57 protein-coding genes, 1 tRNA gene and 2 pseudogenes (2 of these 60 cut by a window edge) are annotated in these 57069 nt (G+C 50.1%); 37 read left to right on the top strand and 23 right to left on the bottom strand.

Annotation, left to right across the window (positions count from 1 at the left end):
* The 7 genes from K7X24_RS08990 to gmk all read right to left on the bottom strand — a co-directional run.
* Positions 1-1384 carry the 5' portion of an AsmA family protein gene (locus tag K7X24_RS08990; protein ID WP_224554401.1) on the bottom strand. 308 nt of this gene lie to the left of the window's left edge, so the window shows 1384 of its 1692 coding nt (coding positions 1-1384); it begins with the start codon at positions 1382-1384; its stop codon lies off the left edge, out of view.
* Positions 1385-1541: 157 nt separating this feature from the next.
* Positions 1542-2930: a nucleobase:cation symporter-2 family protein gene (locus K7X24_RS08985; RefSeq protein WP_224554398.1), complete on the bottom strand. Its 1389-nt coding sequence runs from the start codon at positions 2928-2930 to the stop codon at positions 1542-1544.
* A gap of 166 nt (positions 2931-3096) precedes the next feature.
* Positions 3097-5178 carry an ATP-dependent DNA helicase RecG gene (recG, locus tag K7X24_RS08980; protein ID WP_224554396.1) on the bottom strand — a complete coding sequence of 694 codons (2082 nt, stop codon included), beginning with the start codon at positions 5176-5178 and terminating at the stop codon, positions 3097-3099.
* Complete coding sequence (gene trmH, locus K7X24_RS08975) at positions 5178-5870, bottom strand: tRNA (guanosine(18)-2'-O)-methyltransferase TrmH (RefSeq protein WP_224554394.1); 693 nt, start codon at positions 5868-5870, stop codon at positions 5178-5180. Before trmH ends, recG begins: the two co-directional genes overlap by 1 nt.
* 5 nt (positions 5871-5875) lie before the next feature.
* Positions 5876-7975, bottom strand: a complete 2100-nt coding sequence (gene spoT / locus K7X24_RS08970; protein WP_095701104.1) for a bifunctional GTP diphosphokinase/guanosine-3',5'-bis pyrophosphate 3'-pyrophosphohydrolase — start codon at positions 7973-7975, stop codon at positions 5876-5878.
* A gap of 18 nt (positions 7976-7993) precedes the next feature.
* Positions 7994-8269 (bottom strand): DNA-directed RNA polymerase subunit omega, encoded by a 276-nt coding sequence (rpoZ, locus tag K7X24_RS08965; protein WP_005968230.1) that lies wholly within the window; start codon positions 8267-8269, stop codon positions 7994-7996.
* 53 nt (positions 8270-8322) lie between these two features.
* Positions 8323-8946: a guanylate kinase gene (gene gmk, locus K7X24_RS08960; RefSeq protein ID WP_095701105.1), complete on the bottom strand. Its 624-nt coding sequence runs from the start codon at positions 8944-8946 to the stop codon at positions 8323-8325.
* Positions 8947-9256: 310 nt separating this feature from the next.
* Here gmk and ligB point away from each other — a divergent pair, with 310 nt between their 5' ends.
* The 4 genes from ligB to K7X24_RS08940 all read left to right on the top strand — a co-directional run bounded on the left by ligB (position 9257) and on the right by K7X24_RS08940 (position 14055).
* A complete protein-coding gene (gene ligB, locus K7X24_RS08955; RefSeq protein WP_224554392.1) occupies positions 9257-10948 on the top strand; it encodes an NAD-dependent DNA ligase LigB in 1692 nt (563 codons plus the stop codon).
* A 255-nt stretch (positions 10949-11203) separates the two neighbouring features.
* Entirely contained in the window at positions 11204-12883 is a 1680-nt protein-coding gene (gene eptB / locus K7X24_RS08950; RefSeq protein WP_224554391.1) for a kdo(2)-lipid A phosphoethanolamine 7''-transferase, read from the top strand.
* A 131-nt stretch (positions 12884-13014) separates the two neighbouring features.
* A tRNA-Pro gene (locus K7X24_RS08945) sits at positions 13015-13091 on the top strand.
* Positions 13092-13524: 433 nt separating this feature from the next.
* On the top strand, positions 13525-14055 hold the full coding sequence (locus K7X24_RS08940) for an Ail/Lom family outer membrane beta-barrel protein (protein ID WP_224554389.1): 531 nt from the start codon (positions 13525-13527) through the stop codon (positions 14053-14055).
* A 43-nt stretch (positions 14056-14098) separates the two neighbouring features.
* Here the strand turns inward: K7X24_RS08940 and K7X24_RS08935 are convergent, their stop codons facing one another.
* Both K7X24_RS08935 and K7X24_RS08930 read right to left on the bottom strand, forming a co-directional pair.
* The gene (locus K7X24_RS08935) at positions 14099-15703 is read right to left on the bottom strand and encodes an EAL domain-containing protein (protein ID WP_224554387.1); all 1605 of its coding nucleotides are present in this window, start codon (positions 15701-15703) and stop codon (positions 14099-14101) included.
* 92 nt (positions 15704-15795) lie between these two features.
* A complete protein-coding gene (locus tag K7X24_RS08930) occupies positions 15796-16995 on the bottom strand; it encodes an NAD(P)/FAD-dependent oxidoreductase (protein WP_224554385.1) in 1200 nt (399 codons plus the stop codon).
* A 274-nt stretch (positions 16996-17269) separates the two neighbouring features.
* Between K7X24_RS08930 and pitA the strand changes: the two genes are divergently transcribed.
* Complete coding sequence (pitA, locus tag K7X24_RS08925) at positions 17270-18775, top strand: inorganic phosphate transporter PitA (protein ID WP_224554383.1); 1506 nt, start codon at positions 17270-17272, stop codon at positions 18773-18775.
* 200 nt (positions 18776-18975) lie between these two features.
* Here the strand turns inward: pitA and uspB are convergent, their stop codons facing one another.
* Positions 18976-19311 (bottom strand): universal stress protein UspB, encoded by a 336-nt coding sequence (uspB, locus tag K7X24_RS08920; RefSeq protein ID WP_224554382.1) that lies wholly within the window; start codon positions 19309-19311, stop codon positions 18976-18978.
* Between the two features lie 557 nt (positions 19312-19868).
* On the opposite strand from uspB, the gene uspA reads away from it, so the two are divergent.
* The 3 genes from uspA (at position 19869) to K7X24_RS08905 (ending at position 23443) form a co-directional block, all read left to right on the top strand.
* The gene (uspA, locus tag K7X24_RS08915; protein ID WP_005968210.1) at positions 19869-20306 is read left to right on the top strand and encodes a universal stress protein UspA; all 438 of its coding nucleotides are present in this window, start codon (positions 19869-19871) and stop codon (positions 20304-20306) included.
* 291 nt (positions 20307-20597) lie between these two features.
* Complete coding sequence (gene gdhA / locus K7X24_RS08910) at positions 20598-21941, top strand: NADP-specific glutamate dehydrogenase (RefSeq protein WP_039501737.1); 1344 nt, start codon at positions 20598-20600, stop codon at positions 21939-21941.
* A 188-nt stretch (positions 21942-22129) separates the two neighbouring features.
* Entirely contained in the window at positions 22130-23443 is a 1314-nt protein-coding gene (locus tag K7X24_RS08905; RefSeq protein ID WP_224554379.1) for an NAD(P)/FAD-dependent oxidoreductase, read from the top strand.
* 73 nt (positions 23444-23516) lie between these two features.
* Here K7X24_RS08905 and K7X24_RS08900 read toward each other — a convergent pair.
* Positions 23517-23879: pseudogene (locus K7X24_RS08900) on the bottom strand (transposase); the annotation flags it as partial.
* Between the two features lie 421 nt (positions 23880-24300).
* Here K7X24_RS08900 and K7X24_RS08895 point away from each other — a divergent pair.
* On the top strand, positions 24301-25713 hold the full coding sequence (locus tag K7X24_RS08895) for a hypothetical protein (protein WP_224554378.1): 1413 nt from the start codon (positions 24301-24303) through the stop codon (positions 25711-25713).
* 25 nt (positions 25714-25738) lie between these two features.
* Here the strand turns inward: K7X24_RS08895 and K7X24_RS08890 are convergent.
* The 6 genes and pseudogenes from K7X24_RS08890 to K7X24_RS08865 all read right to left on the bottom strand — a co-directional run.
* Positions 25739-25906, bottom strand: a pseudogene (locus K7X24_RS08890) (IS256 family transposase); the annotation flags it as partial.
* 3 nt (positions 25907-25909) lie between these two features.
* Complete coding sequence (gene rsmJ / locus K7X24_RS08885; protein WP_224554376.1) at positions 25910-26656, bottom strand: 16S rRNA (guanine(1516)-N(2))-methyltransferase RsmJ; 747 nt, start codon at positions 26654-26656, stop codon at positions 25910-25912.
* A complete protein-coding gene (gene prlC / locus K7X24_RS08880) occupies positions 26653-28695 on the bottom strand; it encodes an oligopeptidase A (RefSeq protein ID WP_224554374.1) in 2043 nt (680 codons plus the stop codon). Before prlC ends, rsmJ begins: the two co-directional genes overlap by 4 nt.
* A 165-nt stretch (positions 28696-28860) precedes the next feature.
* On the bottom strand, positions 28861-29193 hold the full coding sequence (locus tag K7X24_RS08875) for a barstar family protein (protein WP_224554372.1): 333 nt from the start codon (positions 29191-29193) through the stop codon (positions 28861-28863).
* Positions 29194-29454: 261 nt separating this feature from the next.
* Complete coding sequence (locus K7X24_RS08870; protein WP_224554370.1) at positions 29455-29814, bottom strand: hypothetical protein; 360 nt, start codon at positions 29812-29814, stop codon at positions 29455-29457.
* 236 nt (positions 29815-30050) lie between these two features.
* On the bottom strand, positions 30051-30344 hold the full coding sequence (locus K7X24_RS08865) for a DUF2623 domain-containing protein (protein WP_005968196.1): 294 nt from the start codon (positions 30342-30344) through the stop codon (positions 30051-30053).
* A gap of 219 nt (positions 30345-30563) precedes the next feature.
* Here K7X24_RS08865 and K7X24_RS08860 point away from each other — a divergent pair, with 219 nt between their 5' ends.
* Positions 30564-32255 (top strand): molecular chaperone HscC, encoded by a 1692-nt coding sequence (locus tag K7X24_RS08860; RefSeq protein WP_224554368.1) that lies wholly within the window; start codon positions 30564-30566, stop codon positions 32253-32255.
* 166 nt (positions 32256-32421) lie between these two features.
* On the opposite strand, the gene K7X24_RS08855 is transcribed toward K7X24_RS08860, so the two are convergent.
* Positions 32422-35151, bottom strand: a complete 2730-nt coding sequence (locus tag K7X24_RS08855; RefSeq protein WP_224554366.1) for a J domain-containing protein — start codon at positions 35149-35151, stop codon at positions 32422-32424.
* Positions 35151-35855, bottom strand: coding sequence for a DUF1266 domain-containing protein (locus K7X24_RS08850; protein WP_224554364.1), 705 nt, complete (start codon positions 35853-35855; stop codon positions 35151-35153). The genes K7X24_RS08855 and K7X24_RS08850 overlap by 1 nt, the downstream gene beginning before the upstream one ends.
* Positions 35856-36290: 435 nt before the next feature.
* Here K7X24_RS08850 and K7X24_RS08845 point away from each other — a divergent pair, with 435 nt between their 5' ends.
* From K7X24_RS08845 to K7X24_RS08830, 4 genes are all read left to right on the top strand, one after another.
* Positions 36291-37517, top strand: a complete 1227-nt coding sequence (locus K7X24_RS08845; RefSeq protein WP_224554363.1) for a tyrosine-type recombinase/integrase — start codon at positions 36291-36293, stop codon at positions 37515-37517.
* Complete coding sequence (locus K7X24_RS08840; protein ID WP_224554360.1) at positions 37514-38281, top strand: hypothetical protein; 768 nt, start codon at positions 37514-37516, stop codon at positions 38279-38281. The genes K7X24_RS08845 and K7X24_RS08840 overlap by 4 nt, the downstream gene beginning before the upstream one ends.
* A 109-nt stretch (positions 38282-38390) precedes the next feature.
* On the top strand, positions 38391-38672 hold the full coding sequence (locus K7X24_RS08835) for a helix-turn-helix transcriptional regulator (protein WP_224554356.1): 282 nt from the start codon (positions 38391-38393) through the stop codon (positions 38670-38672).
* Positions 38673-38692: 20 nt separating this feature from the next.
* Entirely contained in the window at positions 38693-39283 is a 591-nt protein-coding gene (locus tag K7X24_RS08830) for a Rha family transcriptional regulator (RefSeq protein ID WP_224554355.1), read from the top strand.
* Between the two features lie 198 nt (positions 39284-39481).
* On the opposite strand, the gene K7X24_RS08825 is transcribed toward K7X24_RS08830, so the two are convergent.
* Positions 39482-39658, bottom strand: coding sequence for a hypothetical protein (locus tag K7X24_RS08825; protein ID WP_224554352.1), 177 nt, complete (start codon positions 39656-39658; stop codon positions 39482-39484).
* Positions 39659-39793: 135 nt separating this feature from the next.
* Between K7X24_RS08825 and K7X24_RS08820 the strand changes: the two genes are divergently transcribed.
* The 9 genes from K7X24_RS08820 to K7X24_RS08780 all read left to right on the top strand — a co-directional run bounded on the left by K7X24_RS08820 (position 39794) and on the right by K7X24_RS08780 (position 43469).
* On the top strand, positions 39794-39982 hold the full coding sequence (locus tag K7X24_RS08820; RefSeq protein WP_224554350.1) for a host cell division inhibitor Icd-like protein: 189 nt from the start codon (positions 39794-39796) through the stop codon (positions 39980-39982).
* Entirely contained in the window at positions 39975-40157 is a 183-nt protein-coding gene (locus K7X24_RS08815) for a hypothetical protein (RefSeq protein WP_224554348.1), read from the top strand. The genes K7X24_RS08820 and K7X24_RS08815 overlap by 8 nt, the downstream gene beginning before the upstream one ends.
* Positions 40150-40332, top strand: a complete 183-nt coding sequence (locus K7X24_RS08810; RefSeq protein WP_224554346.1) for a hypothetical protein — start codon at positions 40150-40152, stop codon at positions 40330-40332. Before K7X24_RS08815 ends, K7X24_RS08810 begins: the two co-directional genes overlap by 8 nt.
* Complete coding sequence (locus K7X24_RS08805; protein ID WP_224554344.1) at positions 40325-40531, top strand: hypothetical protein; 207 nt, start codon at positions 40325-40327, stop codon at positions 40529-40531. Before K7X24_RS08810 ends, K7X24_RS08805 begins: the two co-directional genes overlap by 8 nt.
* A complete protein-coding gene (locus K7X24_RS08800) occupies positions 40524-40793 on the top strand; it encodes a transcriptional regulator (protein ID WP_103183439.1) in 270 nt (89 codons plus the stop codon). Before K7X24_RS08805 ends, K7X24_RS08800 begins: the two co-directional genes overlap by 8 nt.
* A complete protein-coding gene (locus tag K7X24_RS08795; RefSeq protein ID WP_224554342.1) occupies positions 40790-41014 on the top strand; it encodes a hypothetical protein in 225 nt (74 codons plus the stop codon). The genes K7X24_RS08800 and K7X24_RS08795 overlap by 4 nt, the downstream gene beginning before the upstream one ends.
* Positions 40992-41180 carry a DUF4222 domain-containing protein gene (locus K7X24_RS08790; protein WP_224554340.1) on the top strand — a complete coding sequence of 63 codons (189 nt, stop codon included), beginning with the start codon at positions 40992-40994 and terminating at the stop codon, positions 41178-41180. Before K7X24_RS08795 ends, K7X24_RS08790 begins: the two co-directional genes overlap by 23 nt.
* Positions 41165-42928, top strand: a complete 1764-nt coding sequence (locus K7X24_RS08785; protein WP_224554338.1) for a primase-like DNA-binding domain-containing protein — start codon at positions 41165-41167, stop codon at positions 42926-42928. Before K7X24_RS08790 ends, K7X24_RS08785 begins: the two co-directional genes overlap by 16 nt.
* A 280-nt stretch (positions 42929-43208) precedes the next feature.
* Positions 43209-43469, top strand: a complete 261-nt coding sequence (locus tag K7X24_RS08780) for a hypothetical protein (RefSeq protein ID WP_103183443.1) — start codon at positions 43209-43211, stop codon at positions 43467-43469.
* Positions 43470-43507: 38 nt separating this feature from the next.
* Here the strand turns inward: K7X24_RS08780 and K7X24_RS08775 are convergent, their stop codons facing one another.
* On the bottom strand, positions 43508-43735 hold the full coding sequence (locus K7X24_RS08775; protein ID WP_103183444.1) for a hypothetical protein: 228 nt from the start codon (positions 43733-43735) through the stop codon (positions 43508-43510).
* A gap of 331 nt (positions 43736-44066) precedes the next feature.
* Between K7X24_RS08775 and K7X24_RS08770 the strand changes: the two genes are divergently transcribed.
* From K7X24_RS08770 to K7X24_RS08710, 13 genes are all read left to right on the top strand, one after another.
* A complete protein-coding gene (locus K7X24_RS08770; RefSeq protein ID WP_224554336.1) occupies positions 44067-45239 on the top strand; it encodes a phage major capsid protein in 1173 nt (390 codons plus the stop codon).
* 43 nt (positions 45240-45282) lie between these two features.
* Entirely contained in the window at positions 45283-45843 is a 561-nt protein-coding gene (locus K7X24_RS08765; RefSeq protein WP_103198712.1) for an HK97 family phage prohead protease, read from the top strand.
* A gap of 1 nt (position 45844) precedes the next feature.
* The gene (locus K7X24_RS08760) at positions 45845-47056 is read left to right on the top strand and encodes a phage portal protein (protein WP_224554334.1); all 1212 of its coding nucleotides are present in this window, start codon (positions 45845-45847) and stop codon (positions 47054-47056) included.
* Positions 47053-47391, top strand: coding sequence for a phage head closure protein (locus K7X24_RS08755; RefSeq protein WP_224554435.1), 339 nt, complete (start codon positions 47053-47055; stop codon positions 47389-47391). Before K7X24_RS08760 ends, K7X24_RS08755 begins: the two co-directional genes overlap by 4 nt.
* Positions 47384-47677 (top strand): head-tail connector protein, encoded by a 294-nt coding sequence (locus K7X24_RS08750; protein WP_103183448.1) that lies wholly within the window; start codon positions 47384-47386, stop codon positions 47675-47677. The genes K7X24_RS08755 and K7X24_RS08750 overlap by 8 nt, the downstream gene beginning before the upstream one ends.
* Positions 47677-48114 carry an HNH endonuclease gene (locus tag K7X24_RS08745; RefSeq protein WP_224554332.1) on the top strand — a complete coding sequence of 146 codons (438 nt, stop codon included), beginning with the start codon at positions 47677-47679 and terminating at the stop codon, positions 48112-48114. Before K7X24_RS08750 ends, K7X24_RS08745 begins: the two co-directional genes overlap by 1 nt.
* The gene (locus tag K7X24_RS08740; protein WP_224554330.1) at positions 48107-48259 is read left to right on the top strand and encodes a hypothetical protein; all 153 of its coding nucleotides are present in this window, start codon (positions 48107-48109) and stop codon (positions 48257-48259) included. Before K7X24_RS08745 ends, K7X24_RS08740 begins: the two co-directional genes overlap by 8 nt.
* A gap of 115 nt (positions 48260-48374) precedes the next feature.
* Positions 48375-48728 carry a phage terminase small subunit P27 family gene (locus K7X24_RS08735; protein ID WP_103808536.1) on the top strand — a complete coding sequence of 118 codons (354 nt, stop codon included), beginning with the start codon at positions 48375-48377 and terminating at the stop codon, positions 48726-48728.
* Positions 48715-50376: a terminase large subunit gene (locus tag K7X24_RS08730; RefSeq protein WP_224554328.1), complete on the top strand. Its 1662-nt coding sequence runs from the start codon at positions 48715-48717 to the stop codon at positions 50374-50376. The genes K7X24_RS08735 and K7X24_RS08730 overlap by 14 nt, the downstream gene beginning before the upstream one ends.
* A gap of 15 nt (positions 50377-50391) precedes the next feature.
* Entirely contained in the window at positions 50392-51147 is a 756-nt protein-coding gene (locus tag K7X24_RS08725; protein WP_224554325.1) for a DUF6602 domain-containing protein, read from the top strand.
* Between the two features lie 428 nt (positions 51148-51575).
* On the top strand, positions 51576-52418 hold the full coding sequence (locus K7X24_RS08720) for a 23S rRNA (adenine(2030)-N(6))-methyltransferase RlmJ (RefSeq protein WP_103160431.1): 843 nt from the start codon (positions 51576-51578) through the stop codon (positions 52416-52418).
* A gap of 128 nt (positions 52419-52546) precedes the next feature.
* Complete coding sequence (gorA, locus tag K7X24_RS08715; RefSeq protein ID WP_224554322.1) at positions 52547-53899, top strand: glutathione-disulfide reductase; 1353 nt, start codon at positions 52547-52549, stop codon at positions 53897-53899.
* Between the two features lie 464 nt (positions 53900-54363).
* Positions 54364-54753: a helix-turn-helix domain-containing protein gene (locus tag K7X24_RS08710; RefSeq protein ID WP_224554321.1), complete on the top strand. Its 390-nt coding sequence runs from the start codon at positions 54364-54366 to the stop codon at positions 54751-54753.
* A 73-nt stretch (positions 54754-54826) separates the two neighbouring features.
* On the opposite strand, the gene K7X24_RS08705 is transcribed toward K7X24_RS08710, so the two are convergent.
* Positions 54827-55186 carry a hypothetical protein gene (locus K7X24_RS08705; RefSeq protein ID WP_224554318.1) on the bottom strand — a complete coding sequence of 120 codons (360 nt, stop codon included), beginning with the start codon at positions 55184-55186 and terminating at the stop codon, positions 54827-54829.
* A gap of 61 nt (positions 55187-55247) precedes the next feature.
* Complete coding sequence (locus tag K7X24_RS08700; protein ID WP_224554316.1) at positions 55248-55850, bottom strand: RhiA; 603 nt, start codon at positions 55848-55850, stop codon at positions 55248-55250.
* Positions 55851-56318: 468 nt separating this feature from the next.
* Between K7X24_RS08700 and K7X24_RS08695 the strand changes: the two genes are divergently transcribed.
* Positions 56319-57069: the 5' portion of a siderophore-interacting protein gene (locus tag K7X24_RS08695; RefSeq protein ID WP_224554314.1), read on the top strand. 155 nt of this gene lie beyond the right edge of the window; only the first 751 of its 906 coding nucleotides appear in the window; it begins with the start codon at positions 56319-56321; its stop codon lies beyond the right edge, outside the window.

The following is a 57069-nucleotide window of genomic DNA, read 5'->3' as shown; positions in this document are numbered from 1 at the left end:
CGTTAATGGCGATCTGGTTATCGTCGGCTACCAGTGCCATTGAAGGACGGCGCACATCGATTTTATTGAACGTCGCATCGCTGGCATTAAGATTCAACGATCCTGTCCACATTCCCCACTGGTGGTTGCGAGCCAGCAGTAAATCGCTGCCGTAGCCATCCAATGCGGTTAGTTGGAAGGGGAAATCTGGGTTGATATCGATCAGCAAGTTGCGATTTGCCGTGAGTTTTCGCACATTCACTTCTGCCAGCCATGATGGCAGCGTTGCTTGCCAGCGCTGACGCCAGTCGGCGGGGAGCGTGTATTCCATTCCTGCGACAACAAATTCATTCAGCTGTAAACGGTGGTTACTACGCTGCCAGTTGCCGTTGGTTCGCAGCAACCCCCCTTCCCAGCGCGTAGAAAACTGCTTGATGTTAACACCCGCCGGTGACAAATCCAGATTCACGATAGGGTCGATAAGGTGCATGTTGCCGTTCACAATGTCGGTCGCATTGAATGACAGCGTTCCACCTTCGCTCTGCCAGTCATTCTGCTTAAACGTGACATTTTGCAGTGAGACATCAAGATCAATAAACGCCCACCCAGGCCCTTCAATGCGGGCACCAATCAAGTTAAAGCGATTAACCGTAACAGAGGGCAGTTCCGTGACGGGCTGCCAGAAGGTTTCTGGTGTTCCCTGAGTTTGCAAACGAACATTGCTGAGTCGTAGGCTACCGATCTGCCAACTACCATCTTCTGCGCGGCTGGCGTTGCCCGTTAACTGTCCCTGAGCGACGTCAGCGCCGAAATTACTCAAAATCAGCTGATTGTGGTTGATTTCGCCCTGAACCAATACCTGGCTGGCGGGAATATCATTGAGTTCGAGTAAACGGGCGCTGAGTTGGAACTGCCCTTGTTTGCCCAGTAGATAACCCGCTTCGGGCTGCCACGGCATAATACCGCCGTTGATTTGTTGACCATTCAGTCGCCAATCGCCGTCTTTTGCCTGTAGTGCCATTGTACGCAGTTGTAGCACATCGGCTTCGATAGGGAGTGTGGCTGCCTGTGAGGAAAGATTCAGCGTACCGCCTTCCAATTCGAGACTGGCGAAATGGCGTGGTTCGGTAATCTGGCGCACGCTAAACCCTGCGGAAACCTGTTTTGCTGTGAGTGTCGGTGGCTGGTTTTTCTGGCCAAAACTGACGTCAGTGAGCTGGATATGATCGGCTGTTGACCAGTCATGATTAATTTTTCCCAGCGATAACTGGTAGTGGGTGTTTTGGTTCACCCAATTACTCAACCAGCCTGCCGCCCAACGGGTTTGCAGTAGTACGTATACGACCACTAGCGCTAAAAAGGCTAGCAGCAGTAGGGTCAGCAATAATTTCCCGATAAATTTCATCGTGTCAGTCCATGCCAATCGTCAGGGATAACTGTTCTTATGCCGCAATTTTCCAGAAGGCTCAATAGATAATGCTGTTACAGACAGTAAAAAGCGAGCGGAGTTACATCACCGCTCGCTTTTACATGAATTGAACAGAAATTATTGCGGGCTGGTGCTATTTTTCTTCGTGTGGGAAGACGATATTCAGCACGATTGCCGTAATCCCGCCAGCGGCAATACCGGAAGACAGTAATGTTTTAATCCAATCCGGTGCGAATTGCAGAATCAGTGGCTGCTGCGATACGCCAAGACCGACAGCCAGCGACAGCGCAATAATCATGATAGCACGACGGTTCAACGGCTCACGGGACACAATACGCACACCGGAAGCGGCGATCGTACCAAACATCACGATAGTCGCGCCGCCCAAAACCGGCTCTGGAATATGTTGTACAAATCCGCTAACGGCAGGGAACAACCCCAGCACGATCAGCATCAGCGAAACCACGAAGCCCACATAGCGGCTGGCAACCCCGGTAAGCTGGATGACGCCGTTATTCTGGCCGAAGCAAGAGTTAGGGAAGGTATTGAATACGGCAGAAAGACACGAGTTCAGACCATTTGCCAGCACGCCGCCTTTTAAGCGTTTCATATACAGCGGGCCTCTGACTGGCTGCTCTGAAACGTCGGAGGTCGCGGTGATGTCACCGATGGTTTCTAACGAGGTCACCATGAAGACCAGCATCAGCGGAATCAACAGGTTCCAGTCAAAGCCTAGACCGTAATGCAGAGGCGTAGGCACCATAATAATCGTGTCATTTTGAGCAGGGGCGCTTTCCGGCAGCATTCCCATCAACCAGGCACCCAGGTAACCCACCGCCATGGCAATCACCAGCGAGGCGACGCGCAGGTAAGGGTTACGTTGGCGGTTAAGCAGAATAATAACCAGCAGTACCGCCCCCGCTAATAGTAAGTTCTTGGGCGCACCGAAGGTGTTATTACCCATTGCGGCATAGCCGCCGCCGATGGAGGTCAGGCCGACCTGAATCAGCGACAGACCAATGATCATCACCACAATACCGGAAACCAGCGGGGTAATAATGCGTCGGGTTAAATGCAGGAAGCGTGAAAGAATGATTTCGGTGAAGGAAGCGACCATCAGCGTACCGAACAGTGCTGCCATCATCGTGGGAACATCCGCCCCGCCGTTTTTCAGCGCCAGTCCACCCATAATCAGCGGCGTCACGAAGTTAAAGCTAGTGCCCTGAATCGACAGCAGACCAGAACCGACAGGGCCCCAGGTTTTAATTTGGAGAATAGAAGCCAGACCGGAAGCGAAAAGCGACATGCTGATGATGCGCTGCGTATCCTCAGCGGGTAGACCTAATGCCTGACAGATCAGTAGCGCGGGGGTAATCACCGCAACAAACATGGCAAGCAAGTGCTGACTGGCGGCGAACAGCGTTTGCGGCAGCGGCGGTCTGTCTTCAAGATGATAGATGAGTTCACTGCGCTGAGGTGCGGCAGCGGCTTCTGTTTGGGACGTTTCCGTGGTGGTAGTCATGATGTAAGTTGGCGTTCCTGAAACGACAAAGAGCGCATTTTAATGATCTCTTTGCTGAAAGCAAACGTTTGCTAACTCATCTTTTCGATATGAATTTTGTCTGATGAGCAAGGCCTTATTATTTAAGGGGATACTTTTAGGAAAAATGAAGAATACGCTGCTGTGGTTAGGCGTTAGTGTAGCGTGCGCGCTCTGGCAGCCAGCGCTCGATTAGCGCAATGGCATGCTCGGGATAGTGCTCATGAAGATGGCGCGCAACGCGCTGTACCTGTGGAATGAGATCCTGATCGCGCAGGAGGTCAGCGACTTTAAACTCAGCATTGCCCGTCTGGCGCGTACCTAATAATTCACCCGGCCCGCGAATTTCCAGATCGCGCTGCGCGATAACAAAGCCATCGTTGCTATCGCGTAGAACCTGGAGCCGCTTTTGTGCAGTCTTGCTCATTGGCGTTTTGTAGAGCAGCACGCAGTGAGATGCCACCGCGCCGCGTCCGACGCGCCCGCGCAACTGGTGCAGCTGCGCCAGACCCAGACGCTCCGGGTTTTCAATGATCATCAGGCTGGCATTGGGTACATCCACACCGACCTCTATGACGGTGGTCGCTACCAGCAGTTGCAGTTCGCCCTGTTTGAAGGCCTGCATTACTGCCTGCTTTTCCTGCGCTTTCATGCGACCGTGGACCAATCCGACCTTGAGATTCGGCAGGGCTGCCTTCAGTTCTTCGCTGGTGGCTTCTGCGGCCTGTGCTTCCAAGAGGTCGGATTCTTCGATCAGCGTACACACCCAATAGGCCTGTCGCCCTTCCTGCTGACAGGCATTACTCACGCGTTCGATAATGTCGCTGCGGCGTGAATCTGGTATCGCGACCGTGGTGACGGGCGTTCTGCCCGGCGGCAGTTCATCAATGACGGACGTATCCAGATCGGCATAGGCCGTCATCGCCAGCGTACGGGGAATCGGTGTTGCGGTCATAATCAATTGATGGGCATGAAATCCCTGTTCTTCGCCTTTTTCCCACAGCGCAAGGCGTTGATGCACGCCAAAGCGGTGCTGTTCGTCAATGATGACCAATGTCAGCCCGTTGAATTTCACCTGCTGCTGAAAAATAGCGTGCGTCCCGACAACCATGGAAACCTGACCGTTGGCGATGGCATCCTGCTGCACCTGACGCGCTTTCCCTTTTTGTTTGCCAGCTAGCCAGCCCACTTCAAGCCCTAGCGGTTCAAACCACTGACGGAAATTATGGGCGTGCTGTTCGGCCAATAGCTCTGTTGGCGCCATCAATGCAACCTGTTTACCGTTGGCAATGGCACGTAATGCTGCCAGCGCAGCGACCAGCGTTTTCCCTGAACCGACATCGCCCTGCACCAGACGCATCATCGGGAAGTCTTTCGCCATATCCGTTTCAATTTCGGCTACGACACGTTCTTGCGCCTGTGTGGGTTTGAACGGCAGGGCAGCGAGCAGCCGTTGCTTCAAACCGTCTTGCGCCTGTAGCGGCGAAGCTTTATGCCGCTGCTCCCCCGCTCGTACCGCGAGCATGCTCAAATTATGCGCCAGCAGTTCTTCCATAATCAGCCGCTGCTGTGCTGGGTGTTTCCCGTGCTCAAGCTCGCTGAGCTGCATATCCGGCGGAGGACGATGTAACGTGCGTAGTGCGTCCGGCAGGCTAATGAGCGATCGGCTTAGAGATTCAGGCAGCAGCTCATCGATGTGGTTTGCATCGAGCAACGCCAGCGCCTGATCGGTAAGTCTGCGGAGCGTCGCCTGACGAACGCCCTCTGTGGAGGGGTAAACTGGCGTGAGCGATTCTTGTAACTCGACCTGCGTACTATCCCCCTGAACACGATATTCAGGATGGATGATTTCCGCGCCGATTTTGCCACGCTTGATTTCGCCATAAGCGGTAACGCGCTGTCCCGGTGCGAGGCTGTTTTTCATCGCGGCGCTGAAATTGAAGAAGCGCATGGTCAGCATGCCGCTGCCGTCGCTGATTTGGCAGGTCAACATGCGACGGCTGCCAAAGGTGATGTCATTGCGTAGGATTTCACCTTCCACAGTGGCATACATACCGGGGAGGAGGTCGCCAATCGGGTAAAGATGCGTGCGGTCTTCGTAGCGCAGAGGTAAGTGCAGTAGGAGATCCTGCACGGTTTCCAGCCCAAGTCGTGCGAGCTTCGCTGCCTGACTTGCACCCACGCCAGCAAGTGTACTCAGCGGTTGGGTGTTCAGCAGGCGGCCTTTCATCAGCACTCCGAGGATTGCATCGCGGCCCACCACGGGGTATCCGCTACAATCTGACCCTGATGGTCAATATAAGGGCGAGGCAGCCCTTTATGTTTTGCGACGCGCGCCAGTACCGGGTAGCCCCCTTCAAAAAGCAGGCGCTGCTGCTCTTCTTCATCAAGCGGGCTGTCTTCACGCTGGTACATACCGGCGATTTGACGTTGGCGCTGGGCTTCATACAGGATCAACGCCGAAGCCACAGACACATTCAGCGACTGCACCATGCCGGTCATCGGAATGATGATATCCCGATCTGCCAGTTTGAGCGCTTCGGCTGTAATACCGGTTTTTTCTTGTCCGAGCAGAATACAGGTCGGGCGGGTGTAATCAATTTCCCGAAAATCGACCGCGTGCTCAGACAAATTGGTCGCCAGGACCTGCATGCCTTCGGCCTTCAGGTGACCAACCGCATCACCTATGTTGCGATGGGTTTTAACCTGCACCCAGCTATTGCTGCCTGCGGCGGAGGAGACCAGCGTTTTCATCCGGCTGGTGGGCCAAATCGCATGGACTTCATGCACACCGACGGCATCCGCTGTACGGATAACCGCAGAAACGTTATGAGGCTTATGCACCTGCTCCATGCAAATCGTCAGATCGGGCTGACGACAGTTGAGCATTTCTTTTATGCGTGCATAACGTTGAGGAGTCATAACGATTAATTTCGGTTACGGTTAACTTTGATGACATCCGGCATTACGCGAATTTTACGCATAATATTGGCCAGATGAACGCGATCGAGGGTGGTGAGGCGGATGAAGACGCTGTATACGCGACCGTCTCTCTCTTCCGTGTTGATGCTCTGAATATTGGAGTTTGCAGCGTTGATTGCGGCCGTCAGATTCGCCAGTGCGCCCTGATGGTTGAACATATCCACTTTTATTTCGGCGATGAACTCTTGTTCCGTCACCTTATCCCACTCTACCGCCATGAATTTTTCAGGTTCTTTCTGATAGCCGCGAATGTTGCGGCAGGATTCATGGTGAATAACCAGCCCTTTACCGGGGCTGACGTGGGCAATAATCGGGTCGCCGGGGATGGGGCGGCAGCATTTGGCAAATGAGATCATGACGCCATCTGCGCCCTTGATCGGCAACTTGCGCAGCCCGGTTGTGCCCAGTTCAGATTGTTCGTTCAGCAGATTTTTTGCTACAACGACGCTCATGGCATTACCCATACCAATTTCCGCCATCAGATCGTCCAGCGTGGCGAGCTTCATGCGCTCAAGCTCAAGCTGAATCGACTTTTCAGGGATGTCGGAGAGTTTGCGGCCATTGCCTAATGCATGGTTCAGCAAGCGGCGGCCGAGACTCACGGAATCATCACGCTTGAGGTTTTTCAGCATCTGGCGAATTTTGGAGCGCGCTCTGGAGCTAACCACAAAGTTAAGCCATGCGGCATTCGGTCTGGCACCGGGTGCGGTAATAATTTCAACGGTTTGACCGCTGGTGAGCGACTGTGACAGCGGGTAAGGCTGGCGGTCGACGCGTGCGCCGACGCAGGCGTGGCCAATATCGGTGTGTACTGCGTAGGCGAAGTCGACGGGCGTTGCGCCTGCGGGGAGTTCCACAATACGGCCTTCTGGCGTAAAGACGTACATCTCGTCAGGGAAGAGATCGGACTTAACACTTTCGATAAATTCAAACGAGCTACCGGCACTTTGCTGGAGTTCTAGCAGGCTTTGCATCCAGCGTTGGGCGCGTACCTGTGCGGTGGTGCTGCTTTCACCTTCTTTATAGGCCCAGTGCGCGGCGACACCCATTTCCGCCATTTGATCCATATCATCGGTGCGAATCTGCACTTCGACTGGCACGCCGTGCGGGCCAATTAGAGAAGTATGCAGTGACTGATAGCCGTTGGCTTTGGGAATAGCAATATAGTCTTTTACTCGGCCTGGGCGGGGTTTATACAGGCTGTGAACCTGGCCTAGCACGCGATAACAGGTGTCCTGCTCTTTCACGATGACCCGAAACGCGTAAATATCCATGATGGAATGAAAACGCTGTTCTTTCAGGTGCATTTTGCAGTAGATGGAGTACAGGTGTTTTTCGCGACCGCTGACGCGGCAGGCAATCCCAGCTTCAGTCAAACGTCCTTCGATTTCCGACAGGATTTTCTGAATCATTTCCTTGCGGTTACCGCGTGCGGCCTTGACGACCTCTTTAATGACGCGATAACGGTTCGGATACAGCGCCTCAAAACCCAACTCTTCCAGCTCGGTTTTGAGGTGATGGATACCCAACCGGTGTGCCAGCGGACTGTATATTTCCAGCGTTTCGCGTGCAATACGTCGTCGCTTGTCCGGGCGCAATGAGCCCAGTGTGCGCATGTTATGGGTACGGTCTGCGAGCTTGATCAGGATGACGCGAATATCCTGCACCATTGCCATGATCATTTTGCGAAAGTTTTCAGCCTGCGCTTCTTTCTTATCGCGGAACTTCAGCTTGTCCAGCTTGGACACGCCCTCTACCAGTTCAGCAACGCTTTTACCGAAAAGCTGTTCCATGTCCTGATAGGTGGCGGGGGTGTCTTCTATGACATCATGCAGCAGTGCTGCCATCAGCGTTTCGTAATCGAGACGCATCTCCGCCAAAATACAGGCGACGGCAACTGGGTGCGTGATATAGGGTTCACCGCTGGAGCGAGTCTGCCCCTCGTGAGCATCACGTGCAACTAAGTAAGCCTGCTGTAAACGTTTGATCTGATCTTCTGGCAGATAACGTTGAATCAGCAGATTAAGGCTTTCGAAAATGTACAAGGGCGACTCGTGGTGTGATTAACGACGGCCTTCAGCAATCGCGGTAACCGCCTGAATCTCTGCGGCTTCCTGCTCTTGCTGTTCCTGACGGTCACGAACATCCAGAATCTGGTTGTTGATCAGACCTTCTTCGATTTCACGCAGTGCGATCACGGTGTACTTATCGTTTTCTTCAGGAACCAGCGGATCTTTGCCGCCAGTCTGGATTTGACGGGCGCGACGAGCAGCGACCAACACCAGATCAAAACGGTTACCAATTTTCTCTACAGCGTCTTGAACAGTTACGCGTGCCATAATGTGCTACTCCACAGGAAATAAAATGACTGGGCATCATACTGAAAGAGGCGTCAGTCTGCCAATAGTTTGGTGATTAATGCATCATGCCGAACCTTTTGTCTGCTCAAACGCAGACGTTCGGCGCGAATAATGGTTTTTAGATCGAGCAGTGCCAGATCAAAATCATCATTCACAATCAGGTAATCATACTCGCCGTAGTGCGTCATTTCAGCCACAGCCTGAGACATACGACGGGCAATGACTTCATCGCTGTCTTGTCCACGGCCACGCAGGCGGCGAGCTAGCTCTTCTTTTGACGGCGGCAGAATGAAAATACTGCGCGCGTGCGGCATTTGAGCGCGGATTTGCTTGGCACCTTGCCAGTCGATATCCAGAAAAACATCAACGCCAGTCGCTAATACCTGCTCAATTGCTGGCCGAGATGTACCGTAGTAATTACCGAAGACCTCAGCATGTTCCAGAAATTCACTGTTCTGAATCATACGCTTGAATTCATCGACTTCGACGAAGAAATAGTGTTCGCCGTGGTTTTCTCCCGGTCGTTTAGCTCGCGTGGTATGCGAAATCGATACCTGAGTGTCGTAAAGCGGCTGAGTTTTTAATAACGCCTGAATCAGGCTGGATTTCCCAGCTCCACTGGGAGCAGAAACGATATATAACGTGCCTTGAGCCATAATGAAGTTTTATTAACGGTTACGATGGTGAATGGTGATATGCAGCAGAAAAATGCGCATTTCCCCGCATTATACACGCCTATATGTCATCAGTCGCGCTGCGATAAATTCTCCGCTGACTGTTTTTTCGTTATGCCATCGGGAAAACGTTTCTTTTTTAGATTGCGAAGCACGTTCCCGTCTTTTTTATCGGTGCTGCAAACGATGAATCATCTTGCGGCGCGTTTGGCATTTCTCCTTTTTTCGCCTCGTATTTTCCTCTGCGTTGCTATGTACTGCGGCCATTCGCTAATGGATGGCAGGAGTTTCTATGTGGCTCAGGATCCGCACATTTTTGATCATCATCGTCATGGGGGGCATCAGCAATTTCCCTGCTGTGGCTGCAGTGTGTCCCAATTGGGATAGCATGCGTTCCGGCAAAGAAATTGATGCATTGCGTCACCAGTTAGAACAGTGGGATGACGTGTATTACACCGAAGGGAAAAGCCCGATAGAAGATGACGTTTATGACCAACTGCGGGAACAGTTAACCCAGTGGTCAGGTTGTTTTCAGCCCCAAAACGCGATTCCTGCTCGGTTACCTGATAATGGCAAGCAGTCTCACCCTGTTGCCCATACGGGACTGAAAAAATTGTCCGATCGTCGGCAACTGGTGCAATGGATCGCACAGCATGAGGATTTATGGATTCAGCCAAAAGTTGATGGTGTAGCTGTCACGCTCGTCTATCAGCACGGCAAGCTCGTGTCTGCAGTTAGCCGAGGTAACGGCCTGCAAGGTGAAGACTGGACGGAAAAAGTGCGCCTGATTCTGGGAATACCTCATCTATTAACCGATGCACCTTCCTCATTGGTATTACAAGGGGAACTATTCCTGAAGATGACCGATCATCGACAGCGTACTCAGGGCGGCGTTAATGCCCGCTCGGTCGTGGCCGGTGAAATGCGTCGTCATCAGCCATCTTCTGTGTTGTCGCAGATTGGTCTATTTGTCTGGGAATGGCCGGATGGTCCAAAGACAATGCCCGAGCGTCTGGATAAATTGAAGGAAATGGGGTTTGCGATGACGGCGGACTATACCCATGCTATTGGGTCATTCGCCGACGCGGAGAAATGGCGTAATGACTGGTATCACGGTCCGCTGCCTTTTGTGACGGATGGCGTAGTTATCCGCCAGACGAAAGAGCCGCAGGGGCGCTATTGGCGTAATACATCGGCCGACTGGGCGATCGCATGGAAATACCCGACTGTTAATCAGGTTGCGGAAGTGGCTGATGTGGCGTTTTCTGTCGGGCGGACGGGTAAGATCGCCGTGGTGTTAAAACTCAATCCTCTTAAATTGGATGACAAATCGGTCAGCCGGGTGAATGTGGGTTCGCTGTCTCGTTGGAAACAGTGGGACGTGTTGCCTGGCGATCGGGTGAGTATCAGTCTGGCGGGGCAGGGGATTCCACGTCTGGATAATGTGGTATGGCGTGGCACTGAGCGGCCAGCTATCGTCTCCCCCAGCGAACATGATTTCCATGCTTTTAGCTGTTTTCGGTATAGTGCGGTTTGCCAGCAGCAATTTTTGGCGCGCTTAGTCTGGTTGAGCGGAGAGCAGGGTTTAAAGCTAGCGGGAGTGCGTGAAGGGATCTGGCTGCGCCTGATACAACATGATTTACTGGAGGATGTGCTGTCATGGCTATCTCTGACGGAGGCACAGCTTAATGCGGTCAATGGCATGGGCGATAAGCGGGCGCGAGATATCTATGATAGCTTACAGTCGGCACGGCAGATGCCGTTATCCCGTTGGCTACTTGCGCTGGGTATTCCTGTTCCTCGTTCTGCAATGAGCGCATTGGATGATGTGGATTGGCTGGCTTTACAGCAGTGGACGGCGCAGCAGTGGCGACAGTTCTCCGGTATTGGAGAGCGACGTGCAGAAGAGATTATGGCGTTCCTGAAACACCCTATCGTGGTGGAATTAATTACCCGATTAGATCGTGAAGGCATACATAGATAAGCGGTGATGATTTTTCAGAACATTTTGGGATCGCATCTTTTATTTTTTCGTGGATTCATTCACATAAAAGGACAATTTTTTTCTGTTCTCTCTACTTAATCATAAGTAAGATTTACGAGTTAAAGATCTAAGCCTATTTGCTGTTTTGCGATATAGAAATGCCTGATAGTCTGATTATTTCCGTTGAACTCAGGCATACGGATGTTGTCGTATAGCTTCAGATAATAAGAAAGGTTTGTTGGAGCACTTGTCATAATGAAGTTTGTAGCATCTTTTTCGCAACCCAGATTATCGTTTGTCCTGGCAGTCTATATTGGTCTTTTTCTCAATATCTCAGTGTATTATCGCCGGTTTGATTATTTTTCACTCTCTGCTGGTAGCCAGGTTCCAACGTTTATTCCCGCTCTTGTCGAATTGACCGCGAGTATCTTATTTACCTTTTTCCTGATGAGGATTATTTCACTCGGGGGACGTCATTTTTATCGGATAGTCGCTTCTCTCTTGGTGCTGATTTCCGTTGCCGCCAGCTATTACATGACGTTTTTTAATGTTGTGATTGGCTATGGTATTATTGCTGCGGTCATGACCACGGATATTGATCTTTCTAAAGAAGTCATTGGTTTTCGTTTTTTCCTGTGGATGCTGGCAGTGGGTGCGCTGCCGGTATTTTTGATCTGGAAAAATTCGCTGCGTCATACGTTGCTCGAACAGCTTAAATCACCGGGAAAGCGTTTGGTTCCTCTTGTGGTTCTTGCCGCTGTTGTTGCGCTGGTTTGGATGCCGCTTCGCTATATGGACAACGTTCAGTCAGTGTCCGAGCTAGAATCCAATGTGGATTTACCCAGCTATGGCGGCGTAGTGGCTCACTCGTATCTTCCTTCTAACTGGTTGTCTGCATTAGGATTATTTGCGTATACCAAGTATGACGAGAACCAAGATTCCTCCAATCTTTTCGATCCGGCTCAGCATTTTACTTATGTCCCGCCGAAAGGCATTGACGATACCTACGTGGTTTTCATTATCGGAGAAACAACCCGCTGGGATCATATGGGGTTGTTAGGCTACGAGCGAGACACGACGCCAAAGCTATCAAAAGAAAAAAACCTGGTCGCATTCCGTGGTCAGTCGTGTGATACCTCAACCAAGCTTTCCATGCGCTGTATGTTTGTGCGAGAAGGCGGTACGGAAGACAACCCACAGCGAACGCTGAAAGAGCGGAATATCTTTGCTGTAATGAAGGAGTTGGGCTTTACCTCTGAGCTGTTTGCTATGCAAAGTGAGGTGTGGTTTTACAATAGCATCGAGGCTAACAGCTACTCTTTCCGTGAAATGATTGCGTCAGAGAAACACAATGACGGCAAATCGGTGCAGGACATGTTGCTGATCGATGAGGTCAAGGAATCGCTGGCACGCTACCCTAAAGGTAAGCACTTGATTGTGCTGCATACCAAAGGCTCCCACTACCTGTATTCCATGCGATATCCCCGCAGCTATGCGCGCTATCAACCAGAGTGCATGGGCGTTGATGCCTCCTGTACCCGTGAGCAGTTGATTAATGCGTTTGATAATAGCGTGCTCTATACCGATAGCTTTATCGAGAGCGTGATCGATCAGGTTCGGGATAAGAAAGCGATCGTGTTTTATGCCTCCGATCACGGTGAATCCATCGATGATAACTACCATTTGCACGGCACGCCGCGTGAGATGGCACCACCCGAGCAGTTCCGTTCACCGATGATGGTCTGGACATCAGATAAATTTCTGGCTGACACCGATAATCTGCATGCGTTTGAGCAGTTGAAAGCTCAGCAGCGCATTGGCAAAACACATCGCCATGAAGAGCTGTTTGACACGATTCTTGGATGTGTGGGATACACATCGCCTGACGGTGGTATTAACCCTAAAAATAACTGGTGCCAGAAACCAGCTCATTGACATGAATCACGGACAAGGACGTCGGTTTCAGGCTGTAAATACAAGATATGGACACTTTAACGGCAGCTGAAATCCTTTTGCTAAAAAGGTATTGACGCTCTAATAAGGTAGCAGTAATATGCGCCCGCATTCGGCGAGTAGCGCAGCTTGGTAGCGCAACTGGTTTGGGACCAGTGGGTCGGAGGTTCGAATCCTCTCTCGCCGACCAACACACTTCCTCAGTAAATCATTCTTAGTTTTTCTTCCGTTTCAATCAGCGTCTATGCACGCTATTTGTTTAAAAATAGTCTTGTTTTAAGAACGTTTTTGTTTAAAAAATAGTCGATTGTAAACATTATCCTTTATAAATACAGGGTTTTATCTCCGTATTCTTTATCGTCGGAAATTTCCATATGCCCTCTATTTTTAGTTCAGAATGTTCCCAAAAATAGCGTGAAAAATCGCGCGTTAATTATCATAAATAATGCCTATCTTTTTGTTTTTTAATGGTTTAAATAAAATAATTCCGGTTATTTAAGAATAATACTGACTTTACCTATCCGTATTTAAATGTAAGTTTATGTGCGGACAACATTCGCGATACTTATATATTTGCTTTGTTGAAGCCGTCTTTTTATTCAAATATGGAAGATGTTTCGATCATGAAAAAAACAACACTGCTACTCTCCACTTTGATTGCTTGTGCCATGGGAATGTCTGCTGCTCAGGCGACACAAACAGTGTCTTTGGGTTATGCTCAGGCGAAAGTCGATGACTTTAAAGATCCAAAAGGGATTACGGCCAAATACCATTATCAGGGCGATTCTGCGCTTGGTATTATCGGTTCTTTCACTTATCTGGGAGCAAAAGAAGATTATTATGATCGTGACTTCAACTCCAATGATACGACTAAAATTAAATACTACTCTTTGATGGCTGGGCCATCTTACCGTTTTAATGACGTCGTTAGTGTTTATGGCCTGGCAGGTGTTGGTCATGGCAAAGTGGATTGGAAATATGATTACGGTGCTTTTGCTGATTCCGGTAGTGAGAAGGAAACACGCTTTGCTTACGGTGCCGGTATTCAAATCACGCCAGTAGCAAACTGGGCGATTGATATTGGTTACGAAGGCACGAAGATTTATGAAACGCGTGTAGATAGCTTTAATATTGGCGTAGGTTACCGTTTCTGATTTGCCAATTATAGAATACCGGCGGACAAACTTCTGCCGGTTATCACTGCTTTTCCCCTTCTTCTTTCTTATTCATAAAGCTCTCGATCGATTTATTACCATTATAGTGAAGCCAGACCAGCAGCGATTCATTGTCCATCGGCTTAGCGTAAAGGAATCCTTGTATATATTTGACGCCGTGCCGTTGTAAATACAGGAGCTGTTGTTCGGTTTCCACACCTTCTGCTACGGATTGAAGCTTGATGCGATGGCTCAAATTAATAATGGCATCAAGAATAGGGGCCTCCTCATCCGGAGATGAGATCGCACTGACGAATCCCTGATCTATTTTCAGGCAATCCAGCGGAAAGTTTTGCAGATAAGAGAGTGAGCAGTGGCCGGTGCCGAAGTCATCAATGGCAATCATAAAGCCATCTTCACGCAACTGATGCAGGCGCTGTATGATTTCAGGGCCGTTGCTGATGAGGTTACGCTCCGTCAGCTCCAGTGTAATGCTCAATGAATGAGAGGCGACTTTCTCTGCGAAGCGGTGTACGTCTGAGACGAAACTTGGGTGATGCAAATGCTCTGCTGCAACGTTGAGCCCCAAATGGAACCCCGGTTTTACCTGCCAACTGGCGATATCTGACGCTACCAGATCAAATAAATGCCGGGTGATGGGAATGATCATACTTTCTGCTTCGGCGGCCGAGATAAATATATCGGGTCTAATCCACAGTCCATTGCTGCGTCGCCAGCGCAGTAACGTCTCTACTCCGGTGCAGGTTTGCGATTCTACGTCATAGATGGGCTGGTAATAGACGGAAAATTCACCGTTAGCGATGCCCTTACGGATTTCTTCGCGGAAGAATAACTTACGTTTTTGCCAGTACCACATCGCCGTAGTGAAAAGCAGAGAGAGAATAATGGCCAGTGGTAGAAACGTGAAAAATGCCTGCTTCCAGTTGGTGATTTCTTGGGAAGCGGGGGCGGTAACATTGAGGGTAATCGGAAAGCGGCTCGATTTGATTTCAAGCGCAGAGGTAGAAAATAGGCTCCTGTGCGGAGTAATGGTTGGGCCCGTTTGAATTGGGTGACCGTTATCCATTTGCAGGATAAGTTGATAGCCCCGAATCTTGCTAATCGCAGTCATAAGATCAATGAGGTATTGCGCATCGACCATCGTGTAAGCGCCGTAACCTGTGAGGGGCATCTGGACGAAGATCAGCGCCGGGCGTCCTTTTACGTTATCTGAACCTGCAATTGACAGGCTCCAGCGCTCAGAATAGGTCTCCGGTAGCGGTTGTTGAATGACGCGGCTTAGTGGCGTCAGCGTGCTACCAAACGTTGAAGAGCAATAGACGTCAGTATTATGGATAACGCCGATAGCGCGGAAGTAAGAAAAGACCGAACCAAGGCGTTGCAGTTCATCGCCGATGACGTCGCAGGGCTGGCCATGAAAGCGCTGGAGGCGATCCACCATCTGCCATGCCTGTGTCGAAATATTCTCGGCATGATTCATTGCGATTTGCGCGGTGGATTCCAAATCGCGCTTTACCATTAATCTGGATTCAACAAACGTGAACAATAACCCAAGCAGCAGTGGCAGCATGCCTGCAACCAATAACTGCAATATGTTGATTTTATGTTCACTACGTCTGGGGCTCATCCACATCTCCTTTCTGGCAGCGGAAGCCTATGTAGAGACGTCCTTTTCCCCGAGAATTAAAGGAGAACGTTGAATAGAGGTTATTATAGTGTCTATTTTCTGAAAGGCAGCGCCTGTGCACAAGCCCATGCTGAACTCCACGCCCATTGGAAATTATAGCCACCAAGCCAGCCAGTTACATCGACCACTTCACCGATGAAATATAGCCCCAGCACCGTGCTGGATTCCATGGTTTTGGAGGACAGCATGCGGGTGTCAACGCCACCGATGGTCACTTCTGCTGTGCGATAGCCTTCCGTGCCGTTTGGCTGCACGCGCCACTCTTGCAGGCTCTGTTCAATCTGCGTTTGCTGTGCGCTGTTGAGCTGTTTCAACGTGACGTCCGGCAGTTGCCCTAACGCTTGCAGGCATTCAACCAGACGTTTAGGTAACCACTGTGCCAGCGTGTTTTTCAGGCTTTGGTTCGGGTGAGCGGTGCGCTCGTCATTAATGAGCTGGGTGAGATCGCGGTCGGGCAGCAGATTGATGGTGACGAATTCACCGGCCTGCCAGTAGCTGGAAATCTGCAAAATAGCGGGGCCAGATAGCCCACGGTGCGTAAACAGGATGTTTTCACGGAACGTCACGCCGTTTTCTGCGGTGATGACGGTAGGCACGGAGACCCCAGATAGCGTTTGCAGCTGTTCGAGCAGCGGCTTGTGCAGCGTAAAGGGCACGAGTGCAGCGCGAGTTGGCAGCACGTTGATACCGAACTGTGCGGCAAGTTGGTAGCCAAACGGCGTCGCACCCAGGCCGGGCATCGACAGGCCGCCGCAGGCAACGACCAACGATGCACTTTGGAATGCTGTGCCGTTGCTTAGCTGGACGGTAAATAGACCGTCTGATTTCTCCACCGAGGTCACTTCACTGCGCAAACGGAGGGTGACGTTCGCCCGCTCACATTCTGTTACCAGCATGTCCACGATTTGCTGTGCGGAATCATCGCAGAATAACTGGCCGAGCGTTTTCTCGTGGTAAGCGATGCGGTGGCTGTTGATCAGACTGATGAAATCCCATTGGGTATAACGTGCCAGTGACGATTTACAAAAGTGAGGATTGTGGGACAAGTACGCTGCTGGCTCCGCATACATATTGGTAAAGTTGCAGCGCCCGCCGCCGGACATCAATATTTTTCGGCCGGGTTTTTTACCATTGTCTAGCAGTAGAACACGCAGCCCGCGTTGTCCCGCCTGTGCGGCACAAAACATGCCTGCCGCACCGGCACCGATGATGACAGCGTCAAACTGTTCCACAATGTATTTCTCCGATGAGTGTTTATCTTGGATTGCCGCTGGCGAATAAGCTATTGCGGTGGCGAATTGTAGTGTTGGTTTCTATCCGACACCAGCGTAACAATTTGCATGTTTTAGTAAAAATATATAATCATTTGATTTTTATCGATTAAGTGCGTTATTCGCCTATCCTCATCACATATTAAGTCAAAAAAATGTCATATTTTCCTTTTACCAACCCCTGCTTGTCACCGATAATGCGCCGCGTTCATGACCACTAAATGGCCTAACGTTTATGCTACATTTATTTGCCGGACTGGATTACTACACCGGCCTGATGTTGATATTGGCTTTGTTGTTTGTATTGATGTATGAAGCCATTAACGGTTTTCACGATACTGCGAATGCCGTTGCCACTGTTATTTATACCCGAGCCATGCGTGCAGAATTTGCCGTTGTTATGGCTGGCGTCTTCAATTTCTTTGGCGTATTGCTAGGCGGCCTGAGCGTAGCCTATGCCATTGTTCACCTTCTTCCCACGGATTTATTGCTGAACGTGAGTTCGGCGCATGGCTTGGCAATGGTGTTTTCTATGCTGCTTGCCGCCATTATCTGGAATCTGGGTACCTGGTATTTCGGTATTCCTGCCTCCAGTTCTCACACGCTGATTGGTTCCATTATCGGTATTGGTTTGACCAATGCTCTGTTGACGGATACCTCCGTTGTGGATGCGTTGAACGTGCCGAAAATGATCAGCATTTTCCTGTCGCTGCTGTTATCACCGATTGTGGGGATGGTTGTCGCAGGCCTGCTGGTGCTGGTGCTGCGTCGCTTCTGGAACAACAGTAAAAAACGCAAACGCGTCCATCTGACGCCTGTCGATCGCGAGAAGCAAGACGGCAAACGTAAGCCGCCGTTCTGGACGCGTACTGCGCTGATTTTATCGGCGATTGGCGTGAGTTTCTCTCACGGTGCAAACGACGGTCAGAAAGGTATCGGCCTGATTATGCTGGTACTGATTGGTGTCGCGCCAGCCGGGTTTATTGTCAATATGAACGCATCTGGCTATGACATCAGCCGCACCCGCGATGCCGTTGTCAATTTACAGGAATACTACAAGCAGCATGGCGACGCGCTGACGCACGTTATCGATCTGTCTCCGCCAGTGATTCCTGCGCCAGAAAGCACGATTCCCAGTAATGGTCAGAAAGCGTTCCACTGTGACAGTTCACGCGTGATGATTGCGATCGAACATACACAGGGCCTGCTGAATAACCTGAAAAGTTACGACCAGTTGAACCCTGACGATCGTAGCAGAGTCCGTCGCCTGTTGATGTGCATTGCAGACACGATGGATCGGGTGGTTAAGCTGCCAGAAACGTCGGGTGAAGATAAACGCTACCTGAACAACCTGCGTAAAGACATGTTGCAGACGGTTGAATACGCGCCTCTCTGGATCATTGTTGCCGTTGCATTAGCGCTGTCTCTGGGCACGATGGTGGGTTGGAAACGCGTTGCTGTGACCATCGGCGAGAAGATTGGTAAGAAAGGCATGACCTACGCACAAGGCGTTTCGGCGCAGGTGACGGCGGCCTTGTCGATTGGCGTCGCCAGCTACACTGGTATGCCAGTTTCCACCACGCACGTATTGTCCTCGGCGGTTGCTGGGACGATGATTGCGGACGGCGGGGGCGTACAGGGTAAAACGATAAGAAGTATTCTGCTGGCTTGGGTATTGACGCTGCCAGTCTCAATGCTGATGTCCGGTACGCTGTACTGGCTGGCGTTGAAGCTGATCTAATCTCGGCGATTCATAGCGTATAAAAAAACGTAGGGAACGTTTTTCAACGTCGCTTGCGACAGCCCGAAGGGTTACGGACAAGGATGTCCGTCATAAAAAAGGCGATTCTGTGGGGAATCGCCTTTTTACTTTTTATCGACGTTCATGGTTGTCATACCAATGATGGTGTTGATACCAGAGAATTGTGTAAGTACCCGCGTTTAATACCATATTGTCATTGCAAACAGACTGATGACGATAAGGCCACACAGGGCTGTCGTAAGCAGAAACTGTCCCCGCACTCGCTCGCAACGGCGAATAAACCCAGGGTCGTGATGATCAAGATAGCGTTGCGCGTAGATATAGCGTACCAGCCGGATTTGTTTACTTGGCTGGCCGTGCGATGTAAAGAAGCCACCCCCATCAACGTATTGGTAAAGCAGTGGGTCACAGTCACGCAAAATCAGCAGTAACACGCGTAATGAAGAGTAGTACCTCGCCATATTAATGATGCAGACGATACATAAAGCCCAGAAAAGCGCAAATGTACTAATCATGCTTCCCTCCCGGTCGTTCTATTCGTCAGATACGATGGTCATGTCTTCCGATTGCCCACCTGTCACCGATGATAAGCGCTACTATTTATTTATCCACGACGCTTATCTATAACGTTTTTCTGCGACGTCTTTCTACGAATAGTTATGCCACGCGCTTGCGCACGATTTTATTGTCATTTTGGATAGCCAACGGCATCACGGCTAGCCCCATTTTCATTTTCCATCCCAGGGTGCAGCGGACAGGCTCACCGCTCCCTACTTGTAGTGTAGAAGAAGAATGTTCGTTTGTGCCAGAGAGGCTGGCGCAATCGGCATGAAGGACGATTTTCGACGAGATAATGCCCTTTCCGAAAGGAGAAGCTGCGCGATTTAACTGTGAAAAGGAGCAGTTTCTACTACACTTATCAATAGAATTAACAGGTTTGAAAACAGGTTGTGATCGACTGAACAGTCCGATAGCGCAGACGAGTGCTATCCTATAATCCGCTGTTAAGTATCAGATTGGCAGGAGAAATATCTGCTAACCCTTAATTAGTCTTTACGGAAGGAGTCTTATTATGGCTTACAAACACATCCTTATTGCTGTTGACCTTTCTCCAGAAAGCAAAGTGTTAGTGGAAAAAGCCGTTTCAATGGCAAGACCGTACAATGCGAAAGTCTCGTTAATCCACGTCGATGTGAACTACTCCGATCTCTACACGGGGCTTATCGACGTCAATCTGGGTGACATGCAACAGCGTATCTCTGAAGAAACCCAGAACGCGTTGACTGAGCTGTCCCAGAATGCGGGCTACCCTATCAGCGAAACGCTGAGCGGCAGCGGCGATTTAGGGCAAGTGCTGGTTGATGCGATCAAGAAATACGATGCCGATCTTGTGCTGTGTGGGCACCATCAGGACTTCTGGAGCAAACTGATGTCTTCTGCTCGCCAGCTGATTAATACCGTACATGTCGACATGCTCATCGTGCCGCTGCGCGATGAGGAAGACGAATAAAAATTAGCTTTTTTTGCATTTTTTTTCAGTGACGAAAGGCACGGCTTCTTAGCTGTGCCTTTTGTTATATAACAAAAACTTATAGCAAATTTCTCTTCTCAAACCGCCAAAAACCCCTTCCTATCCCATTGGATTATAACGTTTATATTAAAAGAAAACGCTTGCTTAAATATCCACCGCCAGTGTTATAGTCCAGAGGACACAACATCATTTTCACCGATCCCACAAGCTTCTGCGTGTCTAAAAATAAAGAAGCAGACGGGAACTTATTCGTTCAATCAGGAGCTGTTCATGGCACAAATCGTATCTCTGGCAAGTTTTCTTGATTCTGTTCAACAACGCGATCCGCATCAGCCTGAGTTTCTACAGGCCGTCAATGAAGTCCTTTCCACTCTGTGGCCTTTTTTGGAGCAGAACCCTCACTATGCGGATTACAGCCTGCTGGAACGATTGGTAGAACCGGAACGCGTGATTCAGTTCCGCGTCGCATGGACGGACGACAAAGGTCAGGTACAGGTGAACCGCGCCTGGCGTGTCCAGTTCAGCTCCGCGATCGGCCCGTATAAAGGCGGCATGCGTTTCCACCCGTCCGTTAATCTATCGATTCTGAAATTTCTCGGATTCGAGCAGACGTTCAAAAATGCGCTGACGACGCTGCCAATGGGCGGTGGCAAAGGCGGTTCGGACTTTAATCCGAAAGGGAAAAGCCAGGGTGAAGTCATGCGCTTCTGTCAGGCGTTGATGACGGAACTGTATCGTCATCTGGGTGCGGATACGGACGTTCCGGCGGGTGACATCGGCGTGGGTGGCCGTGAAGTCGGCTTCATGACCGGCATGATGAAGAAGTTGACCAACAACACCGCGTGCGTCTTCACCGGTAAAGGATTGTCGTTCGGCGGCAGTCTGATCCGTCCTGAAGCGACGGGCTACGGCCTGATCTACTTCACGGAAGCGATGCTGAAACGCCACGGTCTGGGCTTTGAAGGCATGCGTGTCGCGGTATCCGGCTCCGGTAATGTGGCGCAGTACGCGATTGAAAAAGCGATGGAACTGGGTGCCCGCGTGGTCACTGTATCGGATTCCAACGGCACGGTGGTGGATGAGAGCGGGTTTACCCCAGAGAAACTGGCGCTGCTGGAAGAGATTAAAAACAAACGCTATGGCCGCGTGGAAGATTATGCGCGAGAAGCGAAACTGACCTACCTCGCAGGCAAAACGCCGTGGGAAGTACCGGTAGACATCGCGCTGCCGTGTGCGACGCAGAATGAGCTGGATCTGCCTGCGGCGCAGACGCTGATTGCTAACGGCGTGAAAGCCGTGGCAGAAGGTGCCAACATGCCAACCACGATCCCTGCGACCGACGCGTTCCTGGATGCAGGCGTGTTGTTTGCGCCGGGCAAAGCGGCCAATGCGGGCGGCGTGGCAACATCTGGTCTGGAAATGGCGCAGAACGCGGCTCGTTTGGGCTGGAAAGCAGAAAAGGTGGATGCGCGTCTGCATCACATCATGCTGGATATTCATAATGCCTGTGTGCAGTACGGCGGTGAAAACAGCCAGACTAACTACGTGCGCGGCGCTAACGTGGCGGGCTTTGTAAAAGTGGCCGACGCGATGCTGGCGCAGGGCGTTGTGTAACGGGTGATTGTGTAACACATAATGCAGTCAAGGTGCCTGTATTCGCAGGTGCCTTGATTTTTCACTTATTTCTCTAAGTTTTAGCGACATTTCTTGCTGGACACCGCTTCCTGCCTTTCTTTATCTTAATCAGCATGCGTACCGTTAGTCTTCTGGTACAACCCGTTCTCTTCAAGGCTTACACCATTGTGAAAATCAAACATCTTCCTTTCGATCAGAATCGTAATGGCTGGTCGGCAGATCTTGTCGATAAACCGAATTACCCGCAGCAGCGTGGAAAAACAACGGCGGACTGGCTGGTGATCGGCGCTGGCTATGCGGGGATCGCCTTTGCACAGCGTTTGGCTGAACAGCGCCCAGATAAACACATTATCCTGCTGGATGCGGGCGAGATTGGCGACAATGCCTCCGGGCGTAACTCCGGTTTCGTCATCGATTTACCGCACAACATCGGTAGCTCGACGGCCGAGCTGGAAAAAGCGGCGGCTTATCGTCGCCTGTTGCAGTCCGGCGTGGCGCATCTGAAGGAGAAGGTGGATCGCCATGCGATTGCGTGCGACTGGAGCGTGGCGGGGAAATATCACTGTGCTGTGAGTTCAACGTTTAACGGCCTGATCGATACCTATGTCCGTGAGTTAAACGATCTTGGTGAACCCTATCAGGTGGTGGAAAAAGACGAACTTGCTCGCCGCTTAGGCACGTCTTTCTATCATCGCGCCGTGTATACGCCCAATTGCATTCTGTTAAATCCAGCGGCGCTGGTAGTCGGGCTGGTGGCGAATTTGCCGAAGAACGTGACGGTTTACGCCCATTCACCCGCGTTGAATATCGAAACCGGATCGCGCATTCGCGTGGAAACACCGTATGGCGAGATTCAGGCAGATAAGCTGATGATGGCGATTAACGGCGCGGCGCGCGGCCTGCCGCTGTTCAATGGCCGGGTGTTTGCCGTGGCGACCTTCGCGACGCTGACGGAGCCGTTGAATGCGGAACAGCTAGCACGCATGGGCGACATGCCGGACTGGGGGCTGACGCCGGTCAATGCGCTGGCCAGCGCGACGCTGCGCTATACGCGCGACCATCGCTTCCTGATTCGGGAGCATGTGAAATTTACCCCAGAGCTGGTCAATAGCGCGGTAGAAACCGGACGCCATGCGCGTCGTCACGCCGCTATTTTTGCCCGGATGTTCCCGCAGCTGAGCGACGTGAAGATGGCGCATACCTGGTCAGGCTTGATTAGCGTAACGCGCAACGGCGCGCCAATTTGGGGGCAGCTAAGCGACAATGTGTACGCGTCCGCTGGCTGTAACGGGGCAGGACTGTCGAAGCAAACCGCTGCCGGATATATTCTGGCGGATTTGGCGCTGGGTGAAGACAACCCGCTGATCGGTGATATGCAATCGCTCGGACAGGCGAACTACCTGCCGCCACGCCCTTTCCTGGATGTGGGCGTGAACGGCTACCTGACGAGCGAGCGCTGGAAAGCCCGCAGCGAGAGATAATACAAGCCTGGCAATGGCAGGCTGTGCAGCGTCTTTACGATCACACGAGTATTGCCAGATGAATCGCCTTCTACACAGAGTCATCTGTTGGGAACTCTTTACGTTTATTTATCGCCTGCTTGAGCACATTATTCAGCGATTTGATGGAGTTCGTCGTATAGGGCGCTTTATGGATGTCAGGCGGGTAGCCGAAGATTTCCCAGTACGCGCGCCAGATTTTTCTGATTTACAGGTATTTTTCACCCCAGACTCCGTAAAACTTGCCCAGCACCATTAGTGCAGCTTCCCCTGTGGGAACCACACAGCTTAATCCGTTGGAGATCCCCACTACGCGTACTTCAGGCTTTTGCGCACCATGCGGATGAGTACATAAGTGGATGTGAGTCTATGGATACAAGCTGTTTATCGCATCCGAGAAGCCTTTCAGAGCGGCCACACTAAATAACTTTACATATTACCGCTCCACTTTGGCGAAGGCTTGTGGCACAAGGAGTCAAAGATATCTCATCTACAAATGACGGCCTGATGGGGCTTAGCCGTTAATCTTGATAACCTGAAAATGATACCTTTTTTTTATACAGCTACTTACTATTATATGAAGCTATTTAGTAATGTGAACGTCCTCGATTAGAGCGTTTTATTAAATACATTCCGATGTAAATATGCTTCAATTCCACATTATTTTAAATGTTAATAATGAATGTTTAAGATAAAGATTCTGGTAATTGGTAGGGGTTATTGTTTTTTGTAATATCAACTGGATACTAGGGAAAAATAATTAAAAGAAATTGGCGAAATAACAATTATGGTTGATATATACCTATAAATTTAATGATTATAATTAGGAACGAGTAATAATGGCGACTATAAATACTTCAACAAGAAGTGTTTCTGTACAAACCCTGCATCAGGTAATGCCTGATTCAAATAAGGGTAAATGTATCAACAAATTAGTGGGAAATCTGGAGCAAGTTAAAAACAGTTCTACTGGTTTTTCTCAACAAGGTGCTCGATCAAAATCGAGTTGTTACTTGGTTAAGTTTTTAGAATACGTTAGAGGGATATTTAGTAAATTACTAACCAGTCAGGGGATGAAATCGGGGAAGGCGGCATATGAGCATGCAGCGCCTGAGGCCAGAATGAAATCTGCGGCCAACGCAGAGTCTGTGGATAAAGCGAAACAGAAAACTGCTGGGGTAGAGAAAGCGAACAAATCGCCGGTTATCTTCAAAATGGAGGCGAAGGGTATTCCATCACCGCCACCGCCACCGCCACCACCACCGTCCTTGAGTGCACCCTCGTTATTATCCGACCGAGCCACCGCCTCGAATAATATAAACGCCAATAAACTTGGAAATAAGGGGGTACAAGTTAAAGGTTCTCAGGGTGGTCTATTAGACGAGATCTCGGCCAAACTGGCACAGCGTGCGGGCAAAGAAAACATAATGGATAACAAAACAACCGCCTCGAATAATATAAACGCCAATAAGCTCGGAAATAAGGGGGTACAAGTTAAAGGTTCTCAGGGTGGTCTATTAGCCGAGCTCTCTGCCAAACTGGCAAAGCGAGCGGGCGCAGAAAACATAATGGATAAAAAAACGCCCCCCCAGGAGCTGAAACCGTGGCAGAAGGAGCTTGCTGAACAGAAGGCGGCATATGCACGTGCAGCGTCTGACAGGGAAGCGTCTGAGGCCAAAGAAGAGGCTAGAGTGGCATCTGCGATCAAAGCAGATGCTGTGGAGAAAGCGAAACAGAAAGCTGCTGAGGCAGAGAGGGTGAACAAATTGCTGGTTACCCTCAAAGTGGATGCAAATGGTATTCCTGTACCGCCACCACTGCCACCGTCATTACCATCACGGTCCTTGAGTTGTCCCCCTGTATTATCCAACCGAACCGCTTCCTCGCATAATACAGACACTTTTAAACGCAAAATGAATAGTGTAATGGCAGAGCTCTTGGCCGAACAGGCAAGGCGAGCAGGAGCGGGCGCAGAAAACATAATGGATAAAAAAATCCCCCCCCAGGAGCTGAAACCGTGGCAGAAGGAGCTTGCTGAACAGAAGGCGGCATATGCACGTGCAGCGTCTGAAAGGGAAGCGTCTGAGGCCAAAGAAGAGGCCAGAGTGGCATCTGTGATCAACGCAGAAGTTGTGGAGAAAGCGAAACAGAAAGCTGCTGAGGCAGAGAAGGCGAAAAAATCATCAGTTGTCCTCAAAACGGATGTGAATGATATTCCTTCACCACCACCGGTCAAATACCGGACTCTGTAAATAATTCTGTGTAATTGCCATCCCGTTAAAGGTGGCCGCTCAGGCGGTCACTGAACTTGATAATAAAACGACTCATCGCCAGCGGCCTGTTTTGGATCGGCATACTCTATCTTTTCGATGCTGATTGGATTGCGAGATCAATCACTTTCTATACTGAGTCGTCTGTTAGGGACACCTTGTGCTTCTTCATCGCATGTCAGGCAGGAAGATAGAAGTCGAAGCGATGGCTTTTGGTTTCCAGCATGGACTGTGCCGGCACGCTGGCCAGTGGCGGCGCATAGTCTGGTCGCTTCACCACGACGCGTTTTTTCGCCAGTGCGCGTGCGGGTGCCAGCAGCGCATCGGCGTCATCATCCGCACCCACCAGCGACTGAAATACCCGCATCTCTTTCTTCACCAGCGCGCTCTTTTGTCTGTGTGGAAACATCGGGTCGAGATAAACCACATCCGGTGGCGGCGTAATATCGCGCAGTGCGGTCATACTCGACGCGTGCAGCAGCGTCAGCCGCTCCCGTAGCCACGGGCCAATCTCTGCATCCTGATAGCCACGTTGCAATCCGTCGTCCAGCAGGGCTGCAACCACCGGATTGCGTTCCACCATGCGTACGTGGCAGCCTAATGCTGCCAGCACGAAGGCATCGCGTCCCAGTCCGGCCGTCGCATCCACGACATCCGGCAGGTAATCTTTTTTGATACCGACGGCTTTAGCGACAGCCTCACCGCGTCCGCCGCCAAAGCGACGGCGATGTGCCATCGTCCCAGCAACGAAATCGACGAAGATAGCGCCGAGCTTAGGTTCATCCTGCTTGCGCAGTTCCAGACGTTCCGCTGTCAGCACCAGCGCCATGACCGCATCGGGATCGGAAACCAGCCCCCAGCGTGCTGCCAGAGAAGATAAGGCGCCACTATCGGCGCCTTCTTCTGCGATTAAGCAGATGCTCATCCTTTGATGCCGTAATGCGCAAGCATGGCATCCAACTGCGGTTCACGGCCACGGAAGCGTTTGAACAGCTCCATCGGCTCTTCGGAACCGCCGCGCGTCAGGATGTTATCCAGGAACGACTGACCAGTTTCACGGTTGAAGATACCTTCTTGCTCGAAGCGGGAGTAAGCATCCGCCGCTAGAACGTCGGCCCACAAATAGCTGTAGTAGCCTGCGGCATAACCGCCTGCGAAGATGTGGCTGAATGCATGTGGGAAGCGGCCCCAGCTCGGGCTTGGCACCACGGCCACCTGCGCTTTGATTTCAGCCAGCGTCGGCAGAATCTGTGCGCCTTTCGCAGGATCAAACTCAGCATGCAGGCGGAAATCGAACAGGCCGAATTCCAGTTGGCGCAGAATGAACAGCGCAGCCTGATAGTTCTTCGCCGCCAGCATCTTCTCCAGCAGTTCCTGTGGCAGCGGTTCACCGGTTTCGTGGTGGCCGGAGATAAAGGCCAGTGCTTCAGGTTCCCAGCACCAGTTTTCCATGAACTGGCTTGGCAGTTCGACCGCATCCCACGGCACGCCGTTGATGCCCGCGACACCGGCGGTATCGATCTGGGTCAACATGTGATGCAGGCCGTGACCGAATTCGTGGAACAGCGTGGTGACTTCGTCGTGGGTGAACAGCGCGGGTTTGCCGTTGACCGGACGGTTGAAGTTACAGACCAGATAGGCGACCGGTTTTTGCAGCTCGCCGTTGCCTTTACGCAGTTTACCCGCGCAGTCGTCCATCCAGGCTCCGCCGCGTTTGTGTTCACGAGCGTATAAATCGAGGTAGAAGCTGCCGCGCAGTTCACCGCTTTCATCGAACAGATCGAAGAAGCGAACGTCCGGGTGCCAGACATCGACGTCTTTACGCTCTTTGGCGGTGATGCCGTAGATACGTTTAACCACTTCGAACAGGCCGTTCACCGCGCGTTCTTCCGGGAAGTACGGACGAAGCTGCTCATCGCTGATGGAATACCGATGCTGTTTCTGCTGTTCGCTGTAGTAGGTGATATCCCAGGCTTGCAACTCATCCACGCCGTAGTGTTCTTTGGCGAAGGCACGCAACTGCGCGAGTTCTTCTTCAGCCTGTGGACGGGCGCGTTTCGCCAGATCGGTCAGGAAATCGAGTACCTGCTGCGGGTTTTCCGCCATTTTGGTCGCCAGCGACTTGTGCGCATAGCTATCGAAGCCCAGCAACTGTGCCAGCTCGTGACGCAGTGCCAGTTCTTCCTCCATGACGTCACTGTTGTCCCATTTGCCCGCGTTTGGCCCCTGATCGGATGCGCGCGTGCCGTAGGCGCGGTACATCTCTTCGCGCAGCGCCTGATTGGTGCAGTAAGTCATTACTGGAAGATAACTTGGGATATCCAGCGTCAGCAGCCAGCCCTCTTGTTCTTTCGCTTCTGCCTGCGCTTTGGCCGCTGCCAGTGCGCTTTCCGGCATGCCATCCAGCTCGGCGACGTCGGTAATCAGCTTGCTCCAGCCCATGGTGGCATCCAGCACGTTGTTGCTGTATTGCGAACCGAGTTCGGACAGACGAGCGGAGATTTCACCGTAGCGTTTCTGTTTTTCCGGCGACAGACCGATACCGGACAGCTCAAAATCGCGCAGCGCGTTATCAACAGATTTCTTCTGTGCCACGCTCAGTGCGGTGTACTGTTCGCCGTCACGCAGGCTGCGGTAAGCCTGATACAGCCCGGCATGTTGGCCGACCCAAGTGCTGTGCTCGGACAGCAGCGGCAGACATTCTTCATAAACAGCACGCAGCTCTGGGCTGTTCTTCACCGCGTTCAGGTGGCTGATGGGTGAGAAGATGCGGCCAAGACGATCGTCGCTGTCAGCCAGCGGTTGGCACAGATTATCCCATGTAAACGGCCCCGCTTGCGCCACCACGCGTTCTACCGTCTCGCGGCATTCATCCAGCGCGGATTTCACCGCAGGGACAATATCTTCCGTTTTGATACTGGAGAACGGGGGCAGGGTAAATGAGGTCAGTAATGGATTCGTCATGGTGCCGTCCTGATAATTGTGGGTGATCTCGTTGCCGGTAAGTGGAATCCGTTGCAGAGAGAAACCGGCAAGGCGGATATCTATTGCGGATTAATCACTAAGATGAGGTCAAGCGCTATGAAAATCAATGGCGGAGGGGAGACTTGTGGTAGATGGTGTATAAGATCAAACGTTGAACGCTAACATCAGTATCGGCGGCTCGCCAATTTCTAATCGACGCCAATTAACAAAGGCAGCACATTCAATCAGTGCAAGGTATTGATTATGGATTTTTTCTTTAAAAATATTAGCCTGTTCAACCGTAATACAAACCAGTTCGCCTGATTTGACCTGAACTCGGTTGAAGTCCTCGTCAAGATTGGTCATGCAATCAATCCAGGCATCCATGTTGCGGCCAAAAAATGTTGGAAAACCAAAAGCATCGGCAAAGACGTGATAAAAAGAAGGCCAGTCCGCTATCTGGCTACCATCAATATTGATATGAGTTATTGTTGGCATTATCTTTCCCTATACCTTGCCTGCACTATCGTATTTTTTTTGGCGGGTGATTTAAACAGATACCCCATGTCAGAGGTTATTGCTCCACATGTTGGACAATATACGGTTTGCTGCTTGCTTAGGAAACGTACAAAGGCAGTTCGGCAATGGAAGCAAGCCCATTTACTACGATATTGTAGATATTCTACTTTTTCTTCTGCGATTTGCAGGTTTTCGTTCCATTCTTTGCTGATCATAAAACAGGTTGTGTGTGTTTTTTAATCACTTTACGGTGTGGTGCCGTTTTTCGTCATAGTAAAATGGCAACTGAGGTGAATCAAAATCTCCGTTATTAGATTTTTCATAAATATGTGCCGGAAACATGCCACTCATTTTTTCATATATAGCGGTACTGAGTATCTGAAAGCCTGCGTTGTCCTTATTTGAGCCTAAAAAGGTAATGACATCATCCAGTGACTGATAATGTTCTGGCTGATGAAAAAAGCGCATGTACTCCTGTAATACTCCATAGGTGTACAGTAAATCTTTCAGGTTTACCTCAATTTTTTCATCAGGATCGACCTGTTCAAGACCATGAGTGATGATTTCTTCAAGATTATGGGTATATTTTGCATCCGTCATACTTGTTATTCCTGGTTTGTACGCTTAAAGGTGAGTTTTCATCAGAGCAGCTTTCACTCATTTGTGTTGGATAAATCTCATATCACACATCGATAGGCGAAAGAATATCTCTGGTAAACGCTAAATTATCAACCTATTTAAATAGATAACAGAGGTGATTGGGGATAACGCGCAGCTCACCATCACTATCCCCATTAGCTTCGATTTACGGGAAGTGCGCCGCTAGCGGGTATCCACTAACGCGGCGTGTGCGCGTCATAGCCCGCATAAAAAAACCGAATCGCGTAAGGGTTGCCTTGTTCAGTAAAGAACTCTGCAACTCTCTCTCGCTCCAGCCCGTAGCGCCGTGACAATAATCCTGCCTCGAAGGCCGCCTGCTGGCGGTCGCCTTTGGTTTCCGCCAGATTGTGAGCATAGCCACAGATATAGCCGCGCCGATAGTCGTAGCAGTAGGGATTAATGTCGTTGGTGGATTTTGGATTGGCGGATCTCAACCCCGCGAGGACGCCCCGCTCAAAATGGTTTCCCATGATAATGCTCCGTAAATTATCGATATATAGCAAATAATATAACGCTTATTTATCACTCACCAGATCTGTTGAAAAATATTCCTGAATCCGTCGTGCGCGGTCTTTTCCTGAGCAAGATGTATATACTGTTGCCCTGCTCGCCGAACGGGCTATTGATCTGCGCCTGATGGGCACTCTGGGAATAGGTAGTGTACGGAATGGTTAATAAGGAATAACAGCATGACGCACCCGCAAGACGCTTCTCTGGCGATTGGTATCGATCTGGGCACGACGAACAGCTTGATTAGCGTTTGGCAAAATGGCGAGGCCCGCCTGATACCGAATGCGCTGAATGACAACTTCACCCCCTCGGCCGTCAGTATTGATGAAGACGGCAGTATTCTGGTCGGCAAACCTGCGATTTCCCGTTTGACGACGCACCCGCAGGTGTCGGCGTCGCTCTTTAAGCGTTACATGGGGAGCAAGAAAACCTTCCGGCTCGGGGATAAAACGTTCTCTCCCGCTGAGCTGTCGGCCATGGTGTTGAAATCACTCAAAGCCGATGCGGAAAGTTACCTTGGGCACCCCATCAAGGACGTGGTGATCTCCGTGCCAGCCTATTTCAGCGATGAACAGCGTAAGCAGACGCGTTTTGCAGCGGAACTGGCAGAGCTGAATGCGGTTCGCTTAATCAATGAACCCACCGCAGCCTCGATGGCCTATGGCTTACACACGCAGGAACTGGGGCGTACGCTGGTCTTCGATTTAGGCGGCGGCACTTTCGACGTCAGCGTGTTGGAATATGCGTTTCCGCTGATCGAAGTACACAGCTCGGCGGGCGACAACTATCTGGGTGGAGAAGATTTCACGCAGGCGATGGTGAAAACCTGTCTGAAAGCGTGGAAACTTGAGGATTCGGCGATTCCCGCAACGGATCTGGCACGTCTTTACAGCCATGCAGAAGCGCTGAAATGTCAGCCCGGCTTTCCTTCTCAATCGAATGAACTGGTATGGCACTGGCGCGAGGAAGAGTGGCGCATTGTGCTGGATAATGAAGAGATTGAAGCGGCTTGGCTGCCGTTGATGAACCGCATTCGCGCGCCGATAGAACAGGCGCTGCACGATGCCCGCCTGAAACCGGAGCAGCTAGACCACGTAGTGCTGGTCGGCGGAGCATCAAAGATGTCGATTATCCAGAAGCTGGTGGTCAGGCTGTTTGGCAAATTACCTTATCAGCATCTGGATGCCGATACCGTTGTCGCCAAGGGCGCGGCAGTGCAGGCCGCCTGTCGGCTACGCGAGCAGGACATCGAAGAAGTGATCCTGACGGATGTTTGCCCGTACACCCTCGGGATTAAGACCGCCAACGATAAGCAAAATGGCCTGTTTTCCCCGATATTGGAACGCAATACGGTGGTGCCGACCTCGCGGGTCGAGACGTTTTCCACGGGTTCCTCTGGGCAGGACAACATCTGCATCGCGATCTATCAGGGGGAAAGCCCTTACGTCGATAACAACGTGTTTATCGATGAATTCACCCTGCCGATAAAAGCGAAATCTTATAAGCAATCCATTGAGGTACGTTTCAGCTATGACATCAATGGGCTGCTGGAAGTGGATGTTAATCTGCCGGACAGCGGCGATAACTTCACGAAAGTGATCGATCGCAGCCCGACGGGGCTAAGTGCTGAACAGCAGCAGAAAAGCCACCAAAAGCTGCAAGCGCTGAAAATTCACCCCAGAGACAATCTGATGAACCGCAACCTGCTGGCGCGGCTGGAAAAAGCCTGGGCACAGACGCGTCTGGAAGAGCGGGAGCAGATCGGCTTCTGGCTACGGGATTTTGAACAAGCGCTGGCAGGGCAATACGCGCCGGCAATTGACGAAACGCGGCAGCGTATTGAGCGGTATCTGGATGAGGTATCCCGCTAAATATACCCTTCATCTTTCAAGCTGCAGGTGTGTTGGCTTCCCTTACTCACCCCAGTCACTTACTTGAGTAAGCTCCTGGGGATTCCTGCGGTTGCCGCCTGCCTGCAACTCGAAATCTATTGGGTATATGCATGCGTGTACTTGCGGTGCCGCCCGATTCGCTGCGTCAGGTAGGCATGGTGTCCGTTTCGGTTTTCTTGCCAACTGGCGGCGGCCCGAATTGGTTCCAGCGGTTAAGGCTCGGCGTCAGCAAGGGGAGCAGCAGAAATAGCGGTATGAGTAGGGTGAAGAAACTCATCACCCACGGCATATTGGAGCCGATATCGTTATAGCGTCGACGCGTCGCACTCAGCAGATTGAGCACGATGAGCACCATCAGTAGCCCTTCAATAGACGCCGGTGGCGACCCGATCCAGTCACTCGCGTGATAGAGAAAATAGCTTCCCAACCCGGCCTGCATCAGAAAACCGAGACGGCCGATGCGAGCGTTCGTGCGCCAAAGTTGCCACCAGTAGCTCTTTTTAGCCTGTGATGCCTGGAACTGGCGTTCGCGCCGATCGGCACATTGCAGCAGCACTTTCGACACCACTCTCAGCGTAACATCTTCGTGCGGATAGGACAGATGCTCGGTTAGAAATTCCTGATCGCTATTATCGAATAAGGACGTGTCATCCTTCGCACTGCTCTGAATCAGCTTGCCGATGAGCGTGACCCGTTTGTCGTCAGAGAGCTGTTTTAGCTGTTTCTCCAGTTCATCCGACCCTTCGGTAAAGGCGGTACGGATCGCCTCTTCCTGCTCCGTTTCCACAGGAATAGCGGCTAACTGCTCAAGGTGTTGCTCGGCCTGTCCTTCCTCTCCCACAAGGGCATAAAACGCGTGGAAAAAGATCTGGTAGATGATGGGTGATTTCGCCAGCTCCGCCTGCCAGTGCTCATCGGTAAGATAAAAATGGCTCGCCGCAGACTCGCTGTAAGTCTCCCCGCTGCCGAGATATTCCTCAATAGAAACGGGGAAGTTCATCCAGCAGTGATAGTGTAATGGGTCGGTTAGATCGAGCTGTTTTTTCAACGGCGTAATCGCATCACCATTGTGGCATTCCGCTTTGCGAAAGAGCCGAGAGAGTGAATGCGCAGGGTGGGTTAAGGCCAGTTCGGGCAGCACCGACTGACGTGGTAAACCCAAACAAGACGCTGGATCGGTCATCATTAATGCGATCAGCATAGCCTGTCTCAGTTCCGCTTTAGCGCTGAGATCCTGCGGTTTCTCCGCCCCTTGCGGCACCAGAGACACATCGCACCGGTAGCGTGCGGACAGCTCGACCAAACAATCATTGATCGGGTCGATTTCCTCCGTATGTATGCCGCTGCTATACAGCTTGTTAAGCTGATTCAGCGACAGCGGACGCCATTGTCGCAGCCAGGTTTGTGCCTGTAGCCAGGCGGACGATTTCTGGTTAGTGAACACGTTGGGCAGCGCATCTTCTGACGGCGAATACAGCCATTCCGTGCAGGCGTGAATCGCGCCGGAGGTGTCCAGCCAGGATAGACGCTGTGCCGCCTGAAACTGTAATCCCTGTAAGATCAACGCATACAGCGGTTCGTCGGGCAACGGCTGCGCCAGAATGTCCTGCAACAGACGTTCATTACCCACGGTTAACATGCTGGCGTGCCAATACAGGCGATCCTGAATCGCATCCCCGCTGTGTAGCAGCAGGTGTCGGTAGATGTCCTGCAAATTTTGTTTGCCCAGCTTCCAACGGGCATAGCTTGCTGGCATAGGCGACAGCGGCAGTTTCAGCGCTTCTCCCCAGCGTATTAGCATCTGGGTGTTGTGCTGAGAAATGAAGAAACGCTGGCGTGGATCGTCCAGCGCTAACCCTGTCAGATCTGGCGCTGGCGTATCGTTGAACGACTGAATCAGTAAGGGAAGCGCATCCGGCTGATGCTGTTTGCACCAATTAATCAGCCATTGTTCCGCCTGTGCGTGGTGGGTTTGTTGATAAAGCGTCAGCCACAGCGTGAAGGCCTGCTCGTTCTCTCCGGTAAGCGAACAGAGGCTGGCGCTGAGTTCAAGCCATTCCGCGTCGTTCGGGGCCACGTCCAACTGTTGCAGGCAGTAATCACGCAACATGGCGTTGGGCACACCAGCGTGGCTGTGCCAGCGCGCGAGCTTTTGCATCAGCGCCGGGCTATCGGGCCAATAAATCGCGGTCGGGGTGCGCAGCAACGTGCCCAACATCAATGCGGGTCGATTCCAGTACGTCCCATTCGCCTGCTGGAAGTAGAAGATGGTTTCCAACTGTGCGGGCAGGTTTAGGTGCGATAGCAGGGAAAAATCAAACAGATCCTCATAGCCGAGCGAGTCGAGGAAGTGGCGGACATCTTCCACCCCGTCGCCGGACAACTCCCCTTGCCGCTGCTGCCAGCGCAGGCGTTCGGCCAGCACGCGGACACAGAGGATTGAGATGCAAGACTCGCGCATCAGTCGCTGAAGCAGCGGCCAGCGAATACGGTCGATCACCTCAAAAGCCTGCTGATTCAGCAACTGAACGTAGCGTTCCCAATACAGTGGAACGAAGCGCTCTTCTGGATTGTTTAACAGCAGCTCAAATGCGTTAACCAGCGTTTCTGTCTGGGGATCGGCCTGCTCGGCAGAGTCATTCTCGGTTGCCGATGAGGCGTCGTGTGGTTCGGTAGTGCTCTGTTCTTCATCACTCGACGGTACGGGATTTTTCGCCAGCTTGCAGGCGGTATCATACGCCTCGCGCAGCTGTTTAAAGCCCTCGGGGTCGGTTTCTGGGTGAAACTGCGGCACTTTTTGACGATAAGCTTGACGGATAACATCCAGATCCTGAGTCGGCTCAATGCCTAGCCGCTGCCAGCACAGTGTATCCATTATATTTCCGCTTCTGGTAAGGACTCGGGCTTATCCATTTCTATCGGATCAACATCCCAGTCGAGGTCATGAATCGGGCAGTCCGGGTGGGTATAGAGCGTGCCGATCTGGTCAATGTAGTCAGGAATCTGGCTACAGTTGCTGAAAATGTAGCGCTGGCATTCTGTATCTTCCTCATCCGAGCCGAGCCAGTAGGTGCGGCCGATCAGGAACGCAGCGTAATAATTTTCCCAACTGCGGTAATAGTAACGCGCTCTGTCGGCCAGCCGGGTGTGAATCCACAGGTTCTCTTTTTCGCTAATCCAGCCGTTGAGTAATCCGATGCGGCTCAGGAAACTCATGCGACCCAGATCCCAGGCGCGGATCCCGCCTTCACCGCATAGCGCGGCCGTTTCGCTGACCAGCGCGAGTGCACCTTGTGCTTCTTCAGATTGATTGGCGCAGTGCTGCTGCCATTCGGATGCCGTCAGGTGGTGCCAAAGATGATAGTAATACGCCAGACGCTCGGCGTGGCCGCCGTCTGTCATATCGTTAATCATTGAGATCAGCCCTTCGCGGGACGTAATACCCCAACTGTTGCTCAGGCTGATGGTTTCACCGGGCTCATAAAAGGTCGGATCGCAGAAGCGGGCGTCGTACTTGATATTGAGTGCGACCATCGGGGCGGAAAGCGCCATCAGCCAGCGCTGATATTCAGGTTCCATCAGAATAACGTCCAATTCCATCATGGTTAGCGTGCGATCGTACTTTATGTGCCTGAATATCGGTAGCTTTCAATCGAATGAAAAACGGCCATGTTTCACAATTTACTGATTTAAGACGATAAAAATAGCTGGTTTGCGGGGCGGTTCGCAGGGTGAAGCGTTGTTTCCGTATTGAGGGGATATTTTCCGCCGCAGACGGTTATACTGTCGGTTAATCGACGTTATTTATGAAAACTTCACCGGAAAGCAAGCATGCTAAGTTACCGCCACAGTTTTCACATCCTGTTTTCATGCTTACCTCTGTTTTAATAAAATCATTGTTTATCAATAAATTAATTAAAAATTCACCTGTATATTGTTCCAGTGTTTTTTGACGTTTGCGCGGTTATGCGGCAAACTGTGGGGTAATCCGTGGGGTAACAAAACAGGTTTTTTATGGCCACCTCGATCAATCGTCTGACAGATAAGAAGCTACGGGCAATGCTCGGCGTTCCCCGCGAGAAGTTAACAAAGCTGTCTGACGGTGCCGGGTTGATGGTGCGTATCACAAAAACAGGTTCTATCACCTGGCTGTACAAATACAGGTTGGGGGGACGTGAAACAGAAGCCACCCTTGCCACGCTGGGCAAATATCCCGATCTGACGTTGGCAAAAGCCCGTGAAATGCGTGACCAGTGCCGCCGATGGCTGGCAGAAGGGCGAGACCCACAAAGAATGATGAAACTGGATCGGGAAACGACGCTTAAACCGATTACAGTGAAGGACGCGATAGATTACTGGCTGGCTGAATACGTTGATGGCAACTTAGTTAATGATGCCAGGTATCGGGAACGATTTAATAACCATGTGTTTCCGTTTATTGGTGATATGGCGCTATCAGACTGCGAAACACACCATTGGCTAACCTGCTTTACCAGAGCGAAAAAGAAAGCGCCTAGCGTCGCTGGGATGCTGCTGCAAATGTCACAACAAGCATTTAAATTTTGTCGCGTGCGTCGCTTTGCTGTGTGTCACGCTCTCGATGGTTTAACGATGCAGGATATCGGCGTTAAGATAAATAAACGTAAGCGGGTTCTTTCAAACACGGAGCTAACGGAATTATTACAGGCGTTAAACAGTGATTTTTTCTCACCCTATTATGAGAACCTTATTTATCTGCTGGTGGTTTTTGGTTCCCGTACCGTAGAGGTTCGATTATCGAATATTGATGAGTGGGATTTAAAATCGCGTTTATGGACTGTTCCTGAAAAGCATAGCAAGACGGGTGAAAAAATAATAAGGCCAATACCTGATAGGGTATATCCGCTTATTGAGCGATTGATAGAGCAGAATAAAAAAACGGGCTATTTGCTCGGTGAGTTAAAAGAGAATACGGCGGTGAGTTCCACTGGTGGCAGGATTTGCCAACGATTAAAGCATTCTGAGCCGTGGACACTTCACGATCTGCGCCGCACGTTCTCAACGGACATGAATGATTTGGGCATACCGCCCCATATAGTTGAACTGCTTCTTGGTCACTCGCTGGGCGGCGTCATGGCGGTATACAACCGTAGCCTATACCTACCGGAAAAACTGGATGCATTGAACAAGTGGGTAGAGCGGCTGGATGTATTGGCTGGTGGGCATGAGAATGTTGTTATTTTAAAGACTGGTGAAAAATGAATCCTAAAAGCAATTTACCTGAGAGAGATTATTACCCTTTAGATGTAGTGGCAAAGAAACTTGGTTGTGAAATACGAGACCTATTCCATTTTGCGTCTAGAGGATATTTGACCATTAGTTTAATGATGCCTGTTTTTGTTGGTGCAAGAATATCCGTTCATGGTGATATGACATTAAACGTATTAAGTGATGTACACCTTGAGGAGATAGATGATAAAAAAACAGTTGATGAGGTGAAAATTACAAACCTTGCGTCTATGTATGACGTTTCGGTTAGTTCGGAGTATGAAGGTGCATTATCAGCAACCATTGGTGGTCTATGGGATTTGAATATGGGAGGGGCGGAAATGTTTGAGTGTTTCGGTTTTTCCACCACAAAAACCATAGGTGCCATCTATCCTACAGGGTTAGATATAAATGTAAGTTTTTATGCTCATTTTGAAAGTGATAAAGCAAAAATAAAAAGCGAATATTTATTCGTAACCAAAGAGAATTTATCACTTTTTTGTGAGGAAGAAATCACTGTCCATACTCAAAATAAAGAAAGACCACATATTACAGAATACCATTCTAAGAAAAGAGAGTCTGTCCTTAAAGCAGCTATATATATGAAAGTTAATCATCCAGAGTTGTGCATTAATAACACAAAGTGGGCGGAAGCTATTTCTGATCATGCTCATAAATTTTGGGAAACCGGAGAACCACCCCTAGCTATGGATACAATAGCTGATTTACTAGGGAAAGCTGTCTCTGTTTCAAAGTAAGCCTGAGTTAGGCTAACTTCCCCCTTAGTTAGCCTAACATCCCTACCAGTAAGGGTGCAAAACGCAAAGAATAGCTTTCACGGAAAAACAACAAAACAGTGAGAGCAGCATGACCGATCAATATACCCCTCCAACACCAGAGCAACGGCGTTCTATCCTTGTCGAATCTGGCCACTCCTACGATAAACGTATTCGTGAGCGTGAATGCCAAGAAATTACCAGCTTATCCCGATCTACTCGATGGAAGTTGGAGAATGAAGGAAAATTCCCGCCCCGTTGTCACTTTGGCCGTAATAGTTGCGCCTGGCTTCTTAGTGATGTGCTCTGGTGGGTTCGCAATCCCCCAGTCGTCGAGAACGTTAATACACCATATAGCCGAAAATCAGCTTAGTTAACGACAGGTAATCAACGATGAAAAAATTAAATGCCCTTACCGGGCAGGGATTCGATCACCCCGAAACCAGCCTGATAGTTAATTCAGTGCCAACGATGAGCAGCCTACAAATGGTTGCTTATATAAACGACGAACGTAAATCAAAGGCCAAAGCGGAGGGATTGAGTTTCCCCTGTAAAAAATACCGAGTGCTGCAACATAAGCACATTCTTGCAAAAGCACCAAAAGTTTTAGGTGAAGAGCACTCGGCCAAATTTTTGGCTCAGTACAAAGACAGTACGGGGCGCGATCTTCCTTGCTACCAGTTCCCTAAGCGCGAAGCCTGCCTGATGGCAATGAGCTACAGCTATGAGCTTCAAGCGGCGGTATATGACTACATGGAAGAACTGGATCGCCAAAGGGATGGTTATTTAGCCCATACCATCAACGAACTCCAACACATCGTTACTTCCGCACGTCAGTTTTCGGATGAAGACTCGAGTGATGCAGGTCGCCGCCTTAGAAGACGACAGGATGATTTGGTTCTACTGGAGAAAGCGGAATATCTGGTGAAAACCCTAAGCCAGTTGCCGCTCAATTTCGGGAAGGGTAATCCAAATGCTGAATAAAACAAAAGCGGCCACGCCAGGCCGCTCATGTAACTGCATAGAACTAAAGCATGTCCAGAATAACACGCTGATCGATCAGGTCAATTATTTACGCCTAATTCCAGCATATTGCGAACACAAACATTATTCCGGCTTGCCTGAATATAAACAGTGCTTAGGTTTACTTAGCCAGCGCAATTTTGCGTCCTCTGATTTAACTCAGCTTTTGGGTTCCAAACCGCGCTGTTTCAGTTCTTTTCTGATGATGCGTTTTATCCAAGCTGATATGGATTCATCACCATCACTTTCCATTGCTGTACGCATAGATTGCTCTAACTCAGGCTCGACACGAAAAGCGATCTGTTTGTTGCCTCGTGGTAAATTTGTGTTTGACACGTGTTGTACTCTAGGGTTAGCTTGTTTGTGTCAGACAATGTATAACACAAGTCTGTCATATGCAAAACAGCAACGCCCGGCAGTGTTACCAGCACTAACCGGGCGTCTAACCACAATGTTATTGGAGCTAACACTATGGCTGATATCCAGTCTACCCAAACTCGCCCCGAATTTCAGTATCGCTTTCTGGCTCTGGGCATGTCGTCTCAAGGTATCGTTCACATCATCGCCACTACCGAACGTGAAGCGCGGGAAAAATCCCCTGCTGGTTGCGTCATGGTTTTTGCTGGTCGCCTGCCTGTTCAGGAGGTGCGTCATGTTTGATAACACGCCGTTAGAACTGGAAGAGATTATCGATCAGTGCCGTGCGCTGGCCTACGCCATTGTTGAACTGGATAACCCCGAAGCTAAAGAGATTTTAACTTTCGTATTGGCGGAACGCCTTAACAGCCTGCATCAAGCTTTCCAAGCATCGGAAACGGAGGTCGATCATGTCTAAAAATCACCTTAATCATACCGAAGAGGCGATCACTCAGATTGTCCACGCTAAGGCGATTATTATCCTGATCTCGTCGTTGGATACTAATAGCAATGTTGTAGAAAACGCGCTTGAAGCTGTCACCGAAATGCTGGAAAGGGCAGAAGCTGAACTGGCGGAGGTATGCCGTGGCTAATCAGGTAGAACTTAACGAAGTGCTCAAGAATGCACAGAAGGCCAGCGTTATAGCTCGCGCTCTCAATTACACATGGGTTGAGTTACAAGGACATGAAGTGGAATTACTGCTGGAAATGACCACTGAGTATGCCGATTCAGTGACCGAGTACCTGATTAACCTCTCTGATAAAAATAGCGGGGAGGTGCGTCATGCCTAAAGAAATCAATCTGGATGCTTACTACGACGATCAGCGACGCGTTAACGCTCTGATTGGCTCAACTTGTGCGCCAGTACCTGCTACGCCGGAAAACATATCGCGTAATCGCCTGTTACGCGCTCAGATGGGATTACGGCACCTACTGACTGAGGTCATTCCCCAAATCACCGACGAACAGCAACGCCGTGAAGTTTATTTGTGGGTTGATGGTATTTACACCATTACGTGCTTTGAGGGAGTAGATGCGGGGATTCAGCCATGAACAGACAACACCTTGAAGTCGTTACGTGCGCTGAACATGCCAATGTAATGAACAAACAGGCCAGGGCGGTTCTCTCTATGTGGCTTGATTCCTTATCAAATGAGGCGCAGGACGAAGAAGAGGCTAATCTTGTTGCCGCTGTTTTATCGCTGGTAGCTGGTGCGATTAATCATCTTGATAAAGCGACGGAGGTACGCAATGCGCCAACCTCACCCAAATGATCGCTATCAGGAAAAGAACGGCCAATGCGTCACTGTCAGGGCGAATGCTTTTAACCGCGTAACGTTTGTGCGTGATGGTTATTCAGCGGAGTGTGTTTATCCCGATAACCGCTTTCTTGCCGAGTTTACCTGCATAAATGGAGGTCAGGCATGTCCACAAAAGTGAAGCGTCAGGAAGCCATGTCAGACGCCTTATTTTCCTGCCTGTATCTGTGGGTTAATGGTCATGTGCTAAAACCGAAAGACGTAGCACGGGCAATACAACGACATAGTGACAGTACCAAAGGTTATGGGAAATTAGCCCTAGAACTCCATAAGCTGGCGGATGCCACCCAAACTACTTACGAATGGTTGTGCGATCAGGGACTGGTTGCGACTGACCCCAAAAAGCAGCGTGAAAAGCGTATGGCGCTGGTGGCCGGAATCATTGGTCAGGAGGATGTGAAAGCCCAGCTTCTTGATGATGAGCGGATTAACCGTGTGTTTCCCTCATCCCCGCCAAAGAAGAAGGCGCAGGATATAGGAGTAACTGACCTTTCCCGCATGGGAGCCAGCCAGCGCGGTGAAGTGTTACGGGCGCATTATGGAGGCGCTTTGGCTGTACACGGCGATTCTGACACCGTTCATCACTATAACGGCGTGATATGGGAGCCAGTGGCCGATAAGGATTTACAGCGTGAAATGGCACAAATCTTTATCGATGCGGAGATTGCCTACTCGCAGAATGCCATTAAATCCGCTGTGGAAACCATGAAACTGAGTTTGCCTGTCATGGGGGCGACTGCCCGTAATCTTATCGGGTTCAGTAATGGAGTATTTGATACCCGTACCGGGCAATTCCGTGACCATAGCCAGGAGGATTGGTTACTGATAGCCAGTGAATTGCCATTCAGCGCCCCGGCAGAAGGGGAAACGCTGGCGACCCATGCGCCCAGCTTCTGGAAATGGTTGAGTCGTTCCGTTGGTAACAATAAGCGAAAAGCGGATCGTGTTCTGTCAGCGTTGTTTATGGTGCTGGCTAACCGTTATGACTGGCAATTGTTCCTTGAAGTTACGGGGCCAGGTGGCAGCGGTAAAAGCGTCTTTGCAGAGGTTTGCACCATGCTGGCGGGTAAGGCTAATACCGTATCGGCCAGCATGAAAGCGCTAGAAGACCCGCGAGATCGTGCGCTGGTGGTTGGCTATTCACTCATCATCATGCCGGATATGACCCGCTACGCAGGCGACGGCGCAGGGATTAAGGCTATAACGGGCGGGGATAAGGTATCTATCGACCCCAAACACAAAGCGCCTTACTCAACGCGCATTCCTGCGGTGGTGTTGGCCGTGAACAATAACGCCATGACGTTCAGTGACCGAAGCGGCGGCATATCCCGGCGACGGGTGATTTTTAACTTCTCCGAAGTGGTGCCGGAAAACGAACGTGACCCGATGTTACCGGAAAAGATAGAAGGTGAACTGGCCGTCATCATGCGTCACCTGTTAAGCCGCTTTCCCAGCAATGACGGGGACGAGGCAAAACGTTTGTTGCATGAACAGCAGAAGTCCGAAGAGGCACTGGCTATCAAGCGTGAAGGGGATTCGCTGGTGGACTTCTGCGGCTACCTGATGGCGTCGGTGCTATGTGATGGCATGTTTATTGGTAACGCTGAAATCGTGCCGCACAGCCCGCGCCGCTACCTGTATCACGCTTACCTTACCTATATGCGTGCCAATGGGCTTAACAAGCCCGTATCGTTAACCCGGTTCGGCACGGATATGCCGGGGGCGATGGCGGAGTATGGCAAGGAGTACCAGAAGCGAAAAACCAAGCTGGGGTTACGTTCAAACGTTACGCTCAACGAAGATTCGGAAGACTGGATGCCACAATGTGATGCTCCCCAAAACGGCCAAAATGAAGAGGGGAAAAAATAAAACTTATAGGCGAAGTGTTCACCACTATTCACCCTGTTAAAAAATCAATGAATAACAGTAAGTTAATGGGTGAACACTTTTTTATAAACTATTCACCAACTGTTCACCTGTTCACCTTTTTGTGAAAACTCTTCCAAAGGGTGAAGGGTTAGGGTGAACAGTAGTGAACACTTGAAAAGAAAGCCTTCACCCTGTAACGCTATGAAAATAAAAGCGAAATAGGCAAAGGTGAACAGGTGAACAGTTAGACGTATATTTTTTAATTTTATAGGAGGGCGATATGCCTGTTACGTTACAAGATATCCAAGAGCATCATGATAATTACGGTATTACTGATATGAGTACGATGCATACCAGCCACTATCGGCAATTGTTGCAAGATGGCGCGTTCTTCTGGATTGATCATCACGAGTTTGTGCGTAGTACCTTTTCAGGGGAGATATTCGCCACCAACCTTGAACAGTTCGACGCGATGATTGAGCATTTGCAGGAATACCGAAGCAAGATGTCAAAGCCGCCTGAATGGATGAGTGAAAAATAATTAAAAAGGCGGAAACAAGTCCGCCTTGCTTAATTTAATTAACGAATCTTCTGTGCGAAATTTTTTCTAACAATTCGACTTATATAACTGTTGAGTCCGCGTCCAGCAACAGCCAATGACTTCATATGCTCTACCGCTTCAGCGCCTGGTCTATTGTAATTATACAAATAAAGAGACCCGTCCCTAAATTGCACGGTGATTGAATCGGAAGTAATCTCATATGCTACTACACCTGAATCACGACCAAGATTTTCATACTGCTGCATAAATATTTCCTTTTTGGGTTGAAAAATACCAATGTGCAAATTCAATATCGTTATATGTCAGTAACAATGGATTGATTCAGGTCATTTAATTCTTAATCTATTGTAAATTATTTGTTCGCTTGTTTTCATTACTGTTTGCGAGAGAATAGTTATATTTACTTATTATTTTTCATGTATATCTTGAAGAGTGGCACTCAGACGTGAGCCGCCACTTAGCCATTTAATCAGGCTGCGCGAAATAGCCTGTGAGATGCAGAAAAAGATTGAATGGCCTCAACCTTTCCCCGCGCTGGTTTCACGTCTTAACTACAAACGTTACGGAAACCACGACATGAAAAAATTGCTTGAACTCCGCCAGAAGAAAACCGATCTCACTACGCAAATGCGCTCCCTGCTGACCAAATCAGAGGAAGAGAAGCGCAGCCTCACCGAAGAAGAAGCCAAACAGTTTGATGCGATCAAGGCGCAGGTGGAAAGCCTGAATACCGAAATCCAGCGCTTTGAAGATTTGGCGGTGGCAGAGCGTGAAGACGCGAAAAACAATCCTGAAGATAAATCGACCCGTAGCAAAGTCACCAACGACGAGCTACGCCATTACATTCTGACAGGCGAAACCCGCACGTTGTCGACGGCGGTGGGCGCTGACGGTGGCTATACCGTGATCCCTGAACTGGATAAAGATGTTATGCGCCAGTTGCAGGACGATAGCGTGATGCGCTCCATCGCTACGGTGAGAACCACCAAGACCAACGAATACAAAAAGCTGGTATCGGTGGGTGGCGCTACGGTTAACCGTGGTACGGAAGGAGAAGCCCGTACTCAGACCAGCACGCCGAAGCTGGAAGAAGTCTCCATCAAGGTGAATCCGGTGTATGCCTATCCGAAAACCACCCAGGAGATTCTCGACTTCTCCGAGGTAGATATTCTCGGCTGGCTGACTTCTGAAATCGCCGATACTTTCACGGCCACCGAAGAAGACGATTTTGTTAACGGTGATGGCACCAAAAAATCGACAGGCTTCTTGTCCTACCCCCGCGCCGCTACCAGCGATAAAACGCGTCCATTCGGTACGCTGGAAAAAATGGTTGTGGAAGGCGTGGCCTCTGATGACCTTATCGACCTGCTGTACAAGCTGCATTCCAAATACCGCAAAAATGCCACCTGGGTGATGAACTCCAATACCGCCGCCACATTGCAGAAACTGAAAAACGGCAATGGTGATTACATCTGGCGTGATCGGCTGGTGGCTGGCTCTCCTGATACCCTGCTAGGTCGTCCGGTGCAATATCTTGAAACCCTGCCAGATGCTGAGGCTGGAAAAGGCTTCCTTGCTGTAGGTGACTTCAAACGCGGCTATTTCGTTGTCGATCACACTACGGGCGTGCGTACCCGTCCCGATAACATCACTGAACCCGGATTCTATAAGGTGCATACCGATAAATATCTGGGCGGCGGCGTGGTGGACTCCAACGCGATCAAGATTCTGGAACTGGCTGACGCCTGATTGAAGGGGCTACCGCCCCTTTCCTGTCTGATGGAGTCCCGACATGAAAAAGATTGAGTTTGAAGTCCGTACCTCAGAAGTGACCGCCAGCGAGAAAAAGCTGGTGGGTTACGCCGTGCGCTGGAACAGTTTGTCAGAGGTTATCTGGGATGAGTTTGTGGAGCAGTTCGCGCCGGGGGCATTCGCGGAAAGTCTGGCTTCTGGTAACGATGTACGGGCGCTGTTTGAGCATGATTACACCCAACTGCTTGGCCGTCGCAAGTCCGGTACGCTGGTACTGACGGAAGACAATATCGGGTTACGTTTTGAGCTTACCCCACCGGATACGCAGTTAGGCCGCGATGTGTTAACGCTGGTGGAGCGTGGTGATATTTCCGGCATGAGCTTTGGCTTCCGGGCGCTTAAAGAGTCCTGGGATATCACACCAGCGCCTTACGTGCGAACTGTGACCGCCGCCGAACTGCGGGAAATCACCGTCACCAGTATGCCCGCCTACCCCGAAAGCGGTGTAGAGATTGCACAGCGTTCCCTGTTTGCCCAACACCCTGAATTACGCCGCACCGATGATAACCGTCGCCGCTGGGCTGAACTAGCGGGGTTGTGATATGTGGCCTTTTAATCGCCGTAAAACAGAACAGCGCAGCATGACTATCGATGAGTTCCTAGCGATGGCAGGGATTCCCAACACCGGATCAGGCGAATATGTTTCCCCCGGTACAGCGGAGTCCCTGCCTGCGGTCATGAATGCCGTAGCGGTAATCAGTGAGGCGGTGGCTTCTATGCCGTGCTATCTGTATCGGGTAGCGAATGATAATGGCCGGGAGGCGCGGGAGTGGTTGCATACCCATCCGGTTGATTATCTGCTGAATGAATCGCCTAACGATTGCCAGACAGCCTACCAGTTCAAACGCACCATGATGCGCCATTGCCTGCTGAATGGTAATGCCTACGCCGTGATTGAGTGGGGGCGTGATGGTCAGCCTAAATCCCTGCATCCTTATCCCCCTCATGCGGTAGTCGCGGAGCGCATCAAACCACATCGTTTTACCTACACCATCACCGAGCCATTCAGCGGGGAAGTGCGAACTTACCTTCAGGAAGAAGTGTTACACCTGCGCTATGCCACCGATGACGGTTTTCTAGGCCGTTCTCCCGTCACCATTTGCCGGGAAACGCTGGGACTGGGTATCGCCCAACAGCGCCACGGTGCCAGCATTATGAAAGATGGCATGATGGCGTCCGGCATTATCAAGGCTAAAGGCTGGCTGGACAGCGCGAACGGTAAAAAGGCAATGGACGCGCTGGAGCGCTATAAAGGGGCGCGTAATGCCGGGAAAACCCCGATTCTTGAAGGTGACATGGAGTATGAGCAGTTAGGCATGAGCAATCAGGATGCTGAATGGTTGGCTTCACGTCGCTTCACGATTGAAGACATTGCCCGCATGTTCAACGTGTCGCCCATCTTTTTACAGGAATACTCCAACAGTACCTACAGCAATTTCAGCGAAGCAAGCCGCGCCTTTCTCACGATGACCATGCGCCCCTGGCTGACCAACTTTGAGCAGCAAATCAAGGCCGCGCTGTTAATCACGCCCCGCGTTCCCGGCATTCGCTATCAGGTGGAATTCGATTCTGCCGATCTGCTACGTGCGAATCCGCAAGAGCGCTTCACCAGCTACGAGACGGCGATCAAGTCCGGGGTGATGTGTCCAAATGAAGCGCGGGAGCGGGAAGGGATGCCACCCCGCGAAGGGGGCGATGAGTTCAGCCAGGCATGGAAACAGGAAGTGAAGGTGAAACAGGAGGCGAAACCGTGAGAGCAGGCGGATTACGTCACCGGGTGACGATTCAACACTTTACGACCTATCGGGATGCAGGCGGTCAGGTTATTCAAGAATGGCGCGATACGGCTACGGTGTGGGCGCAGGTAACAGGCATGAACGGACGTGAATTAGTGTCAGCCGGTGCGGAAATGGCAGAAGTGAGTTTCCGAGTCTGGATGCGCTACCGGGCTGATGTCACCAGCGCCAGCCGTCTAATCTGGCGGCAGAAAGGCCGTGAGGCGATGGCCTACAACATTGTGTCAGCTATTCCTGATGAAGCCTTTACCCGTCTTGAGTTGCTGTGTAAGGGAGGCGTGAAACGTGACTGAAATGATTACGCTGGCAGAAGCAAAGCTCCATTGCCGTATTGATGCTGATGACGAAGATGTGCTGATTCAGGGCTATATCGCTGCGGCGCTAGAAGTGTGTCAGAAGCATATCGGTAAACGCTTTGATGATGGGCTGGACTTCACCGCCGCCATTAAGGTGGGGTGCCTGATGTATGTCTCCCAGCTTTATGAATACCGCGCCACCGTTAGCGATGTAGAGGTTAAAGAAGTCCCGCTGGCTGTTTCTGCATTGTGGTCAGTCTATCGTGATCCGGGGGTGTACTAATGCCCTATCAACCTTTACGCCGTTGCACCGAGCCAGGCTGTAACCAGCGTGTGAAGTCTGGCAAATGTGACCAACACAAGCGGGACGCCTCACGACAGCAGAACGCTAAGCGCGGTAGCCGCCGTGAGCGTGGCTATACCTCAGCGTGGGATAAGTACCGTCTGGTGTTCCTGAAAGCTAACCCACTGTGTGCGCATTGCCTGAAGGTGGGACGGTATACACCAGCAACCGTTGTTGATCACATCATCCCGATTGAAGGCGGTAGTGATGTGTTGTTCTGGCCTGCCAGCAATCACCAGCCGTTATGCCACTCTTGCCATTCCCGCAAGACCAATATCACCGACCCGGAAACGAAGAGGCAACGTAAAGCGGGTGCATTCCGTGAGCAAGAGGAAGCAGCGACTAAACGTAATGAATGGATGTACGGCCATGACTGAGCAGGAAATCAACCAGATGATGGCAGGGCTGAAGCGCAGCCGTGACCAGTTCAGGGAGTGCAAAGACAAGGCAACAGGCCAGCATACGCCACGACGCACCACCGAACGTGATCGGGAGATTCGGGAGGCGTTTCGCAACCGTTGACGGGGTGGGGGGCGTTTTCAGGACAAAACCCTCACCCGCTGGCACCAGCCGCCCCCTCAAATTTTTACGCACAGCAATTTTTTTGAAAATAAAACCGAAGGGAAAATAATTATTTATGGCAAGACCCCCGAAAGCGCCTGCGTACCTTGACGAGATCGCCGGGCAACAATGGAAAGCGAAAGCCAAGCAACTGGCAGAGCGTGGCGATCTGACTCCCGCCGACTGGAATCATCTGGAACTTTATTGCGTTAACTACTCAATGTACCGCAAAGCCGTGGAAGACCTTGCCCGGCGCGGGTTCAGCATTGTTAACAGTCAGGGCGGAGAAAGCCGTAACCCAGCGTTGAGCGCGAAGGCTGATGCGGAAAAGGTCATGATCAAGATGTCCTCTTTGTTGGGCTTTGACCCGGTATCACGTCGCCGTAATCCGGTGGAAACGGAAGAGGAAGACGAGCTTGACCGCCTATAATGATTACGCTGAAGCGGTAAAAAACGGTGAAATTCCGGCGTGTAAGCGGGTAAAACAGGCCGTAGAACGGTACTTTTCCGACCTGAATAACCCGCTGTATACGTTCGATGTGGACGCTGTAGCGCGTTTTATCGCTTTTTCTCGCCTCTGTCCTCATGTCAAAGGACCGTTGCGCGGTCAGCCTATTGTGCTGGAGCCGTGGCAACAGTTCGCTTTTGCCAACATTCTGGGGTTTCGTGTTGCGTCCACCGGGCGGCGCAAGTATCGCAGCGCTTATATTCAGGTGCCGCGTAAGAACGCTAAATCAACGGTAGCGGCAATGCTGGCTAACTGGTTTCTGGTGATGGAGCACGGCCAGCAGGATATCTACACCGCCGCTGTCAGCCGCGATCAGGCGCGTATCGTGTTTGATGATGCCCGTCAGATGTGCCTTCTGTCCAAACCGCTGAAAAAGCGCCTTACCGTGCAGCAGCACAAGATGATTTACCCCAAATCCAACAGCCTGTTAAAGCCGCTGGCGGCGAAGGCGTCCACCATTGAAGGGACAAACCCCAGCCTTGCCGTGGTCGATGAGTACCACCTGCACCCTGATAATGCGGTGTATTCGGCACTTGAGCTGGGGATGGGTGCCAGACCGGAAGCCTTGTTGTTTGCTATCACCACATCAGGGAGCAATGTCGTGTCGGCCTGTAAGCAACATTATGATTATTGTTGCCAGATTCTGGACGGTGACGAGGTGAATGATTCGCTGTTTGCGCTGATTTACGAGTTGGACGACGAAAACGAGATAGACGATCCGGCACTATGGATAAAAGCCAATCCCAATCTTAACGTGTCCGTGGATGCGGCAGCGCTGACCGATACCATCCAGAAAGCGCGGGGCATTCCATCGCAGTGGGTGGAAATGCTCACCAAGCGGTTTAACGTCTGGTGTCAGGGGGCAACGCCTTGGATGGGCGCGGGTGCCTGGGAGCACTGCAAATCCGATTACACCGAAGACGATCTGGACGGTCAGGAGTGTTACGCCGGGCTTGACCTGTCATCTACCGGGGATATCGCCAGCGTGTGCTACACCTTCCCCGTTGGCCGGGAACTCCTTCTTTTAACCCGCCATTACCTGCCAGAAGCGCAGTTGCATAACGTCGCCAATAAAAACCGGGCTGTCTATCGCCAGTGGGCCAAGGCGGGCTGGATACGCACCACGCCGGGGGATTGCATCGACTATGACCGTATCCGTGATGACATTCTACGGGATGCGGAGCGATTCGGGATCACGCTGGTGGGTTTTGATACCTGGAACGCCACCCACTTACGCACCCAGCTACAGGGCGCAGGGCTGGACGTCGAGCCGTTCCCGCAAACCTACCTTAAATTCAGTCCGGTAGCGAAATCAGCAGAGGTATTCGTTAACCGTCGTGTTATCCGGCACAACGGCGATCCGGTGCTGGCCTGGGCGATGAGCAATGTGGTGATGGAGACCGACGCCAACGCAAACATTAAGCCGAACAAAAAGAAATCCGCCAACAAGATAGACCCCGCCGTCGCGTTCCTGATGTCGTTTGGTACGTGGCAGGCAGAGCATGAAGATTTTGCGTTTGACTTAGGCAAAGAGTATAAAAAAAGGCTAAAAGAGTTTGATGGTCTTTAAGGAAAAAGGTAAACAATGGATAATATGAATGTTTTAAACACAAAGTATTCAGCGTATATTCGGCAAAAAATACAGTCAGCTAAAGAATCAGCAGATATTCTTTCTGCTGATATAGAAAATAATGGTATTGCTGGATCAATTAAAGAGATTGCATTGCAAAAATGTTTGATGCCATTCCTTACGCAAAGCTACAAAGCAGGTAATGGGAAGATAATTGATTCATTCCAAAAAACATCGAGTCAAATTGATATTTTACTTTATCATAAAAAAGTAGCCCCCCCAATTTTAATAAATAGTGAGTTGGGTTTGTATCCTATTGAATGTGTAAAGTATGCTTTTGAAATTAAATCAAAACTCACTGCTACTGAAATTAAAGATTCTATCGAAAAATTTAAATCCGTAGCAGCATTAAATTCTTTTCCAAGCAAAAAAAATAATGGAGAAATGGTTTTTGGTGATAGACCTACAACTGTACTATTTGCGTTCAATAGCGATATAACAGGAAGTGAGATAAAACGATATATTAAATATGATAATTCTAGTACCCCGGCTTGTATGGCTTTATGTGTTTTAGGTAAAGGTTATTGGTTTTATCAAAATGGTTGGTATGGCTACGAATCTGATGGTTCATTACCTGCTTACTCAGAGTTCTGTATGTTTATAGCGGGGTTGATGAATACTCTTTCAAGAGAAGAAACATCTATTAAACCGTTTAATCCTGGTTGTTATCTGACTTCTGAAGATGTTTTTTTTAAGAAAGTTCCTTTTTGATACTCCATGAATATATAATCAGGTCTTTGAAGCTATAAAAAGGCTATTGATGATTAACTAAATTTTATTTAGATCAATAGCCTAATTATGTTCAATCTTAGTCGTGAGAGTTCGTATCGAAGGTTAAGGGATAGGGAAAAGCGCTCATACATAAAATTAATATTTTTCTCATCTGGTTAGATTATTATCATCAGTTCATGTTGCATTTACGCAAAAGATCAGCAGTAACCTAATGGTGACATTTTAAACATTAACGTCGCTCATGCGGCCTTTTTTGTTCGCAGCGTTTCTGCCGTATACTCTCCGTATTCGTTCCCATGCTTTCGTGACCGTGCAAAGAGCTGTGGGGTAATCTGTGGGGTAATAAATGCATTTTCATGAAATCATCACAGGTTAAAATTATTATAAATCAATATGGTATATGAAATATGCTAAGTTACCGCCACAGTTTCCATGCCGGCAATCACGCCGACGTGCTGAAACACACCGTTCAGAGCCTGATCATCACTGCCCTGAAAGAGAAAGAAAAACCTTTCCTGTATCTCGATACCCATGCGGGTGCTGGCCGCTATCAGCTCAGCGGCGAACACGCCGAGCGCACGGGGGAGTATCTGGATGGCATCGCGAAAATCTGGCAGCGTGACGACATTCCGGCTGAACTCGAACCTTACATGCAGGCCGTGCACACCTATAACCACAATGGGCGGCTGCGCTATTACCCCGGCTCCCCGCTGATTGCCCGCCAGCTGCTGCGTGAACAGGACAAGCTCCACCTGACCGAACTTCACCCTAGCGATTTCCCGCTGCTGCGCAATGAATTCCAGAAAGATTCGCGCACCAAAGTGCTGCGTGACGATGGCTACCAGCAGTTGAAATCACAGCTGCCGCCGCTTTCCCGTCGGGGATTTGTGCTGATCGATCCACCTTATGAGCTGAAAACGGACTATCAGGCCGTGGTGAAAGGCATTCAGGAAGGGCATAAACGCTTTGGCACAGGCGTATTTGCGCTGTGGTATCCGGTGGTGCTGCGTCAGCACATCAAACGCATGCTGAAAGAGCTGGAAGCCACGGGCATTCGCAACATTCTGCAAATTGAGCTGGCAGTGCGGCCAGACAGCGATCGCTATGGCATGACGGCGTCTGGCATGATTGTGATTAACCCGCCGTGGAAGCTGGCATCTCAGATGAAGAGTGTGCTGCCGTGGTTGCATAGCGTGCTGGTACCGGAAGGCACCGGACATACGCTGGTGGAGCAAATCGTACCAGAGTAATACACGCGATTGCGGTGGGCGACGCGGTCGGTTTTTCCTATCGCAACCATAGGCATAACCTTTATTCGGCGTATGGCTCTGGCGTTACACTCTAGGCAAATTTTATTCACTTAAGCATGGATACACTGATGACCAAACACTATGACTACCTTGCTATTGGCGGCGGCAGCGGCGGTATCGCGTCTATCAACCGCGCGGCGATGTATGGACAAAAATGTGCGTTGATCGAAGCAAAATATCTGGGTGGCACCTGCGTCAACGTCGGCTGTGTGCCGAAGAAAGTGATGTGGCATGCGGCGCAGATTGCCGAAGCGATCCATCAGTACGGGCCTGATTACGGGTTCGATACCACGGTAAACCAGTTTAACTGGGGCACGCTGGTTAAGAACCGTAGCGCCTACATCGATCGCATTCACCAGTCGTACGACAACGTGCTGGGTAAGAATAAGGTCGACGTTATCCACGGTTTTGCCCGCTTTGTCGATGCGCACACGGTGGAAGTGAACGGCGAGAAAATTACGGCTGATCATATCCTGATTGCGACGGGCGGTCGTCCGGTTCACCCTGATATTCCTGGTGCGGAATACGGCATTGATTCCGACGGTTTCTTTGAACTGGATGCGCTGCCGAAGCGTACCGCGATTGTCGGTGCTGGTTATATCGCGGTGGAGATTGCTGGGGTGCTGAATGGGTTGGGCTCTGAAACCCACCTGTTTGTACGTAAACATGCACCGCTGCGCAGCTTTGATCCGCTGATTGTCGATACGCTGGTGGAAGTGATGAACACCGAAGGGCCGACGCTGCATACCGAGTCGATCCCGACAGCGATTGTGAAGAATGCTGATGGCAGCCTGACGCTGGAGCTGGAAAACGGTCAATCACAAACCGTCGATTGCCTGATTTGGGCGATTGGCCGTGAACCGGCGACGGATAACCTGAACCTGAGCGTCACCGGTGTGGAACTGAACGACAAGGGCTACATCAATGTCGATAAATTCCAGAACACTAACGTTTCTGGCATTTACGCGGTGGGCGATAACACTGGCGCTGTTGAGCTAACGCCGGTTGCTGTCGCCGCAGGGCGTCGTTTGTCCGAACGCCTGTTTAACAACAAGCCGGACGAGTATCTGGATTACAGCAATATCCCGACCGTCGTCTTCAGCCACCCGCCGATTGGCACGGTCGGGCTGACCGAGCCGCAGGCGCGTGAGCAGTACGGTGACGATCAGGTGAAAGTGTACAAATCTGCCTTCACCGCGATGTACACCGCCGTTACGCAACACCGCCAGCCGTGCCGCATGAAGCTGGTCTGCGTGGGCAAGGAAGAAAAAATCGTCGGCATCCACGGTATCGGTTTTGGTATGGACGAAATGCTGCAAGGCTTTGCGGTCGCTGTCAAAATGGGAGCAACCAAGAAAGACTTCGACAACACCGTTGCCATTCACCCGACTGCGTCGGAAGAGTTTGTGACGATGCGGTAATAGTATAGGGAAGCGGGTTTGCTGCTTTTCTGGAAAACGAAAATGTGCTGGTTGAATAGTGAGCTATTTGGCCAGCCTTTTTGTATGCGGGAAAGCACATGGCCTAGTTGATTTTTTCAAATGGTACTTGTCCTGTGAGCTGATCCTTTATTTTTCGTCAATAAATAGATCATTCATCGTTTTAAACACAATTGGATAGTTAATTAATAAATTATCATCTAATGGTTTTGTTGGAATTTAATTTATTGCTAATGAAAGACTCTATCTCAAAAGATTATTTTTCTCACTCATCGTTCTTTACAGAAATAGGATGTCCTATCGTTTTCTCGTTACTGATGAAGAACGCCGTGCGGCCGCTTGTCTTAAAGATAAAAATAATCTATAGCATGAATTGTTTCCCCATCGTTTGATTGTTGTAAGTGTGATTTCATCCAAATCACAGGAACAACACAAGGAATGATTCTATGAGCTATAAAGAAAGTACAGCACTTAATGATTTTTTCTATGGACTCGATATAAAGAAGCTACCCGATCAATTTCAGGAGTTAATTGATATCATGGGGTTGGAGGATGCTTATATCTTTTCACAATTATTTGGTGGTCAGTGTAAATATATTCCAAAATCACCGAAGTGTTTTTGCGTAGATATTAATGGGAGGGCTGTCGAAAGATTATGCCAGGAATTTGGTGGTTTAAGTATCGATGTTCCTCATGCTAAAAATATTGACAGGCAGTTACGCAATCGTGAAATTATCAATTTATTAGATAGAGGGAAGTCGCGGACGGAAGTTGCTAAAATATATAACCTTGGCGTAAGGCAAGTGGCTAATATCAAGAAGACAGTGTGTAAATAAAATCCCATGAATATCGTTGATAACTAAAAAGCATCCAACAAAAAATTGGATGCTTTTTAGTTATCACTTATTGTTAAAGACTAATGGTTTTACCGAGTTTGAAATCTCCGGATTTTTGTCCAAAATCACTTAATAGGTAAGACGTTGAGGTTGTATGTTCTCCCATTGCGATCAGATAATCATCTGTTCCGGTATGGTAGAAAAAGATACTTACGCTTTTTTGATCATTGCCTGAAGAGGCGTGTAGCACGGGATGACCGTCATAAGTGTAGCTGCCCGTCGCTTTTCCTTTTCCAGATGTAATGTCATTCATTGCTTGCTTCATATTGGCGTAGCGGTTCTTTTCAAGATAATCTTCTAATTCCTTTTCTGCCTGAGCCTGATTGAAAGGGCCGCTTGGTACACCTTGATCAATGATATAGATATCAGACATATTATTTCTCCAAAAGATAAAGTGAGGAAGGCAGGAGTCTACCTGCCTTCCGATTGCTGGATCAGGAAACAATCCAGGTATTGTTTTGTTGCAGTGTAGCGACAACGTTGTAAATATTGGGTTCGAACACTAATTCAACGGCATCACTGATTTGCTCAACATCCAGAATTTCACCTTCTTCATAGTTACCAAATACAATCCAGTAGGAAGGATGTGGAATAAACTCAAGATGCAAATTTGGCTGTGCTGCTTGCACGAACGTCCCTGCGTTGCTCATCCCGATGCCAACAGCGGCCTGCTTGAGTGGGACATTACCACTTTCATCAATATAGAGTGAGCCTGCTTGGCCAGTGAAGGATGTCGGACCAAAGAGATATCCCCCGTTGTAATCCAATAAAATAGTATTGGCTGATTGAAGGTTGGCAGGAATTTCTTCACCACCTTCAAAAATAACGCCAGGTTTGACTTCTCCGGTATCTGACCAAACGAAAGAATAATCAATGTTCCAGCGAAACGTTTCATGCACGTTCGGATTCACGAATTTGCTGAACCACGCTAGTGAAAAAATATTCCTCGCTTTCTGGTCAGGCGCTTTTTGGAAAATTGCCACATTACCAGAATTACTTGATTTGTTGATAAACTCAACGCTGTATTGATTAGACATAGTGTATTCCTTTTTATTATGAACCCAGAGTTAGGCTCAATTTCTATTATCCATACGCCTATGTTTAACATAACAGGGAAGTAAGTCCTGTTAATGATGGTTTTCATTTTTTTTGATGCTAAAAAATTATTTATTTTAATTAAAATAATTATGATGATTGGCAATTTCGTAAGATCATAAATAATCGATATACCACTTATGGTTATTAGAAATGACGTAGCTTAATGTTAATTCCCACTACCCTCCTGCATATAACGTGTAAGGAGTTAAAGGCTGAAACCAGAGGATGAGGTTAGGCCGATACAACGAAGGCCAGCTTGGGCTTCTTCGTTGTGTATGTCTCAGTATTTTGAAATGAAAGAATGGTAATGATTATCGTTATTATTTTATTTATGATAAGTTTCGTTGGATGGGTTTTCATCCCTCCTACTGGCTTTTTCCCTTACAAAACATACCGGCTTTCTTACTATGTCTTTAGCTAACCGCACGACGTCTTCAGCTTATCGGTTGTTCAATTTACGTTTAGAGAGCAAGACGCTGCTCTCTCCTTCATTAGTTCGCTGTGTGTTCGTTGGCTCGGAAGTGAGCCAGATGAAACTGGACGCGCCGGATCAGCGCATCAAACTGTTGCTTGCCAGTGAAAGCGGAGAGCTGACGACTATGGCTGTGAGCGACACTTGGTATCAGGACTATCTGGCGCTTCCACGCGAGCACCGTCCGATTTTGCGCACTTATACGCTGCGTTCCGTCTCACGTGAGTCACAGCAGGCAACGATCGATTTTGTGCTGCACGGTGACACTGGGCCAGCCTCAAGCTGGGCACATCACGCGAATCCGGGTGATGCGCTACAAATTGTTGCTCCCAACGCAGAGGCTGATGGCGACAGCGGTGGCTATGAGTGGGCACCACACAAGAGTATTGAGCAGGTGTTGCTGATTGCGGATGAAACGGCGCTACCAGCGGCCATGGGGATTCTTGAACAGTTGGCGACCCAGCCTTCTCCACCGTCGGTACAGGCTTTTTTTGAAGTGCCAAAAGTGAGCGACTGCGTGACGTCGGGCGAGTTCACTTTTGCCCAGATTCACTGGTTACCGCGTGAGGAAACCAGCAGTACGGTATGGGGCGAACGCCTGCTGGCTGCGGTGCAACAGGATGTGAAGATTCCCGCTAGCGCCTGTACAAACCGTGATGAGATCGCACCGGAGACGCCGGAAGACG

The sequence above is a fragment of the Pectobacterium versatile genome (assembly GCF_020166435.1).
Lineage (GTDB): Bacteria > Pseudomonadota > Gammaproteobacteria > Enterobacterales > Enterobacteriaceae > Pectobacterium > Pectobacterium versatile.
The sequence above is the reverse complement of the archived record's forward strand: the minus strand, read 5'-3'. Positions and strand labels throughout refer to the sequence as shown.

Excerpts from the sequence above, each read along its gene's own strand:
- K7X24_RS08985 (WP_224554398.1), bottom strand. The coding sequence starts at position 2,930 with ATGACTACCACCACGGAAACGTCCCAAACAGAAGCCGCTGCCGCACCT.
- recG (WP_224554396.1), bottom strand. The coding sequence starts at position 5,178 with ATGAAAGGCCGCCTGCTGAACACCCAACCGCTGAGTACACTTGCTGGC.
- trmH (WP_224554394.1), bottom strand. The coding sequence starts at position 5,870 with ATGACTCCTCAACGTTATGCACGCATAAAAGAAATGCTCAACTGTCGT.
- rpoZ (WP_005968230.1), bottom strand. The coding sequence starts at position 8,269 with ATGGCACGCGTAACTGTTCAAGACGCTGTAGAGAAAATTGGTAACCGT.
- gmk (WP_095701105.1), bottom strand. The coding sequence starts at position 8,946 with ATGGCTCAAGGCACGTTATATATCGTTTCTGCTCCCAGTGGAGCTGGG.
- ligB (WP_224554392.1), top strand. The coding sequence starts at position 9,257 with ATGTGGCTCAGGATCCGCACATTTTTGATCATCATCGTCATGGGGGGC.
- eptB (WP_224554391.1), top strand. The coding sequence starts at position 11,204 with ATGAAGTTTGTAGCATCTTTTTCGCAACCCAGATTATCGTTTGTCCTG.
- K7X24_RS08940 (WP_224554389.1), top strand. The coding sequence starts at position 13,525 with ATGAAAAAAACAACACTGCTACTCTCCACTTTGATTGCTTGTGCCATG.
- K7X24_RS08935 (WP_224554387.1), bottom strand. The coding sequence starts at position 15,703 with ATGAGCCCCAGACGTAGTGAACATAAAATCAACATATTGCAGTTATTG.
- pitA (WP_224554383.1), top strand. The coding sequence starts at position 17,270 with ATGCTACATTTATTTGCCGGACTGGATTACTACACCGGCCTGATGTTG.
- uspB (WP_224554382.1), bottom strand. The coding sequence starts at position 19,311 with ATGATTAGTACATTTGCGCTTTTCTGGGCTTTATGTATCGTCTGCATC.
- uspA (WP_005968210.1), top strand. The coding sequence starts at position 19,869 with ATGGCTTACAAACACATCCTTATTGCTGTTGACCTTTCTCCAGAAAGC.
- gdhA (WP_039501737.1), top strand. The coding sequence starts at position 20,598 with ATGGCACAAATCGTATCTCTGGCAAGTTTTCTTGATTCTGTTCAACAA.
- K7X24_RS08895 (WP_224554378.1), top strand. The coding sequence starts at position 24,301 with ATGGCGACTATAAATACTTCAACAAGAAGTGTTTCTGTACAAACCCTG.
- rsmJ (WP_224554376.1), bottom strand. The coding sequence starts at position 26,656 with ATGAGCATCTGCTTAATCGCAGAAGAAGGCGCCGATAGTGGCGCCTTA.
- prlC (WP_224554374.1), bottom strand. The coding sequence starts at position 28,695 with ATGACGAATCCATTACTGACCTCATTTACCCTGCCCCCGTTCTCCAGT.
- K7X24_RS08875 (WP_224554372.1), bottom strand. The coding sequence starts at position 29,193 with ATGCCAACAATAACTCATATCAATATTGATGGTAGCCAGATAGCGGAC.
- K7X24_RS08870 (WP_224554370.1), bottom strand. The coding sequence starts at position 29,814 with ATGACGGATGCAAAATATACCCATAATCTTGAAGAAATCATCACTCAT.
- K7X24_RS08865 (WP_005968196.1), bottom strand. The coding sequence starts at position 30,344 with ATGGGAAACCATTTTGAGCGGGGCGTCCTCGCGGGGTTGAGATCCGCC.
- K7X24_RS08860 (WP_224554368.1), top strand. The coding sequence starts at position 30,564 with ATGACGCACCCGCAAGACGCTTCTCTGGCGATTGGTATCGATCTGGGC.
- K7X24_RS08855 (WP_224554366.1), bottom strand. The coding sequence starts at position 35,151 with ATGGATACACTGTGCTGGCAGCGGCTAGGCATTGAGCCGACTCAGGAT.
- K7X24_RS08850 (WP_224554364.1), bottom strand. The coding sequence starts at position 35,855 with ATGGAACCTGAATATCAGCGCTGGCTGATGGCGCTTTCCGCCCCGATG.
- K7X24_RS08845 (WP_224554363.1), top strand. The coding sequence starts at position 36,291 with ATGGCCACCTCGATCAATCGTCTGACAGATAAGAAGCTACGGGCAATG.
- K7X24_RS08840 (WP_224554360.1), top strand. The coding sequence starts at position 37,514 with ATGAATCCTAAAAGCAATTTACCTGAGAGAGATTATTACCCTTTAGAT.
- K7X24_RS08835 (WP_224554356.1), top strand. The coding sequence starts at position 38,391 with ATGACCGATCAATATACCCCTCCAACACCAGAGCAACGGCGTTCTATC.
- K7X24_RS08830 (WP_224554355.1), top strand. The coding sequence starts at position 38,693 with ATGAAAAAATTAAATGCCCTTACCGGGCAGGGATTCGATCACCCCGAA.
- K7X24_RS08820 (WP_224554350.1), top strand. The coding sequence starts at position 39,794 with ATGGCTGATATCCAGTCTACCCAAACTCGCCCCGAATTTCAGTATCGC.
- K7X24_RS08815 (WP_224554348.1), top strand. The coding sequence starts at position 39,975 with ATGTTTGATAACACGCCGTTAGAACTGGAAGAGATTATCGATCAGTGC.
- K7X24_RS08810 (WP_224554346.1), top strand. The coding sequence starts at position 40,150 with ATGTCTAAAAATCACCTTAATCATACCGAAGAGGCGATCACTCAGATT.
- K7X24_RS08800 (WP_103183439.1), top strand. The coding sequence starts at position 40,524 with ATGCCTAAAGAAATCAATCTGGATGCTTACTACGACGATCAGCGACGC.
- K7X24_RS08795 (WP_224554342.1), top strand. The coding sequence starts at position 40,790 with ATGAACAGACAACACCTTGAAGTCGTTACGTGCGCTGAACATGCCAAT.
- K7X24_RS08790 (WP_224554340.1), top strand. The coding sequence starts at position 40,992 with ATGCGCCAACCTCACCCAAATGATCGCTATCAGGAAAAGAACGGCCAA.
- K7X24_RS08785 (WP_224554338.1), top strand. The coding sequence starts at position 41,165 with ATGTCCACAAAAGTGAAGCGTCAGGAAGCCATGTCAGACGCCTTATTT.
- K7X24_RS08780 (WP_103183443.1), top strand. The coding sequence starts at position 43,209 with ATGCCTGTTACGTTACAAGATATCCAAGAGCATCATGATAATTACGGT.
- K7X24_RS08775 (WP_103183444.1), bottom strand. The coding sequence starts at position 43,735 with ATGCAGCAGTATGAAAATCTTGGTCGTGATTCAGGTGTAGTAGCATAT.
- K7X24_RS08770 (WP_224554336.1), top strand. The coding sequence starts at position 44,067 with ATGAAAAAATTGCTTGAACTCCGCCAGAAGAAAACCGATCTCACTACG.
- K7X24_RS08765 (WP_103198712.1), top strand. The coding sequence starts at position 45,283 with ATGAAAAAGATTGAGTTTGAAGTCCGTACCTCAGAAGTGACCGCCAGC.
- K7X24_RS08760 (WP_224554334.1), top strand. The coding sequence starts at position 45,845 with ATGTGGCCTTTTAATCGCCGTAAAACAGAACAGCGCAGCATGACTATC.
- K7X24_RS08745 (WP_224554332.1), top strand. The coding sequence starts at position 47,677 with ATGCCCTATCAACCTTTACGCCGTTGCACCGAGCCAGGCTGTAACCAG.
- K7X24_RS08740 (WP_224554330.1), top strand. The coding sequence starts at position 48,107 with ATGACTGAGCAGGAAATCAACCAGATGATGGCAGGGCTGAAGCGCAGC.
- K7X24_RS08735 (WP_103808536.1), top strand. The coding sequence starts at position 48,375 with ATGGCAAGACCCCCGAAAGCGCCTGCGTACCTTGACGAGATCGCCGGG.
- K7X24_RS08725 (WP_224554325.1), top strand. The coding sequence starts at position 50,392 with ATGGATAATATGAATGTTTTAAACACAAAGTATTCAGCGTATATTCGG.
- K7X24_RS08720 (WP_103160431.1), top strand. The coding sequence starts at position 51,576 with ATGCTAAGTTACCGCCACAGTTTCCATGCCGGCAATCACGCCGACGTG.
- gorA (WP_224554322.1), top strand. The coding sequence starts at position 52,547 with ATGACCAAACACTATGACTACCTTGCTATTGGCGGCGGCAGCGGCGGT.
- K7X24_RS08710 (WP_224554321.1), top strand. The coding sequence starts at position 54,364 with ATGAGCTATAAAGAAAGTACAGCACTTAATGATTTTTTCTATGGACTC.
- K7X24_RS08705 (WP_224554318.1), bottom strand. The coding sequence starts at position 55,186 with ATGTCTGATATCTATATCATTGATCAAGGTGTACCAAGCGGCCCTTTC.
- K7X24_RS08700 (WP_224554316.1), bottom strand. The coding sequence starts at position 55,850 with ATGTCTAATCAATACAGCGTTGAGTTTATCAACAAATCAAGTAATTCT.